This window comes from Labrenzia sp. CP4, assembly GCF_001579905.1.
Taxonomy (GTDB): domain Bacteria; phylum Pseudomonadota; class Alphaproteobacteria; order Rhizobiales; family Stappiaceae; genus Roseibium; species Roseibium algicola.
The window spans coordinates 625,466-681,477 of the sequence record NZ_CP011927.1 but is presented as its reverse complement, the minus strand read 5'-3'; the positions used below and the strand labels follow the sequence as shown (position 1 = coordinate 681,477).

The window sequence follows — 56,012 nt, the reverse complement described above, 5'->3', positions numbered from 1 at the left end:
GTAGGCCGCTGCTGCCGGGTTGGTTGCGATCGTCTCCAGAACTGCGCTGGCTTCTTCAAGCTTGGCGTTGAAACTCTGGAACGTCTCGACGGATGGCGTGCTGTGGTAACGCTCTTCAATCGAGCGCAGCGCCGCGGCGCTTTCCGACAGTGTGCTGACCTGTCCGGCCAGTGTCGAACTGCTGCTCATGCGCGCGAAGGCCGAATTGAGCTCACCCTGGCTCCAGAAGAAGACACCGCCGATCGCAAGGAGCCCAACAATGGTGAAAAGGCTCAAGGCCAGAATTCTGGCTTTGACTGACAAATTCGCGAAGATCCGAAAAGGTGATTGAGATCTGAAGGCCACCAGCGTATGTCCCCTGGATCAACGGATGTGCCATCGGGGTCGATGTTTACATCCATGAGTTGATCGATCTGGAAGTGTTCGCGCTTCTGGCCTGCGTTTCTTTCACGACAGAACGTTCGAACACTCATGTTTGCGCCGTATATTTGACTATAAATGCCAACTTACGGTTAACATGCGTGTAACCCCACCGACTCGACGCAATCTAACCTTGCGTCATCTTCGACTTTGTCATTGAGGCTGCAATTGAATCTCCTCGCCAGAGCCGCACCGGCCATTTTTGTTTTGCTGTGGTCTACGGGCTTCGTCGGTTCTAAACTCGGCGCGCCCTACATCGATCCGATGGTGTTTTTGACGGTCCGCTTCGTTGCGGTTTTGCCGGTGCTGATTCTGCTGGCGATGTTCTTGTCGAAGTCCTGGCCGAAAGATCCCGCTGCCATTGCCCATTGCATCTTCACCGGCATGCTGGTTCACGGCATCTATCTCGGTGGTGTGTTCTGGGCAATCAAACAGGGCATGCCGGCTGGAGCGTCCTCGATCATTGTCGGTCTTCAACCCGTACTGACCGCGCTCATCGCGGTGGCTTTGCTTGGCGAAACCATTTCCCGCAGACACTGGCTCGCCATGGCCATCGGAGCGATTGGTCTTGCCTTCGTTCTTGGTCCGAAACTCGACCTTGCCGGATCGGGCATCACGCCGGTGACGATATTCGTGGTCCTCATCTCCGTTGCGGCCATCAGCCTGGGAACGGTCTATCAGAAGCGTTTCGTACAGCACACCGACCTCATGGCGGCAACTGTCTGGCAGTATGTCGGCGCGTTGTTTGTCACCGTTCCGCTGAGCCTGACCGAAAGCTGGCAGATCACCTGGTCAGGTGAGTTGATCTTTGCGATGGCCTGGCTTGTGCTGGTCTTGTCCGTCGGCGCGATCCTGCTCCTGATGCTGCTGATCCGCGAGGGCGCGGTCTCCCAGGTTGCAAGCCTTTTTTATCTGGTGCCGGTGGCAACAGCGGTGGAAAGCTATTTCCTGTTCGGTGAATCCCTGACGCCGGTTCAGATCGGCGGCATGGTTCTGGTCATCAGCGCCGTCTTGACCATCCGCAAGAAGCCAGCAAGGAGCTAGGGTTGGTCCCCGGAAGCCGCCTTTCTGAAAATCCGGTCAGGCTTCGGTGTCCAGCGCCAGCGCAAGCTGCTCCTGACGGCGGCGCCAGTAGCGCCGTTGACGGGAGATTGCGGCGTTGAGTTCACCACCCAGAATGAACACGAGCGCGCAGATATAAAGAAAGATCAGCGCGGTCATGATCCCGGCCAGACCGCCATAGGTGGAGACGTAATTGGCGAAGCTGGCGAGATAGGCGCCGAAGGCACTGCCGGCAATGATCCACATGAACAGTGTGGCGAGCACTCCAGGCCAAAGGTCGCGGAAAGTGCGATGCCCCGCCGGCAGCAGCCAGTGGGTGATGAAAAGGCCGATGATCAGCAGCGATCCGGCCAGTGTGTATCGGGCAACGTTGATTGACAGCAGGAAAGTCTCGACCTGCGGCACGAAGACCTTTAGCCCCTCGAGGGCGAGAGGCGCCAGAACCACCAGAAACGTGTAGGCAAGCAGAATGCCGGCACCCAGCAGCACAAGCCCGATCGATTGCAGCCGCAACAGCACGATGGAGCGGTTTTCATGCTGCCGGTAGGCCCGGTTGAGCGCGGTGCGCAGCGCCTCCACCCCGTTGGAGGAAAACCACAAAGCGGCAACGGCGCCGAAGGTCACAAGGTCGCCGCGGCGAATGGTCAGGACATTCTGGATTTCCCGCACGACAGGCGATGCAACGCTTGCCGGCCAGGCATCGAACAGCAGTTCCGACACCGTGTCGGCAGCGCCAGTCATGCCGAGAAAGGCCGCGAGCGAGGCGATGAAGATCAGCAGGGGAAATATCGCCAACAACCCCGACAGTGCCACGTGACTGGCCATTGCAAAGCCGTCATCCCGGGCGAAGTGACCGATGGCGTCTTTCAGGACGGCGTAGATCACGAGAACTGTCTGTCTGGCGCTCATGACCCAAGATGTGGCCTGCGCTGACACAATTCGTCAAGCCTGGGTAGTGAAAACCGCATCCGCCAAAAGGTCTATAAATTCACGCTCGACAAATGAGGGTGTGCAACGCAACATAGCTTCAACAAGAAGCGCTGCTGCGCAACAAATGAAAACGGAGATCGCCATGTCCACCGCAGCCCTGCCGGCCGCAGAAACACCCGCAAGCCTTACCGAGCGAACGGAAGTTGCCGTCGCCACGCTCGATCATCTGCTCAATCTTGCAGCGCAGCGGGTGCGCGACCGCGTGAGCGAGGATGGTCGCATCTCCTCCCGCCTGATGGAAGAAGAGCAAAGGGCAACCCACGGACTGGCCTGGTTCGCAACCTATGTGGAGTCTCTGCGCCAATTGGATGCCTACGCGAAACGTCTGACCGCGGAAGGCCGCTACGGCGCTCTTGAGGACTACATCGTCCAGCTCGGATTTGCGGAGTACCTCGCGCAGATCTTCGGCGGCATTCCGATGAACCAGGGTGAAATCGTTCGCCTGGCGGATCTTGGCGTTTCTTCCGAAGAAGCTCTTGGCTTCCAAACAGCCGAAATCCTGTCGCTGATCGATACCGGAAGCCGTCCGGAAATCCGCAGCGAGATCACCCGCCTGATCCGCGACCAGGCGGGCCATTCCACCTTCGGCGACCCAGGTCTGGACGAGACCATGGAGCAGATCCGCAACGAGATGCGCCGCTTTGCGGAAGACAACGTCGTGCCCAACGCGCACGAGTGGCATCTGAAAAACGAATATATTCCGCTTGAGATTATCGAGCAGATGTCCGAGCTCGGCGTCTTTGGCCTCACCATACCAGAAGAATATGGTGGCCTCGGACTTGGCAAGGAGGCCATGTGCGTCGTCTCCGAAGAACTGTCCCGCGCCTATATCGGTGTCGGCTCGCTCGGCACCCGGTCCGAAATCGCGGCGGAACTCATTCTGTGCGGCGGAACGGAAGAGCAGAAGCAGCACTGGCTACCGAAAATCGCATCCGGCGAGATCCTGCCGACTGCCGTCTTCACCGAACCCAATACCGGTTCGGACCTTGCCTCGCTGAAGACCCGCGCCGTGAAGGACGGCGACGTCTGGAAGGTGTCCGGCAACAAGACCTGGATTACCCATCCGGTCCGTGCCGATATCATGACCCTGCTGGCCCGCACCAACCCGGATGAACCCGGCTACAAGGGCTTGTCCATGTTCATCGCGGAAAAGCCGCGCGGCACCGACGAGGAGCCCTTCCCGGCAGACGGCATGAGCGGCGGCGAGATCGAAGTTCTCGGCTACCGGGGCATGAAGGAATATGAAATCGCTTTCGACGGCTTCGAGGTGAAGGGCGAGAACCTTCTCGGCCAGGTCGAGGGCGAAGGTTTCAAGCAACTGATGCAGACCTTTGAAGGCGCCCGCATCCAGACCGCTGCCCGCGCATTAGGCGTCGCCCAGTCTGCACTGGACCTGGGCCTGAGATACGCCGAAGAACGCGTCCAGTTCGGCAAGGAACTGGTCAACTTCCCGCGTGTTGCCGACAAGCTGGCCATGATGACTGCCGAACTGATGATCGCCCGCCAGCTGACCTATTTCTCGTCCTGGCAGAAGGATTCCGGCAAGCGCTGCGATCTGGAAGCAGGCATGGCGAAACTGCTTGGTGCCCGCGTTGCATGGGCCGCGGCGGACAATGCGTTGCAGATCCACGGCGGCAATGGCTTTGCTCTGGAATATGCAATTTCCCGTGTCCTGTGCGACGCCCGCATCCTGAACATCTTCGAAGGTGCGGCGGAAATTCAGGCTCAGGTCATCGCGCGCCGCTTGCTCGAGACACGCGGCAACGCCTGATCGTCATCACATGGATCCTTCCTCGCGATGGCCGTGTGCCTGCGCGTGGCGAAGCTTGTCAGATCTCTCGCTCATTCCCTCGTCCGGGGCGCTGTCCCGGGCCCGGGGGCCAAGCTTGCTTTGCAGGCGGCCGATGACAGCCAGGACAATCACCACCATGAGTGATGCAAGACCTGCCAATCCGATCTGACCGACGCCGCAGGCCGTGCCGATGGCGCCTGCCAGCCACATTGATGCACCTGTGGTGACGTTCTGCACCGAGCCGTTGCGGGAGAAGATCAGACCGGCGGAGAGGAACGCCACGCCCGCCGTCACGGCTTCGACCAGACGGAGCGGATCCACATTGACGTTGCTCGCCCCGGAAAAGGGAAGATCGGCAAGCGCCTGACTGATCAGGAGAAACAGACACGAGGCGAATGCGATAAGCATATGCGTCCTGAGCCCGGCATCCTTGCCACGCTCTTCCCGCTCGAACCCGATGATACCGCCCAGAACGATGGCCGCAATCATCCGCAGAACCAGAACGTCCAGCGGAACCGCACCGAAGCCGAGGTCCATCTCTGCGGCAAGCCGGTCTACCATGGTCGTTCCTTGTTGCGGGTCGGTCAGCATAAGAGAGCAACGCCGCAACAAGTCTTTCGTTCCGGAAGGTGACCGGTGCTGGCTGCCGCCTACTCCACGGTAACCGTGATCTTTTCCGACATGACCGGCGGATTGTGCGGAATGTGCGACCAGTCACCCAGCACCAGTTGCAGCGTGTGTGAACCGGCTGGCAGTTCAATCGTGGTTTCGGTTTGCCCACCACCGAAATGCTTGTGATTGTCATCCGCCGGAATAGCTTCGTTCAGCTCCTCGCCCTCGATACTCTCATCGATGATCAGGTGATGGTGTCCGGTGTTTTCCTTTTCCGTGCCGGCGGGGGCAACGCCCATTCCGGAGAGGCCGAACTGGATGGTCACTGGACTTTTGACGGTGTCGCCATCCTTCAGGTTTACGAAGTAGAGCTTCACGCCGTCCGGTGCCGGAGTTTCTCCAGCCTGGGCGACGGCACCTGTGAGGGCAAGCACGGCAGCACCGAGCCCGATTGCAAGTCTCTTCATGATCTTCTCCCTTTCAAGGACGGAATTCTGCATTGTTCCTCACGACCACTCTTCACTTAGGGCGCCGCGCTCTCTTCCGGTAGGCCCCGCAATCCGTTTCCCGTACCGGTAGGCTTGCGAACTGTCGAAATTGTCACAGATATCCTCAGGAACGCTTCCGGTGTTCCGGCGTTCACTCCAGACGGACCCAAAACTGCAGGAGTGCGACATGAAGGATGCGATCCGACTGAAACATGATGGTTGGGTAGTCGTTGCCGACGGAACCAAGGCTTTGTTCCTGACCAACGCGGGCACGGAACACGTGCCGGACCTCAAGGTCTTTCGGAAAGAAACCCAGGACAACCCTCCCAACCGCGAGCAGACCGCTGACCGTCCCGGTCGTTTGAGCGACGGACCGCAGGGGCATCGAAGTGCAGTTCAGGAAGCCGACTGGCATGCCCTGGCTGAAGACGATTTCGCCGCGGACCTTGCCCAGATGCTCTACAAGCGCGCCCACAAGGGCAAGTTCGACGAGATCGTACTGGTCGCAGCCCCGTCGGTTCTCGGCCAGGTCCGCAAGCGCCTGCACAAGGAAGTCAGTGACCGTGTCGTCGCGGAGATCGACAAGGATCTCACCAATCATCCTGTCGATCGCATCGAGAAACTTGTCTTCGGAAGATAATCATCTTCTTGCGCAGACGCTCAGGGCGTTCGGCCGCCACCGTCCGAACGTCCCTGCCACGATGCGCCTTGCAAGACCAGGCTCGGAATTTTTTCACCCTAGAGAACAGTGGCCGCCAATTGCGGCCGCTGGAACAGGCAGGACCATGACCGCTGATCCGGACTTGGACCGGCCCCTGACGTCCATTGTCGACAGGGTCGGAGACATCACGAAAGAAGGGCAGGTTTCGCTTGACCGCGTGGTCGGCGCTTTCGAGAAAACCGGATTTGCGACGATGCTGATCGTGCCCGCGGCCGCCGTCGTGACACCGCTGAGCGGCATTCCCCTGTTTTCAAGCCTGTGCGGAGTGACCATTTGCCTGATCGCGGCACAATGGCTGATGAAACGCGACCGGGTCTGGCTTCCCCACTGGCTGGGTCAGCAAAGTCTTGAGGGCGACAAGGTGCGGGTGGCGATGAACAAGCTGCGGCCCGCCGCACGCTGGCTCGACAAACATTCCCGCGCGAGAGCACGGTTCCTCTTCCGGCAACCTCTTCGGGCCTTGTTGCCGCTCTCCTGCCTCCTGTTCGGCGCCTTGATGCCCTTTCTCGAACTGGTACCATTCTCGTCATCGCTTCTTGGCGCATCTGTTTGCCTGATTGCCTTCTCTCTCCTCACCCGGGACGGGTTGTTTGCCCTTGCCGCGCTTTTGCCCCTGGCCATCGTTGTCTGGGCACTGACGGCCTTGTTCTGAGGAAGGCCTCCCGAACAGGTTCGCAGGATCAACCGAGCGCCTGAAGCGCGATGGCACCGCCATAGATGCCAAGCAGACTGACACTTTCAAAACCGATCCCGCCGGGGCCTGACTTCTGCCGTACCAGCAACCCCAGAAGCAGAACCGCCGTCATCACCAGCCCGATCGCCAGCCAGAAATAGTCCTGAGGGGAGACGGCTTGATACAGCGAGCCGTCGCGATAGGCGACATCGGAAAGCGTCAGGAACAGAGTATCGAAGGTGTTGCCGCCAACAATGCCGCCGATGGCGAGCTGCAGGGCACCACGATGCACGGCTGCCAGCGTCGTCACCAGTTCGGGCAGCGAGGTGACAACGGCTGTCATCAGCGCGCCGACAAGCGAGGCGTTGAGATCGAAACGGTCCGTCAGCGCGCCAGCCACTTCCGCCAGCACCCAGCCCATCGAGGCGAGGATAAGCATCAGCGCTGAAAACCCTGCGATAAGCCGCAAGTTACCGCGCAGGTCGTGCTGTTCCTCATCCGGGCTGTCCTCGTGGGTTTCGGACGTATTCACGACACGCCACATGGGCTGCTCCCGTACGTGCCGCTGAGCCAGCAAACCGCTGCCATAAACGATAACCAGGGCGTAGGAGGCTGGATGAACGCCCAGTAACGTGATTTCCGGGGTGGTGTAGGCGACCAGGGGAATGGCCAGCAAAAGCATCAGCAGGGCGCATTGAAAAAGGCTGGAAACGTCAGCGGCCACATGCTCCAGGTTGCCGCGCCGGTAAACGATGTCAGCGATGGCCAGAAAGGCAGTCTGCGCGGCGATACCGCCAACGCCATTTGAAAAGGCCAGCGACGCACGGCCGTCCAGCGCAGCAGTTACGGACACCACGGTGCCCGAGAGCGACGTGGCCGCCCCCAGCAGGACACCGCCAACCAGGGCCTCGCCCAGCCCTGTCCGGTCGGCGATACGGTCAGCCTGACCGGTCAGATGAATGCCGCAAACCAGTATAACTCCACCGGCACCTGCAAAAAGCGCAAGCAAGACCCACAGCGGCAGGCTGTCGAAACCCATAGTGACCTTGTCCCCTCTTGGCATTTGCGGAAGTTGTCCGGACTTCAAAGGGAAAACGGCCACCCCATCAGGAAGTTCCCACCTGAACGTTCTCCCTTGGAACCCCCGGAGGGGAACGAATAAGGATCTTGCGCGTTAACCGCTGAAGAGCAGTCGAGCCTGGCTGCCAAGTGGCAACATCGCGAGGTAGTGAAGATGATCTATCACGGCTTTAACGACGATGCGGACCGGCACCTTGCCATCCTGCGTGAAAGGATCAGAGACAAGGAAGCCTCCAGCTGGAAGCACCTTGCTCTTGGCTTCGGATTCAGCGGCATCATTTTTTCGCTGATCGCCCTGATATTCCTGCTCAGCTATTGACCGGACGCCCAGGCCAGCGTGGACGTTTTCAGGAACACTACTGCCGCTCGAACGTTGTTCTGAAGAGTGACGAGGTCAAACCACCCTCAGCGCTTGCAACGACGCACAATCCAGCGAGGTAGAGATGACTTATCAAAGGCAGACCAACGAACAGGACAAGGAAGTCGTTCTGGGAGAAAAGGAAGCCAAGCAGGGCCTCGAACTTCACGAGATGCGTTACGTCCTGGCGATCGGCACCGCAGGCGCGGTAATCGCACTGGCGGTTGTCGGCTACATCCTGCTTTGAGTTCACCAGTCCGGAAGGGTAGAGCTTTTCGAAGGACCAAACAAAAGGGACGAACCTTGAAAAGGTCGTCCCTTTTGTTTTTCAGGCGAGAGGCTCAACTCCCGCTCACAGAAGGTGACCCGGCAGATCGCCGGGCAGACCGATTAACGGCAAGCCGCCACATATTCGCGGCCATAGGAATCGCGGTAGATACACTTGCCCGGTTCCGTTGCCCTTCCGACAAGCGCACCGGCAGCCGCGCCGACAGCGCCGCCAACAAGCGCCCCGCCTGCCTTACCGGTCGTTGCAGCACCGATCGCCGCGCCTGAGGCACCACCGATCACCGCGCCCTTTTGCGTATTGTTGCAAGCGGTCAGACCAGTCAAAGCGACCGCAACCAGCATGATTTGCCACATGATCAACTCCCTTCGTGTTGCATTAGGCAGAACGGGAGAACAGCGGAAATGTTCCAGAAAAAGATGGAAAACTGCCGCCAAGACCAACGCAGAGATCCGTCGTGCGGAGGAACTTCTGTCAGCCTCGAACGTTTGCCCGGTATCGGGCAGCCGGAGATCCAGCAGAGGATTTCCCGGCTGCCACTTACAGGAGGATCCGACATGACTGACAGGACCAGGGACGAGATCGCCCGTATTCTGAAAGACAACACGCGCAGCAAGGCTGATCGCGTAGACGAGCTTCTGAGGATGCGAGAGGACGCACGCGCCCTGCAACGGGCGGCGACGGAAAGCCCGATGGGTAATGAAACCCCGGATTCGTCGGGCCTTCGGGACATCGACAGGGCATTGGAGCGCCTCGGCCATAGCGACCTGACCGAGGCTGAGGAAAACAGCGCCGCAACCCTTTGACCGGCGACCTTGCGCGGCCCTTCCAGCCCGGCCAGGAAGGGCGAAACGTTGAAGCTGCTGGCATGAAAACCTATCTCTAAGGGCGAACACAACCACAGGCGGACCCATGAACACCACCTTTGAAGACCTTGGCTTTGACCCCGAGATCCTCGGTCCGGAGGAAGAGCAGAAGAGGACGATCCGTCAGAAATTGATGACGACGGTCCGCAAGGCCGCGCGTCAGGTGCCGTTCATGGAAGATGTCGTCGCCGGCTATTTCTGCGCGCTCGATCCCTCGACACCCAGCAAGGTGCGGGCCACCGTGCTCGCATCGCTGGCGTATTTCGTGCTGCCTTTGGATGTAATTCCAGACTTTCTGATCGGCATCGGCTTCGGCGATGACGCGACCGTGCTTCTGGCCGCCCTCGCGATGATCCGCAGCCACATGCGACCGGATCACTACCAGGCTGCAAAGGATGCCTTGAAGGACGGCGAAATCTGACCGCCTTTCTAGAGGTGGTCGCGTCCGGGTTGATCGTCTTTTGCCGGCTTGTGCGTCACTTGACCGGCCGCTTTGGTTCCGTGCCAGCAGCCTGACCTTCTCCCGGCAATCAGCCAGTAAATTCCACCGCCGATAAATCCGGCCGCCAGCGCAACCGCACTTCCCGGCCGGAAGGTACTGTCCACGGCTTCGGCTCCAAGTGTCCAGACCGCAAAGGCGATCACCCCGGCGGCACCGACGTGAAACAGGAAGCTGCGCAGCCGTGCAGCTTCGGCCAGAACGATTGCAACAGCAGCCGGGGTCAGGGCCGTGGCACCGACCACACTTGCACCCACGAGACCGCTGCCGACCATGGTTGCAAAGGCAATCGGATCGGCTTCGGGATGCCCGGCCCGGAAAAAGCCCCAGGCAAGGAACAGGCCGCACGCCAGCACCGCGAAGATGAAACCGAACGCGATCCTGAGAAGCTGCAACATGAATTTCCCGCCGTCCAAACCGCTGTCCTTCCTTGATATGCGCGAGCTGACTGCTTACTTGACCATCTGCCGGTCGGATTGCAACCTTCCAGAACCGGCAGTTGCCCGACTGGCCATGATCAGGCCAGCCGGAGCCTTAGCCCCTGAAAATGTGACCCGGCATGTCGAAAACGGTGTTTTCGCTTGACTTTTTGCCGGTTTCGCAAGACGTTGGGGGATGGCGTTAGGCCATATCCATCTCAGCACCTTGGTACCAGCGTTCCGAGGATTTTTGTGCATGGAGCATATCAAAGCCCTAGCGCCACGTTGAAACGAAAGAGGAGTTTGCGACCATTCGCCGTCCGTTCCGCGCCCCGCCTCCTACGAAGGAAGGCCCGCGCACAAACCACGAAATTCGCGTTCGCGAAGTCCAGTTGATTGATCATGAAGGCGCCAACCGTGGCGTCATCCCGACAGAAGAGGCGATGGGCATCGCCATGGATGCCGGGTTGGATCTTGTTGAAATCCAGCCGAACGCAAATCCGCCTGTCTGCAAGATCCTGGACTATGGCCGGTACAAGTACCAGGCTCAGAAGAAAGCAGCAGAAGCCCGCAAGAAACAAAAGACCGTCGAGATCAAGGAGATCAAGATGCGTCCGAACATCGACACCCACGACTACGAGGTGAAGATGAAGAGCATGTTGCGGTTCTTTGGCGAAGGCGACAAGGTGAAGGTCACACTCCGTTTCCGGGGCCGCGAAATGGCCCACCAGGACCTGGGCATGAACTTGCTCAACAAGGTCCGTGAGGAAACCAACGAAATCGCCAAGGTTGAATCCGCGCCGAAGCTTGAAGGCCGCCAGATGGTTATGGTTCTGGCTCCGATCAAGTAAGCTTCATCGCGTTTGAATGTCCGAAAACCCCGCTCCGGCGGGGTTTTCTCGTTTTCGGGCGGCAGAACAACTCATTTCCTCAAAAACCCCGTCCGGCATGTCACATCCAGCGCCGCTGTCTTGTCATTACCTGCGAACACCACGTGTGCGCAGGAGACGAAAATGATGATGGACAATGGGAATGCAGCAGCAGGGCTTCAGACCAAGCTTGCGAATGACCGGCAATTGATTGACGTCGCCGTCGTTTTTCACAGCGGGTACGGTCACACAGAACGTCAGGCAGCAGCTGTCGGGCAGGGCATAGAGGATGTCGACGGTGCACGCGCACTGCTTCTGACGGCCGATGAAGCCAGCACGCGCTGGAACGAACTCAATGCGGCCAGCGCAATCATCTTCGGCACGCCAACCTACGTCGGCGCAGCCTCCGCCGCCTTCAAGACCTTTCAGGAAGCCAGCTCGCAGGAAATCATGTCGAAGGGCTATCTCTGGCGGGACAAGATTGCGGCTGGCTTCACCAATTCCGGTTCGCGTTCCGGCGACAAGCTGGCAGTGCTCATCCAGTTGGCCCTGTTTGCAGCCCAGCACGGCATGCACTGGGTCAGCCTGGACCTGCCACCAGCCAATTGTTCCTCGCAAGGATCGGAAGACGATCTCAACCGGCTCGGCTTCTGGCTCGGGGCCGCGGCACAGTCGAACACCGACGAAGGGCCGCAGACAGCTCCCCCGGCCGCGGATCTGGCAACCGCCCGCCATCTGGGCAGGCGTGTGGCGAAAACGGCCTTGCAGTTTGCAGCCGGACGGGTGCAAGCGCGGCCTGAACCGGCGTTGACGTGATAGGCTGTCGTGATCATGACGGATACGCCGGCCCCTGAAGACGACACCGCTTTGCGCAGGCGACTGACCCGCATCGCCTACCGCATGCTGGGATCAGTCTCCGACGCGGAAGACGTGGTTCAGGAAGCATGGTTGCGCTGGCTTGCCACCGACAGGGAAAAGGTGCGCGAGCCTGCCGCCTTCCTGAAGACCATCGTCACACGGCTCTGCCTCAATGAACTGAAATCCGCACGCCGTCGCCGCATGTCCTACGTTGGACCCTGGCTTCCAGAACCCCTGCTGACAACATCAGATGCCGAAGTCGCCGACGACATCACGTTGCCCGTGATGGTGGCTCTGGAGCGGCTGTCACCGCTCGAAAGGGCCGCCTTTCTGCTGCATGACGTTTTCAGCATGGGTTTCGAGGATATTTCGACCGCCATCAACCGGGAACCGGCTGCCTGCCGCAAGCTCGCCAGTCGCGCCAGGGCTAGGCTGCAAGAAGCAAGACCACGCTTTTCCGCCACGCCGGAACAGGGCCGGAAGCTGGCGACCGCCTTTTACGAAGCATCGCGCAGCGGCGACATGGAGAAACTCCAATCCCTGCTGGCCGAAGACATCGTCGTCTACGCCGACGGCGGCGGCAAGGTGCCTGCAACGTCAGCTCCGACATTCGGGCATGAACGGTCGATGATCCTCTTTGCGGCACTCGCCCGCTATTTCAGAAAGTCTCCGTCACGCCTGATCCGGTTTGCTGACATTGACGGACTGCCCGGTTTTGTAACCGAGGAAGATGGCGGCATTGTCCAGACAACCGCATTGCAGATCCGGGACGGCAGGATCATCACCATCTATGTGACCCGCAACCCGGAAAAGCTCAGGCATCTTGGCGCAGATCAGGAGGACACGATACGTCCGCCAATTGACCTGAACTGATCAGCACGAGTGGAAATCAGCTTCGCGGCGTTATCCGATCAGCCGGTTCACATCAACAACCGGCATTCTTGCGTTGTGCGCTGCCTCAAGCCCCTGATGACTGTCCTCGAACACGAGGCATTGTGCGGCTGCGACACCGAGCCGGGAAGCGGCTTCCAGGAAGAGATCCGGCGCCGGTTTGGCATGGGCAACGTCATCAATCGTGACAACCGTATCGAACAACGGCAGCAGTCCCGTCTCCTTCAACGACGCCAGCACCACTTCCTGCGGTCCACCAGAGGCGACCGCCATCGGCAACTTGCCGTGAAACCTCCGTGCAATGGCGCTTATTACCTCGATCTCGCCGACTTCACCGATCCGGGCCAATACTGCCGTGCGCATCTCCCGAACGGCCAGTGGGCGATCCACCGTAACGCCGTGCTCGGCTTCGTAGTCATCAAGCAGCACATGTTCCGACATTCCCGCCCGGGCGTGGTACCAGTCCGGCTCCATATGATGACCGGCGGCCCTGAACGCGTCCTGCCAGGCACCGGCATAAAGCGTTGGTGTTTGCACCAGCGTACCATCACAATCGAAAATCAGGGCTTGCGCCCGTTGGAGAAGCGTCTCCAGTTCATTCATGTCATTGGGCTTTCGATGAGAATTGCACGGAAGTCGTTGACGTTGGTGAGGGTTGGCCCCGGCACCACCTGATCGCCAAGAGCCGCGAAGAAACTGTGGCTGTCATTGTCGCCGAGCATGGCGACCGGTTCGAGGCCAAGCGCCTCTGCACGCTCAAGAGTGTCTGGGCCAACAACCGCCCCTGCCACATCCGCCGCCCCGTCGACACCGTCTGTGTCACAGGCAATCCCGTAAAGACCGTTAGCTCCCTTGAGTGCGATCGCGAGAGCAAGGGCAAATTCCGCATTCGGCCCACCACAGCCCTTGCCGCGCCGCGTCACCGTGCATTCACCGCCGGACAGAAGCAGGACGGGCCGCCCACCCGGTTTCATCGCCTGCTGGCGTTCGATCGCGAGTCTTGCCTGCTGTGCAGCCACTTCGCGCGCCTCGCCTTCAATGGCGTCCCCCAGGATCTCGACTTCCACACCTTCGTCGGCTGCCAGGCTTGCCGCTGCTTCCAGCGAAAGGGACGGTGCCGCGATGATGCGGTTTTCCACCCTCGACACTCTTTCATCTTCCGGCGGCAGCACTCCGGTGGCGCCGTCCAGCACAGCGAGAACAGATGCCGGCACAGACATGCTGAAGCGTTCGATAACCGCACGCGCGTCCGCTGGCGTCGTCCCATCGCCGACCGTCGGGCCCGAGGCAATGAAGGCCGGATCGTCACCGGCAACATCGGAAATGATCAACGCCGTCATCCGGGCAGGATAAGCTGCCGCTGCAAGCTGGCCACCCTTGACCAGGCTGACATGCTTGCGGACCGTGTTCATGTCGGTGATTGGCGCGCCTGATGCCAGCAGGGCTTCATTCAAGGCCTGCAGGTCAGCCAACGAAATATCTCCGGCCGGTGCCTCCAGCAGCGCCGACGCCCCGCCTGAAATCAGCGCGATCACATGATCCGCTTCTTCAAGCGAAGACAACAGACCGAGAAGGCGTTGTGTTGCCTGAAGCCCACGCCCGTCCGGCACCGGATGCGATGCCTCGACGATTTCGATTCCCCGGCAAGGCCGGGAGTAGCCGTCGCGGGTGATGACCAGTCCTTCTGAAGCCCCCCAGGCTGCTTCAACCGCTTCGGCCATGCGTGCCGACGCCTTGCCGGCACCGATCACGGCCGTCCGGCCCTTTATCCGTTCCGGCAGGAATGCGGGAACGCACTTCATCGGGTCGGCCGCTGCAACGGCCGTCTCGAACAGACGCCGCAACAGGGCCTCACGCGAACAATCTGTCATGCATCGAGCCCCAGGGTCGATTGCCGTTTGATCAGCTCGACCGGATAATGTTTCGTGTCGGGTGGCCTGACGCCATCGACAATCCAGGCCAGCATCGCTTCGGCAGCATTGCGGCCGAACAGCGCGGTATCGCAGCGCACCGAGCTGAGCCTGGGAAAGGCCAGCGAGCATTCCTCGATATCGTCGAAGCCGATGATCCTGAAATCCTGACCAACCTTGATGCCAAGCTCGGCAAAGCCGCTCAACATGCCAAGCGCAACCAGGTCGCTGAAACAGATCGCCGCTTCCAGGCCTTCGTGTTCCTGCAGGATCTTCAACGCGATTTCACGGCCGAACTGCCTCGATGGCCGTCCGTGAAAAATGGTCGGCGCAAGGCCGTTCGCCTGCATCACGCTTCGATAGCCGGACATGCGCTCCAAGGTAATCGGACGATCCGCCAGACCGCCGGCAAAGGCGATCTTCTGACATCCCGTATCGATCAGGTGCCGTGTCGCAGCTTCGCCTCCAAAGGCGTAGTCATGCGAAGCGAAGGGAAACAGGTCCGTGCGCTCGTCCAGCTGGCGCAGCACCTGCATGGTGGGAATTCCGGCCCGCTCGATCCGTTCGAAGGGGCTTTCGTCGCCGCCATAGGTCGGCGAGATGACAAAGGCCGACACGCCATGCTCGATCATGCTGTCGATCACCTGGGCCTGGATCTCCGGGTCCTCGTCCGTATTGGCGATGACGGTCGAGTATCCCTTGCTGGCAAAGGTCATCTGCGCACTGGCGGCAAATTCGGTGAAGAAGGGGTTGCGCAGGTCGTTGATGATCAGGCCGATGAGGCCGGATGCAGCGCCCCGCAAGCCGGCAGCCGACCGGTTGTAGACATAACCAAGCTCATCAATGGCCCTGGCCACCTCTTCCCGGGTCGACTGTTTCACCAGCGACGAATTCTGGAGCACCAGCGAGACGGTCGATTTCGAAACGCCCGCCTGCCTTGCAACATCCAGAATTGTCGGCCGCTTCTTCATGAAAGGTCTATCCGATCCCGTGCAGTTTCAGGAGCAGCCCCATGCGCTCCTCGGCGATCTCCGGCTTTGACAACAAACGCGCCTGATCCGCAAGCCGGAAGACCTCTGCATAATGGGCAATCTCACGCGAAGACTGAAACCCGGCCGGCATGATGAAGTGGCTCTGGGCATCGTTCAGCCAGGCAAGAAACGCGATTCCGGCCTTGTAGAAGCGGGTCGGCGCCTTGAAGATTTCCCGGCTCAGCGGAACGGTTGGCGCGAAGAGCTTGTGATAGGTGCCCATATCGCCTTCCGCCAATGCCTCAAGCGCCTGGCTCGCCACGGGGGCAATAGCCGCAAAGGCCCCCAGCAGCGCATGCGAATAGTGCTTGCCGTCGCCGGCGATCAGATCCGCATAGTTGAAGTCATCGCCTGTATAAAGCCGCACGCCTTCAGGCAAGCGCGCACGGAAGGCTTCTTCGTGTGCCTGGTCGAGCAAGGAGATCTTGATGCCGTCGACCTTCGCTGCATGGCTTTCGATGATGGCGAGGACAGCGTCGGACGCCGCCGCGACATCCTTAGACCCCCAATAGCCGGTCAGTTCCGGATCGAACATGTCGCCCAGCCAGTGCAGGATGATCGGCTCCCGTGCCTGACGGATCAGCCGGCCATAGACATCGGCGTAATCGTCCGGCCCGGCCCCGATGGCGGGAAGAGCCCGCGATGCCATCAGGATCGCCTGCCCGCCTGCCGCCTCGATGGCCTCCAGCTGGACCGTATAGGCCGCAACGATGTCGTCCTTCGTCTTGAGATTTTCCAGCGGCACCTGATCGGTGCCTGCCCCGCAGGCAACACGCGGCTTCAGCGGATGCGTCTTCGCCTCTTTCATGGTGCGTTCAATCAGTTCCTTCGCCGTTGCCCAGTCAACGCCCATGCCGCGCTGCGCGGTGTCCATCGCCTCGGCCAGTCCAAGCCCCTGATCCCACAGCCAGTGCCGGAATTTCAGCGTATTTTCCCAATCGACAGCCGGAGAACCGACCCATGGATCGCGCTCGCGCAGCGGATCGGACACCACATGCGCTGCCGCAAAAGCGGTGCGGGTCAGCGGTACCCGTGGTGCGCGCGGGGTCAGGGCTTCTCCGATGAGGCTGTAGGGTTCCAGACGGTTTTCGTAAGTGGGCAGGGTCAGCATGATACGCTCCGGAAACTTGGCGGCCGGTCAGGCCGAGACGGGAATATCGAGGACGAGAATGCCGTCGATCCCGCCGATGGCATTGGCGACCAGCTTGGCGCCGAGCGCCTTGTGGTCCGGATGGGTCTGGTAGGCTTCCAGTGCCTCCCAGCTTTCGAAATCGACGGTGAAACCGTGCATGTAGCCCCGTTCGATCTGTTCCGGGCTTTCGCTGCGGCCCGAAACGATCTCGCCGATGCCGGACACCTGATCGCGGATGCTTCTGAGTTCCTGAAACAGGCTTTCGATCAGCTCTTCGGCGACGTCCGGCTGAAACTTGATGAGAACGATATGGCGGATCATGACAGCGCCCCGTGATCTTGGCGGATCATGTCGGAGGCTTTCTCGCCGATCATGATGGCCGCGGCATTGGTGTTGGAGGAAACGACCGTCGGCATGATGGAAGCATCGACCACACGCAGACCGTCCACACCGTTGAACCTCAGGCGCGGATCGACCACGGCCTTGTCGTCGGAGCCCATGCGGCAGGTGCCGGCCGGGTGGTGAGAGGTCTTGGAGTGTTCGCAGATGAAGCGGAAGTAGTCTTCGTCGGTCTTCACTCCTGGCCCCGGCAAATGCTCGGCCTTGATGAAGGGCTTCAGCGGTGCCTGCGCCAGAATTTCCTGCGTCAGCTTCAGACCCCGGATCGACATTTCCCGGTCCTGGCTGTCCTGCAAGTAATTCGGGTCGATCAACGGCGCATCCGCAGGATTGGAGCTCTTCAGGCGCACACTGCCCCTTGAGCGCGGGCGAAGATAACAGGAGTTGAGCGTCACGCCGCCGTCCGGCATGGCAGCAACGCCGGATTCGATCCCCGTCCCCAGACCCAGATGGAACTGCAGGTCCGGCGAACGCGCATCGGGGTTCGCGTACCAGAACCCGCCCGTCTCGAACAGGCTGGAGGACACCGGCCCGCGCCGGGTGAGCAGATATTGAAGGCCGGCCAGAACCGACAGAAGCGGCTTGGCATAGCGGTCGTAGGTATGCGGGCCACTGACTTCGCAAATGCAGTAGAGGTCCAGATGGTCCTGCAGGTTGGAACCGACCTCAGGCTGGTCATAGGCGATATCGATACCGAGCTTTCTGAGCTCGTCCGCGGGACCGATGCCGGAAAGCTGCAGCAGACGGGGAGAGCCGATGGAGCCGGACGACAAAATGACTTCAGAGCCCGCCGTCAGCCGGGTGCCGTCAATGAGCTCGACACCGGTCGCCTTGCCGCCTTCCACCACGATACGGCGCACCTGGGCACCGGTCTTGATATGGAGATTGGGCCTGCCCTTGTTGGGCGCCAGATACGCCATGGCGGAGGAAGACCGGCGGGCATTGCGCTGGGTCAGCTGGTAGTAGGCAACACCGTCCTGCTTCTCGCCGGTCACATCCTCGTTTTTCGGAATGCCAAGCGCAGCAGCGGCTTCGAAATAGGCTTCGCAGATCGGCAGCGGGGCACAGGGCCTGGAAACGCCGAGCGGGCCGCCCTTGCCATGGTAGCGGTTGTCGTAGGTGTCGTTGTCCTCGGCCTTGCGGTAGTAGGGCAGAACGTCTTCATACCCCCAGCCCTCGCAGCCCATTTGACGCCACTCGTCATAATCGAGCGCGTTGCCGCGGGTATAGATCTGCGCATTGATGGCCGAACCTCCACCAATCACCTTGGCCTGGGTATAGCGGAACACCCGGTTCTGCATGTGCTTTTGCGGCACCGTGTGCCAGCCCCAGGAGCCGATGCCCTTGGTCATTTTCGCAAAGCCGGCAGGCAGGTGATAGAACGGATGCCAGTCGCGTCCGCCTGCTTCCAGCAGCAGCACGGAAACGTCCGGGTTCTCGGTTAAACGCGCGGCAACAACCGAGCCGGCGCTGCCACCACCGATGATGATGAAGTCGTAGCCTGTATTCATCTGAAGTCTCTCAGAACAACTCGCTCTAAAGCCGGGGGATCGACAGTCCGCCGTCCACCGCGAAGGTCGAACCGGTTGCAAAGGCCATTTGGCCATCGGCAATCGGCACGATGATTGAGCCGATATCGGCGGGCTGCCCCCACCTGGCAGCAGGCACCAGACCGCCTTCGATCCGGGCCGTGTATTTGTCTTTCACTCCGGCGGTCATGCCGGTTTCGATGATGCCTGGCCTTAGCTCGAAGACACCAATGCCATGCGGCGCAAGCCGGACGGCGAAAAGCTCCGCCATCATGGCGGCGCCTGCTTTCGACAGGCAGTATTCCGCCCTTTCGATCGACACCATCTCCGCACTTACGGAGGTGATGAAGCTCATCGAGCGATAGCTGTCTGACGGCTGATCCAGCATGCGCCTCGCCACTTCCTGCGCCAGGAAGAAGGCCCCGCGCAGGTTGACACCCATGACGAAGTCGAAACTGTCGGGCGCCAGATCCAGCATGTCGCCCCGGATCCTGGCCGGAACGCCCGCGTTGGAAACAAAAGCCGTCACCGGCCCGAGATCCGCCTCCACCCGGTCGAGCAACGTCTTGCAATGGTCGATGTCCAGAAGGTCATGCCGGAAATAGCGGCCCTTGCCACCCAGGCTGTTCAGGGCTTCGACTACCTCCGGTGCGTCCGCTTCTTCCTGAGCGGCGATGGCAACAGTGTAACCGGCCTCCGCGAGAGCCCTCGAAATGCCGAGACCGATGCCGCGCTGGCCGCCGGTGACAAGTGCGATCCTGTTCATGCCGCCAGGTCCTTCTTGATCGTTTCGGCGGCGCGCAGTGCCAATGCCGCGACCGTAAGGGCCGGATTGACGGCAGCCGAGGTTGGCAGCGCTCCCGCATCGGCCACAAATAGGTTGGGATGATCCCAGGACCGGCAGTCCGGATTGAGCACGGAGTTAGCCGGATCATCGCCCATGCGCACCGTGCCACACTGATGCGACGGCACCCTGCCGTCGAACAGCCGTGACAGCACCACCGGGAAACCGGCTTCGCGCAAGGTCTTGCGGGTCTTTTCGACCAGCTTTCTGTGCGCGGTCATGTTGGACCGCCGCCAGATGAGCTGGATCTTGCCGTCCCTCAGGACAACCCGGCTTTCAGGATCGGGCAGATCCTCGGAAATCAGATAGAGATCAAGGGCATGCCCTGAAATCCAGCGGGCAGCGAATTTCGGCAGCTGCGGCACCTGGATCTTCAGGATATCCGGCGTTACCCGCCCCAGCAGCTGGACGTTGCCCAATGGCTTGCCGTCTTCGCCGTCATCGAGATACCAATCGTTCAGGCCGAAGGTCTTCTGATAAACGGAAGTATTCCGGAACCGCGGATCAATGGCGATCATCGCCGTCGCATTGTGGTTCATGAAACAACGACCGACATAGTCCGAGAGGTTGGCAACGCCGGACCGCAACAAGAGCGCCGCGGACTGGACCGCCCCCGCACACAGGGCAACGACCCCCGGCGTCAGGCAGATCTCTTCACCGTCCTTGCTGTAGTGGACTTCATCTATTCGGCCGGACTTGTAGCCTGTCCGCAGCGCGGTGACTTCGGCACCGGTGACAAGAGTGACGTTGTCATGAGCCATTGCGGCTTCCAGCGCACAGGTTTCCGCATCCATCTTGCCGCATCTGAGGTCGGGGTAACCGTCCCAGCCGGTGTGCCCGGCATCCAGCCAGCGGTCGATATCAACCCCCAGGGGCAGGCTGAACGGGCGAACGCCCGCCTGCTCAAGGCGCCGCCGGGCAATCCGGATGGCTTCCTCGTCCGGGATGGGCGGAAACGGATAAGGCCTGCCATGCGGCGGCTCAGTCGGATCGGAGGCGGTATCGCCCCGAACCTGGAAAAGCTGTTCGGCGGCGTCATACCAGGGCGACAGCTCGTCATAGGCAATCGGCCAGGCAGGCGAAACACCGTCATAATGCTCCAGCGCGCTGAAGTCCTCTTCCCGGTAACGGATCAGCACCGCACCGTAGAGCTTCGAGTTGCCACCGACATTGTAGTAATTGCCGGGCTCGAACGGATTACCCTGTCCGTCGAGCCAGGTTTCCGGTGCCCGGAAGGCGCTGTTGGTATAGATGCGCCAGGGGTCCCGGGCCGGAGCATCGTCCGGGATCCGGTATCCCCGTTCCAGAATCGTGATCTTGGCCCCGGTAGGAGCAAGGCCCGCGGCAAGGGAAGCTCCTCCCATGCCGCTGCCGATGATCACAATGTCGGGCGCCGTATTCATGGGTCAGGCGATCCGCTTTTCGGTCTTCGGGTCGAAAGCGACCGCCTTTTCCATGTTGAAGGCAAACGGGAACACTTCTCCCGCCTTCACGGCAACGTCGGCACGGAAGCGGCCGGTCACGTCCTTGCCGCCGATCTGGCTGACGACGAACGTGTCGGAACCTGCCGGCTCGGTGACTTCCACCGGAGCATCGACGATGTGAACCGCCTTGGAATTGCGGTCGGCACCATCCTTGTCGGTAATGGCTTCCGGCCGAATGCCGAGGATGATGTCCTTGCCGATGCTGGAAGAGAGCGCGTCGGAGGCAAACGGAATGGCCGCCGTCTTGCCGTCTGCCAGCGAGACTTCCGCTGCCGGCCTGCCGTCCGCCGAGACCACCTTGGCCGGGAACAGGTTCATGGAAGGCGATCCCATGAAGCCCGCCACGAACATGTTGGCCGGATTGTCGTAGATCTCTTTCGGCGTGCCCAGCTGCTGGACATAGCCGCCGAACATGACAGCGATCCGGGTCGACAGCGTCAGTGCCTCGATCTGGTCATGTGTCACATAGACGATTGTCGTGCCGAGCTTCTGGTGCAGCTTCTTGATTTCCGTGCGCATGTCGACGCGCAGCTTTGCATCCAGGTTGGACAGCGGCTCGTCGAACAGGAACACGTCCGGCTCGCGCACCAGTGCACGCCCCATGGCAACACGCTGGCGCTGACCACCGGAAAGCTGGCCCGGCTTGCGGTCGAGCAGATGGCTGATCTGAAGGAGATCGGCCACCTGGCCGATCCGCTTTTCGCGTTCCGGCTTCGCAATGCCGTGCATTTCCATGCCGAAGGAGATGTTCCCCGCAACGGTCATGTTCGGGTAAAGCGCGTAGGACTGGAACACCATCGCGATGTTGCGGTCCGCCGGCTTGACGCCGTTCATGCTCTTGCCCTTGATCGCGATCTCGCCGGAGGTGATGTCCTCCAGGCCAGCAATCATGTTGAGCAGGGTGGACTTGCCGCAGCCGGACGGGCCGACGAGTACGAGGAACTCGCCCTCCTCGATGGAGATGTCGGTTTCATGCAGGACCCGCAAGGATCCATAAGACTTGGTCGCCTGCTTGATGTCGAGAAAGCCCATTGTCTTATCCTTTTACTGAGCCTGCCATCAGACCACGCACGAAGTAGCGGCCCGCGACGATGTAGACGAGAAGGGTTGGCAGCGCGGCCATGATCGCGCCGGCGAAATGCACGTTGTATTCCTTCACCCCGGTGGAGGATTGCACCAGGTTGTTGAGGGCAACGGTCATCGGCTGGCTGTCGAAATCGGAGAAGGACGCGCCGAACAGGAAGTCGTTCCAGATGTTGGTGAACTGCCAGATGATGCAGACCACCGCGATCGGACCCGACGATGGCAGCAGGATGCGCCAGAAGATCCGGAAGAAACCGGCACCGTCGATCTGCGCCGCCCGGACCAGCTCGGTCGGAAAGGCCGCGTAGTAGTTGCGGAAATAGAGTGTCGAGAAGCCGATCCCGTAGACGAAGTGTACGAAGATCAGACCCGGGACCGTGCCGGCGATGCCCATCAGACCCAGCATCCGGGCCATCGGGATCAGCACCATCTGGAACGGAATGAAGCAGCCGAACAGCAGCAGGCCAAACAGGATGGTCGCACCGCGGAACGTCCACTTGGTGAGAACGTAACCGTTCAGCGCGCCGACCAGAGTAGACAGGGCAACCGCCGGGACGACCATGATGATGGAGTTGAGGAAATAAGGCCGCAGACCCGTTGCCTCAACGCCCACCTGGGCACTCGACCAGGCGCTTTGCCAGGGAGCAATAGTCCACTCCTGCGGCAACGCCATCATCCCGCCCGAAGTGATTTCGGTCAGCGGCTTCAGCGAGTTGACCACCATCACGTACAGCGGCAGCAGGTAGTAGATGCAGAACAGCGCGAGCAGCAGATACAGGATCACCCGGGCCGGACGCAGGGAGGAAGACTTGGACATCGTCGACATCACTTTTTCTCCCTGAGTTCTGACCAGAGGTAGGGCACGATGATCGCGGCGATCGTCATCAGCATGATCACGGCGGAAGAGGCACCGATGCCCATCTGGTTTCGGGTGAATGTGTAGGAATACATGAAGGTTGCCGGCACTTCGGTTGCGGTGCCCGGTCCGCCACCTGTCAGGGCGATCACCAGGTCGTAGGACTTGATCGCCATATGGGCGAGCACCACGAAGGCCGACATGAAGGCAGGACGAAGCTGCGGAATCACGATCCGGCGATAAAGGGCGAACGTGGAAGCACCGTCGATCTGGGCAGCTTTCATCATCTCGCTGTCGATACCGCGCAGGCCCGCAAGGAACATCGCCATGACGAAGCCCGAGGTCTGCCAGACCGCCGCGATCACGATGGTGTAGATCGCGAAATCCCGGTCCTTGATCCAGTTGAAGGTGAAGGTTTCCCAGCCCCAGCCGCGCACGACGGCCTCGATACCGATGCCCGGGTCGAGGAACCATTTCCAGGCAATTCCGGTCACGATGAAGCTGAGCGCCATCGGATAGAGGTAGATCGTGCGGATGAAGCCTTCTGCGCGGATCTTCTGATCGAGAAGGATCGCCAGCAGCAGACCCAGGACGCAGCAGATGGTGATGTAGAGAACGCCGAAAACCACAAGGTTCCAAACGGCCGTATCCCACGCACGGATCTTGAAGAGGTTTTCATAATTCTGCCAGCCGACCCAGCCGAAGGTGGGCAGAATACGGCTGTCCGTGAAAGACAGGTAAAGCGTGAAGGCGATGAAGCCGTAAACGAAGATTGCCACGATGGCGATCGTCGGGCTGAGCACGAGTTTGGGCAAAGCATCACGCAGTCTGTCAACAACGGAACCGCGCGGGTTCGCCGTTTCAGAGAGAGACATCTTGAGTTCCCCGACCTAGAGCACTTTTGCCGGCGTTCCAGCGAACGCGCGCGGCAGCTCTGAGACTTTGGTTCCGGCCGGCTCCAGGCGGTTGGTTGCAACCGCGAGACGGTCCGCCGAACCGGTGGGAGAGCGGTGACGGATCACCGCTCTCCGCGCGGTCGTTACTTGTTGATCTGAACGGCGGTAACGAGTTCTGCAACAGCGGTTTCGCTGTCGTATTCCCCGTTGAAATGCGCCGTGATCACGTCATACATGGCGTTCTTGACGGCAGCCGGGTTGGCGTGACCATGCGCCATGGAGCCGTAGAGGTTGCCGCTGTCGGCAGCCTTTTTCAGATCCACCATGCCCTTCTTGCCGCAGGCGTCAAAGTCATCGTTCGGCACGTCGGTCCGAGCCGGAACGGAGCCTTTGACGACGTTGAACGCGGACTGGAAGCTCGGTGACAGGATAGCGGTTGCAAGTGCAGCCTGCTCCTTGCCGACTTCCGGACCCTGCGCGAACATCGCGAACTGGTCGGCGTTGAAGGTCACCTGGTCCTGGGTGCCCGGGAAGCGGAAGCAGAGGAAGTCTTCATCCGGCTTCTTGCCGGCATTCAGGAATTCACCCTTCGCCCAGTCGCCCATCATCTGGAAGGCCGCATCGCCGTTGATGACCATGGCGGTTGCAAGGTTCCAGTCACGGCCGGAGAAGTTGTCATCCACATAGGAGCGGATCACGGCCATGCGGTCGAACGATTCCTTCATGGTGTCGGAGCCGAGCGCGTCCTCGTCCAGGTCGATGAAGGCTTTCTGGTAGAACTCGGGTCCACCGGTCGCCATCACGACTGCGTCGAAGATCGTCGCGTCCTGCCAGGCCTGACCGCCGTGCGCGATCGCGGTCTTGCCGGATGCCTTGACCTTCTCCAGAGCGGCAACGAACTCGTCCCAGTTCTGCGGCGGCTCGATGCCAAGCTCGTCGAGGATGGCCTTGTTCGCCCAGACCCAGTTGGTGGAGTGGACGTTCACCGGAGCGGAGACCCACTTGCCGTCATACTTGGAGAATTTCTGCAGGGCTTCCGGAACCACGTCGTCCCAGCCTTCCATGCCGGCCAGGATGTTCAGGTCGGCAAGTGCGCCTTCCTTGGCCCAGTCGGTGATGTCGAAGCCGAGCATCTGTACGGCGGTGGGCGGGTTGCCGGAAGTAACGCGTGCGCGCAGCACGGTCATGGCCTGGGTACCGCCGCCACCTGCAACCGGCATGTCCTGCCAGCCGATGCCCTGGCTTTCCAGGTCCTGCTTCAGAACGTTCAGAGCAGCAGCTTCACCGCCGGAAGTCCACCAGTGCAGAACTTCAACATCGGCGGCGGACGCCAGGCTTGTGCTCATTGCAAGGGCGGCGAGGCCCAGCTTCAGAGATTTCAAAGACATCGATATTCCTCCCATAAGGTGCCTAAAGGCGTTTCGAGTGCCGGAGCCCGGCAATCGAGTGTCACGCAACGTTTATTGTAACGTTGCAAACCGGAGTGGTGTCAACGATTTTCATCACTCCCGAAAAACAAAGAGTTTCGTTTGTCTTACATACTATTAAGGCGGATGTTTCGGTGCTGCAGTGCAGCACATTATTGTGTTGTAACGTTACAAAAGCCCTGATTAGACTTGGCTTGCTTTTTGAGCTAGAAGGCTTCGGCTGAAGTGAACGGGCATGACGCGAAAAACCTTTGAAACCAACAGCGGTCGCGCCGCCGAAAAGCTGCCGCGTCCCACCTTGCGCACGGTGGCGCAGGAAGCAGGCTTCGCGGTGACCACGGTTTCCCGCGCCCTTGCCGGAGACCCCAGGATCGCGGAAACGACGCGCGAACGTGTTTCCGAAGTCGCCCGCCGTCTCGGCTACGTTCCAAACCGCGCGGCGCAGCGCCTGCGCACCGGCCGCACCAAGGTCATCAGCCTTCTCCTGAATACACGGCACGAGTTTCTCAGCTTCACATCCGAGTTTCTCGGCGGCATGTCCGAAGGTCTTGCCGGAACCGGCTACGCGATCACCATCACCGCAGACGGCCTTGCCGACGACCGGCTTGAGGCAATCCGCAACATCCGCAGGCACTCGCTGGCAGACGCCATTGTCTTTACCCGCACCGAATGCTTTGACGAGCGGGTCCGCTACCTGCTGGAACACGACTTCCCCTTTGCCACCCATGGCCGGACGGACTTCACCACGCCCCACCCTTACGTCGACTTCGACAACGAGGTTTTCGCTCGCATGGCCGTGGAGCGACTGGTTGCAAAGGGGCGCAAACACATTTGCATGGTCATGCCGAACGAACGCTACACCTTCGGTCAGCACCTGCGGTTCGGCGCCCGCCAGGCAGCCATTTCCCATGGCGTTCAATTGACGGTTCCCGATGGCGTTGACCTCGACAGCGAGCCCGACGAGATCGCAGCGACCCTGCGCTCGCTCCATGCCGGCCCCAACGCGCCCGACGGTTATGTCTGCGTCGGTGAGGTCATGGCCCTGGTCACCCTGGCCTATCTCAACGACATCGGTCTGACACCCGGTATGGAAATCGACGTCGTCGCCAAGCGCGCCTCGCCCATTTCCAATCATTTCCGCCCGAGAATCGAGACCATCGACGAGGACCTGCGCGCCACCGGCAGAGCCATGGCCAAGGTTCTTCTCGCGAGGATCGACGGCGCCCCCATGGAGGATATGCAGATCCTCCTGAAGCCCGAAGGCGCCTTCTCGATTTCGGACTAGCCTGCTCATCACGCCACCCAGGGTGCCCGGGTCTTGCCGATGCGCATGGTCACGGTCTTGGCTTCCAGGAACTCGTCCAGTCCGTATTTGCCAAGTTCCCTGCCCTGGCCGCTTTCCTTCACGCCGCCGAAGGGCAATTCCGCAAAACCATCCATCCAGGTGTTGGTCCACACCGTGCCTGCATGCGCCCGGCGGGCGAATTCCAGACAGGTGTGAACGTTCTCGCTCCACACACCGGCGGACAGACCGTAGTCGGCATCGTTGACGAGTTCGATCGCCTCATCCAGCGTCTTGAAAGTCAGCACCGAAAGCACCGGCCCGAACACTTCTTCGCGGGCGATCGGCATGTCGTTTTTTACATCCGCAACGATCGTCGGCTGATAGAACTGTCCGGCAAGGCCGGGAACCGTCAGGGCTTCCCCACCCAGGTGGACAGTCGCTCCGGCGTCCGCGGCATCGCGCACATATTTGTCGATCTTGCTCTGGTGGTCGGGCGTGATGATCGCGCCGACCTTGGTCGATGGGTCCAGAGGATCGCCGAAGGGCACCTTCCGCGACAGGTCCACTGTCGCCTTCAGGAACGCCTCGGCGATGTCTTCGTGCACAATGATCCGGGATCCGGAGTTGCAGCATTCGCCGGCATTGAAATAGACGCCGAAGACAACCGCATCGACGGCGCTTTCGAGGTCGGCATCGGGGAAGATGACCTGCGGGTTCTTGCCACCAAGTTCCAGCGAGACCTTCTTCAAGGTTCCGGCCGCCGCCTTGACGATGGCCTTGCCGACGCCGGTCGAGCCGGTGAAGGTGACCATGTCGACACGCTTGTCGGCGGTCATCGCCGTTCCAACCGGATCGCCATAGCCAAGGACGATGTTGACGACCCCGGCCGGAATACCGGCTTCGATGCACAGTTCACCCAGAATGACCGTCGTTGCCGGGGTCATTTCGGAAGGTTTGATAACCGCGGTGCAGCCGGCGGCCAGCGCGAAGGGCAGTTTCTGCGACACGATCAGGAACGGAAAGTTCCACGGCGTGATGATCGAGACGACACCGACCGGCTCCTTGAGAACCAGGCCGAGCATGTCGCTGCCAAGGGAGTTGTAGCTTTCGCCGTGCATGGTGCGCGCCAGTGAAGCGGCAAAGCGCCAGATATCGGACGCGCCTTCGATTTCCGCCATGGCCTGGCTGATCGGCTTGCCGGATTCCAGCGTTTCCCAATAAGCGATCCGCTCCCGTTCCCGGTCGATCAGATCGGCGATCTTCAAGAGAAGCGTTGCCCGCTCCTTGCCGCTGGTGCGCGACCAGCGGCCCTTGTCGAAGGCCAGGCGTGCGGCGGATACCGCCGCATCAACATCACGGGCACCGCCCTTCGCTGCCTTCGTGACAACGCTGCCATGGGACGGAGACACACGATCGAAGGTGGAGCCGTCAGCGCTCTGACGCCAGTCGCCATCGATCAGGTGACGGGCGACGAAGGGTTCGGCCGGGAGTTTTGCTTCACTGATGGAAACGACGTTCAGGTCACTCATGACTTAACTTCCAGGAAATTCGGTTTGCGCTTTTCACGGAAGGCGGTAACGCCCTCGTTGCGATCTTCTGTCGGACTGATCATGCCGGAGCCGAGCGCCTCGATCATGGCACTGCGATCTTCACCCACGGCGGCATGGATCATGTATTTGGCCACTTCCACGGCCCGGGACGATTTGTCGGCCAGCTTCTCGGCCATCTCGAACGCAGCTGAAGCCGGATCGTCGGATATCTCGGCTGCAAAGCCCGCCGCATAGGCACGTTCTGCGGAAATGCGCCGGCCGAACAGGGCCATTTCCTTCACCATCGGCTCACCCAGCAAACGGATCAACCGTTGCGTGCCGGACCAGCCCGGTACGATGCCGACGGATGCTTCCGGCAGCGCCAGCGTCGCCCTTGGCGCCATCACGCGGATATCGGCGGTCGCTGCAAACTCCAGTCCGCCACCAAAGGCGTGCGCGCCAAGCGCAGCCACCGTCGGCTTGGAAAGCCGCGCCAACCGGTCAAAAACCCGGTGGCCTTCGCGCACCCAGTGGCGGGCAAAGTCGTAAGGCGACAGCTCGGACCATTCGAGAATGTCCGCGCCGGCACAAAAGGCCTTGCTCTCCTCCGCCGTAATCACCACCGCAAGGATCGACGCATCGCGCTCCAGCTCATCGCAAAAGGGTTCAAGTGCCTTCAGCATGTCGAGCGTGAACGCATTCAGCTTGGCCGGATTGTCCAGCTTCAGCTCGGCGATTGCCCCATGACGGATGAGATGCAGCGCGCTCACAGGCTCAGCTCCATCGCACCCCTGGACAGAAGCGCTTTCGGCATCTCGACCAGATCGTTTGCGAGCCGCACCCGGCCCTTCGAAGCATCGACGATGTCACGTGCCGGATCGATGCCCGGCATGATCTCAGTCGCCACCAGACCTGCATCGGTCAGGTGGATAACGCAGCGCTCGGTCACATAGATGACGTCCTGGCCGAGTTCCTTCGCCCTGCGACCGGAGAAAGTGACATGCTCGACCTCGTCCACCATCTTGGTGAACTTGCCCGGCGTCCGCACCTTCAGCGCGTCCTCCGTCAACTCCAGATCGGCACCCGCCTCGAAAAGACCCGAGAACACGATCTTGCGCGCATTCGCAGTGATGTCGACAAACCCGCCGCAACCTGCGGTCAGATAGGGCTTCTTGCCGAGCTTGGAGACATTGACGTTGCCATCCAGATCGATCTCTAGGAAGGACAGGAAGGAGACATCGAAACCGCCGCCCTGGAAGTAGGTAAACTGCTGCGGCGACGGCATGTAAGCATCGGCGTTGGAAGCGCAGCCGAAGGCAAAACCCGTCAGCGGCATGCCGCCGGTCGCACCTTGCTCGATCGCCCAGGTGACGGCCTGTTCCTGACCGGCTTCCAGCAGCACGCGTGGCACCATCGCCGAAATGCCGAAGCCGAGGTTTGCCGTCTGGCCGGACTTGAGTTCCATTGCTGCCCGGCGGGCGACAACCTTCTCGATGCCGTGCTCGGCAAGCGAGAAGCTGGACCATGGCCGCATGATCTCGCCCGAGATCGCCGGGTCGTAACCGGTTTCCGTGGTCTGGCGCTGGTCCGGATCGACAACGATGAGATCGACCAGATGACCGGGCACACGCACATCGTGCGGACGCAGCGAGCCCGAGGCTGTCACGCGCTTCACCTGCGCGATCACCAGGCCGCCGTGATTGCGCACGGCAATCGCTTGCTCCAGGCCGCCGAGATAGGCGCCTTCGTGTTCGTAGGTGAGGTTGCCGCGTTCATCCGCAGTCGTTGCCCGAATGATCGCGACGTCCGGCACGATGTTCGGAAAATGCAGCCAGGTTTCGCCGCCAAGCTCCAGCCGGGACACGATGGGCCGGTCTGCCGCAACATCGTTCATGGCACAGCCCTGACGGATCGGGTCGACGAAGGTGTCCAGCCCGACCTTGGTCATGACGCCCGGGCGGCGGGCCGCAACATCCCTGTGCATGTCGAACAGGATGCCGGAAGGCACGTTGTAGGCAGCTACCCGGTTCTCCACCAGCATCTGCCAGATCGCCGGCATCGGCAGGTTGGACGGACCGGAGGGGTAGGACCCTGCAATGATGGTCGACAGCAGACCATCCTTGGCAAGGTGGTCGATCCCCTTGATGCCGTACATGTCGCCGGCGGCAATGGGATGGAGCGTCGTGAGGTTTCTCGGGTGCCCTTCGCTGTCGAACCTTGTGCCAATGGCCTCAAGAATCTTGTCCGGGCACCCGAGACCGGAGGAAGAGGAAACGGTGATGACCGCGCCGTCCTGAATGCGGGCGGCAGCATCCGCCATGGAAACGATCTTGGAGGTCATGTTCAGAAGCCTCCATAATTGACGGCAACAGCCTTGCCGGACTGCGCGGCCTCGCGCACGGCAAGGGCGACCGCCAGCGACTTGACCCCGTCGACACCATCGGCAGAAGGACGCCCCTTGCCGTTGACCGCATCGGCAAAGAGGCCGAGCGCGCGGTGGTAGAGGTTATGCTTGTCGTAGGAGATCTCGTGTTCGCCATCCGCATCGACCAGACGAACCGCTCCGACAGGTTCCTGGGTCATGACGTTGCGGGCGAAGATCGACCCATCCGTGCCATGAAACTCGATGCCGGTTCCCGCAAATTTATGCGTGAAGCTTTCATGCGACTGCACCATGGCACCCGACGGCATCGACCAGACGGACATCACGCTGTCCTCGACCCCTTCTCCGAGGCCTGAGGCTGCTGCCTTGGCAACGACTTCCTGCGGGTCTTCACCCAGGTGGAAGCGGATGGTGTCCGCGTCATGCACGGTGATATCGGGAATGACGCCGCCACCGGCGGCCGCATCGTTGATGCGCCAGCCGCGCAACGCGTCCGGCAGGTTGACCGCGTGGAAGACGCGCGCGCTCAACACCTTGCCGATGCGGCCGGAAGCGATCAGCTCGCGGATGGCCAGATGAGACCCGGCATTGCGCAAATGATGATTGGTCGCAAAGACCACACCCTTGCCAGCGGCGGTGCGAACCATTTCACCGGCCTCATCCAGGGTCATGGCCAGCGGTTTTTCGCACAACACATGCTTGCCGGCAGCGATCGCGGCCAGCGCCTGCGCATGGTGCTTTTCGTTGGTGGTGGAAATATAGACCGCGTCGACACTGTCATCCGCAAGGAGCGCATCCAGATCCGTGAAGCTGTCGGCAATACCATGCTCACGGGCATACGCCTCGCCGCGGGCCGCATCCGAACTCAGGACGGACTGGATGTCGGCATTCTGCGAGCGGATGGCATCGATCATGTAACTCGACGCAATTCGGCTTGCACCGATAAGGGCCCAACGCATCCATTCCTCCCGAATAACTCTTAATTTTGGAACGTTCCAATTTCTTGATCGGAACAATTACTGGAACGTTCCAAATGAGTCAAGAGTGGAATTTTGCAAGGAGGTGAAATTGGAGAGACAGACGAGATCGATGATCGGGTTAGACAACAATCAGCAACACGTTCGCATTGCTCAAAGTCTCCAGACATCTCCGCCTTATCAACGACTTAAGGCAGCTAGGCTCTCGCCTGCTCAGCACTGCATCAGAAATTGCCCCCACTTCACCCCCCCTGCGTCACCCCGGGCGAGCATCGCGAGACCCGGGGCCCACTCATTTCCAGAGCGTTCGCAAGGTGCAGCAACCATCAAGACGATGACATCGGCTTCAGCAAGCGGCTTCGCGAGTAGGCCCCGGATCTGCGCTTCGCTTGTCCGGGGTGACTCAGGTGGTGAGGTGGTTCCGAATGCGATGAACTTGGAAACGTTCCGCAGGTGGATGGTCAGCACCTCAGGAAACGACCTCGATGCGCGGGGTGACTTCCCCGGCTTCTTCCACGTTTTGCGGAAACCGCAATTCGACGGTCGTGCCCTTGCCCGGCTCGGAGAAGATATTTGCCGTGCCGCCGCTTTGGCGAACGAAGCCATAGACGACAGCAAGGCCCAGCCCCGCGCCGCCCTCGCTGGTCTTGGTGGTGAAATAGGGCTCGAAGGCCTTGTCGACCTCTTCCCGGCTCATGCCGATGCCCGTGTCCCGGACGGCAACCACGACCGCGTCCCCGTTTGAAAATGTGGCAACCTGCACTTCGCCGCCGTCGGGCATCGCCGCTGCCGAATTCAGGCAGAGATTGAGTACCGATTGCTCGAACAGTTCCGGATCCAGCACCAGCGGTGGCAAGCTGTCGTCCAGATCCAGTTTCAGACTGCATTTCTCGCCGATGGCGATTTCCAGAATGTCCGCCATGCCGCGCAGCAACGAGGACATACCGATGCGGCTGAGGTTGGCAGGTTGCTGACGGCCGATGGTCAACATGCTGCTGGCAAGCGATCGGCCCCGATCCGCCGCCTTGCGAATGCGGGCAATGTTGCGGGCCTGACGATCACTGAAGCCGCCGTCCCGCTCCAGCAGTCCGAGGCTTCCTGTAATGATGCCGATGGTGTTGCCGACCTCGTGGCTGAGCTGGTGCGTCAGGCGCATGATGCCGTCAAGCCTCTGGGCCTTGGCTGCCTCCGCTTCCTGCCGGTCCAGCAAGGTCACATCCCGGGCGAGCAGCACGACACCATCATCGCTTTGCCGCGACAGAGAGATTTCCGTCACCGACCCGTTCTCGGAACGATGACGTACGGAAAAGGGTGCGCTCAGGGGTCTGCCGTCGGGCGCACCCGGAAGCAGTTCGGTCCGGATTTCCGGGACCGGCTCCAGAAACTGGACAAGCGGCAGCTTGCGGGCAGCACCCTTGTGACCCAGCAATTCGATGACCCGCCGGTTCATGGTGACCGGTTTGCCGGCAGCATCGAAGATGGCAATGCCCTCATTCATGCTGCGGAAGGTGGAACGGATTGTCCTGGCAGCGGCTTCCGCCGTGCGCCGCAAACGTGTGACCCGGTCAACGCTTTCCTTGAAGGCGAGAAAGGCCTGTTGCAGGTTCAGGAGCTCGGTTTCATCGCCCTGATAGACCGGCGGACCGACATCCTTCTGCCCCTTGGCAAGGGCGTTCATGCCGCTCGACAGCGAAACGATGCCTTTCGAGACCCGGATGACCGAACGGATCGACATCACCGCCATGGTCAGCACCAGCAGTGAAGCCACGGCAACGATCACCAGAAGCTGCTGCAAGGTGGCCGAAGTCGACTGGAAATCCCGGTTGAGGGTTTCCGTCACGATGCCCGACTGGGTTTCCGTCGCAAGGGACAGCTCCCGCGCCACCGTGTGCAGTCTGGCAATTGCGCTGCGCACGGCGAACATTTCCAGGAGATAGCTGGTCTGCGCCTCGAAAACCCGCTCATAGGGCCTGAGGTCCGACGGCGGCAATGAGGCCGCGGCAGGCTCCGCCACATAGCGCCGCTTCAATTCACCCAGCTGAAACAGGCTGCCCGCACTCGACACGGAATGCACGATGGCATTGAGACGCTGACGAGGTTCCTTCTGGCTGGCGGTGTCGGCAACGGCGATCATGCCGAGCGCAGAGGAGACCTCTTCCTTGTAGTGCTGGGCGGTTTCGGCCTTGGCAGACAGCGCGAGCGTCTGCGCACGGATCTGCCCGAGCAGTTCGAAGATCCGCGTGTTGGCGGCCCGGTAGGTCTCCTTGCCCGGCGGATAGTCAGGAAGTGAACTCAACAACTGGTCGACCTGCTCCACCAGCAGCCGGCTCTTGCCAGAGACGGTGTAGGGCGAGGTCGCATTCATCAGGAAAGGCGCACTGGAGACGAGGTCAGACACCTGCCTGGAGACCAGCGCGGCATCAGCCAGACTGGTGAAGGCCTGCAGCCCGTAAGCGGCGGTTTCCTCACGCGCCTTCAAAAGCCCGTAGATCGCGATGGCCGACAGCGTGAAGGCGACGGCGCAGATCAGCGCGATGGCGGCAGGCAGCCTGAAGGCAATGGAAGAAAGAACCGGCCGGCTGATCATTTAAGGTGCATGGGCGGGATCCTGATGCAGGATGTAGCCCTTCCCCCGGCGGGTCTTGATATGTTGCGGCAGGTCAGGGTTTCGCTCGATCTTGCGGCGAAGCCGCAGGACCAGAACATCGACGTTGCGATCGATCAGCCTGTCCGTTTCCGCGCCCAGCTGTTCCAGGATCTTGGTCCGGCTCACCGGTTCGTTCGGCGTCGATGCCAAGATCTCCAGCAGGGAAAATTCCGACGACGTCAGCGTCCGGGTCGGGTGAGACGTGCAGACGGCCTTGCGATTGACGAGATCGATCACCCAGTCGCCCAGAAGCAGCGCGGTCGGCTCGTGCTGAACGCTGATGGTGTCCTTGTCGCTGCCGCGCAGGGACGGATGCATCCGCCGGAGCACCGCCTTGATCCGGGCGGTGAGTTCAATCGGCTCGAACGGCTTGACCACATAATCGTCGGCGGCGGTTTCAAGGCCAAGCACACGCTCTGCGGCGCTACCGGCGGCCGTCACCATGACGATACCGATATCGGTCTGCGATCGCAGCTTCTGCGCAAACACCCGGCCGGACATGCCCGGCAGGTTATGATCGACCAGAACCAGATGAAAGGCATGCTCCGGCAGGATCCGCGCAGCTTCTTCCGCCGAGCGCGCAGCAACCGGCGACCAGCCTTCGGCTTCCAGAAGATCCGATATCAATTCCGCCATATCCTGATCGTCCTCCACGATCAGGATCTTGATGCCTTCGTTCAGCAAACCTATGTCCTCCCGAGTGACATCATAGGCATAGAGCCGTATTATGCAAAGCCTTGGTTTTTCAATTGCTTGTCACATTTGTAAGGCTTGTAATATTTGTAACTCTTTTCTTTTGCCAGCGAAACAACAGTAACCAATCTCCTGTTGCGAACACTGCCTCTTCTGCCATGGTAATAGCTGTCCGGGGCCTGGTTCCGGACTGGGAGGAAACATGAAATTCATCGCGTCACTCGGAGCGGGTGCGGCCGTATGGCTGTCGCTGTCGCTCAACGCTGCTTCGGCGCAGGACCTGAATGTCCTTTGTGCCGTGCAGGTCGAGTGGTGCCAGATGATGGAGGCTGTCTTCGAGGAAAAGACCGGCCTTGATGTTTCCATGGAACGCAGAAGCACCGGCGAGATCCTCGACAGGGTCCGGGCCGAGCGCGCCGCACCAGAGATCGACGTTTGGTGGGGCGGCACCGGTGACACCCACCTGCAGGCTGCAGGCGAAGACCTGCTTGAACCCTACCAGCCGAAAAACTTCGAGGACACGCTGCCCTGGGCGCAGAATTTCTTTCTGATGTCAGGCGGCAAGGCGGCAGGCATTTATGCGGGCGCACTCGGGTTTGGCTATAATTCCGACTTTCTGGCTGCGCATGGCGTTGCCGCTCCGTCCTGCTGGAAAGACCTGACCGCACCGCGGTACAAGGGCCTTGTTCAGATGCCCAATCCGAATTCCTCGGGAACCGCCTATACGATGCTGGCAACGCTCGTTCAGCTGCTGGGGGAAGACGAGGCTTTCGAATATCTGGCGGCGCTTGCGATAAACATCGACCGGTTCACCACTTCGGGCGCAGCACCGGTTCAGGCAGCCGCCCGTGGTGAGACAGGCATCGGCATCTCCTTCATCCACGACGCGGTGACGCAGAAACTTGCCGGCGCGCCCATGGTCATCGTCGCACCTTGCGAAGGCACCGGCTACGAGATCGGCGCCGTCAGCATCGTCAAGGGCGCCAGGAACCCCGAGGCTGCCCGCCTGTTCGTCGATTTTGCGCTGAGCCCGGAAGGACAGGAAACCTGCGCGGCCTCGGGACAGAACCAGATACCCGCAAACGCGAAAGCGTCGCTGCCACCGGCAGCCCCCGATATTTCACTCATTCGCATGGTCGACTACGACTTCGCCACCTTCGGTTCACCTGACCAGAGGCGAAGACTGCTCGACCGTTTCGACAAGGAGGTGCTGCAGACGGCAACCCCTGTAGCCACCCAGTAAAGGACGAGATTGACCCTTCGCCAGCGAAGGAAAATCCGGAGTTCGTCATTTGAAATTCGACCGGCAACGGACCCGTGGAGGCGGATCCGAACGGGCAAGCTTTGCCTCATGCCGGTCAACACATCAGCCCCCGGGCTGAAACAAACGCCTGCCCGTCCGGGCAGGTAACAGGCTGAAAGCCAAAAGTGGAGGAAACCATGTCTTTGAAATCACTTTCCGTCGCACTGCTTGCAACGGCAGCAACCTACTCGGTTGCTCCGGCCATGGCAGCGGGCGACCTCAATGTCATCTGTTCGGCGGATGTCGTGATCTGTGAACAGCTGCAGGGCGACTTCGAAGCCAAGCATGACATCAAGGTCAACATGGTGCGCCTGTCGTCAGGCGAAAGCTACGCAAAGATCCGCGCCGAATCCCGCAATCCGAAGACCGATATCTGGTGGGGCGGCACCGGCGACCCGCATCTTCAGGCAGCTTCTGAAAACCTGACCCAGGAATACAAGTCGGAAAAGCTCGCAGATCTTCATGAGTGGGCTCAGAAGCAGGCGGAAAGCTCCGGCTTCAAGACCGTTGGCGTCTATGCCGGCGCTCTCGGCTGGGGTTACAACACCGAAATCTTCAAGGACAAGGGCCTTGCCGAACCCGCCTGCTGGGCAGACCTCCTGAAACCTGAGCTGAAAGCTGAAATCCAGGTCGCTAACCCGAATTCTTCCGGCACCGCCTATACAGCGCTTGCTTCCCTGGTTCAGATCATGGGCGAAGATGAGGCCTTCGACTATCTGAAGGAACTCAACAACAACGTGTCCCAGTACACCAAGTCGGGTTCTGCACCGGTGAAGGCCGCGGCACGCGGCGAAACCGGCCTCGGTATCGTCTTCATGCATGACGCCATTGCACAGGCTGCTTCCGGCTTCCCGGTCAAGGCAATCGCACCGTGCGAAGGTACCGGTTATGAAATCGGCTCCATGTCCATCGTCAAGGGTGCCCGCAACCTCGACAATGCGAAGGTCTGGTACGATTGGGCCCTGTCTCCGGAAGTTCAGTCCCGTATGAAAGAGGCAAAGTCCTTCCAGCTGCCGTCCAACAAGGCTGCCGAAGTTCCGCCGGAAGCACCGAAGTTCGAAGACATCAAGCTGATCGACTACGACTTCACCACCTACGGCAACCCGGATACCCGCAAGAGCCTCCTGGAGCGTTGGGACCGTGAGATTGGCGCTATCGCCAACTGACCCCAACACCCGAAGAAGTCCGCACACGGCTGCCTAATAGCCGGGTGCGGGCTTCGCCCGGACAGTCTGCGCAGCAAGGTGGACGTACGTTCGCTAAAAGCTGCCGCCACAAGCATCTGCACATCGATGGCAATGCCGCGGCACGTCCGCACTTCCGGCCGGCTTCGCCAGCGCATCGCAACAGGCATGCGGCGGGGCACGTCCGTTATTGAAAAACCATAAATACAGGGGTGGCCATGCTGAGTGGCAACAAACGGCTGAACGCTCTACTCGGGCTGGGGATCGGCGCCTTTCTGATCGTACCCTGGTACAGGGTCGAACGCGGCTTCTTTTCCTTTGAGTGGCCATCGGACTTTCCGTTCTCATCCGATCTCGCGCCCGGTCTTCTGCAGATCTTCGCGGAAGGTCGCGTGTGGCTTGTGCTGGCACTGGCCCTCTTCCTGATCGGCGGCAGCGCGCGCTTCATGGCGGACGCCAACAAGCGCGGCCGATTGCTCGTCGTCACCGGCACCATCGGCATTCTGTACATGGCGCTTCAGGGCCTTGCGATCAGCTTCACCGGCTGGGCCTGGACCTTTCCCGAAACCGCCTTCGGAGCCTTGCCGCTTGGCCAGCCCGCCATGGGGGCAGGTGCCATCCTCACCTCGCTGATCTTCGTTCTCTTCATAGCCTTCGGTCTTGCCGAGCGGGGCTTCATGAAGGGCGATGCCTTTGTCGTCGGATCGATCTCCATCCTGATCTTCCTGGTGACGGTATTCATCTTCTATCCCATTGGCTCGATGTTCGCCGGCTCGGTGCAGGATTTCGACGGATCGTTCAAGCCGGACGGCTTCATCCGCAACATGCAGGATCCCGCGATCTGGAGCCTTGACTGTGTCATCGGCGGCAATCGCTGCGGCGTCGCATGGCGCACGCTGTTCCTTGCGGTGATGACCGGCCTCGGCTCGACCATCCTCGGCCTCGCCTTCGCATTGGTCGCCACACGCACGCGCTTTCCCTTCAAGAAGGGCCTGCGGCTTCTGACCGTCCTGCCGATCATCACCCCGCCCTTCGTGATCGGCCTGGCACTCACCTTGTTGTTCGGCCGCTCCGGCGTTGTTACCGAAGCGCTCGACACGCTGTTCGGCATCGAACCAAGCCGTTGGCTCTATGGGCTGACGGGCATCTGGATTGCGCAGGTCCTGTCCTTCACGCCAATCTCCTTCCTCGTCCTGATCGGTGTTGTCGAAGGTGTCAGCCCATCGATGGAAGAAGCCTCGCAAACGCTGCGGGCTGATCGCTGGCGCACGTTCTGGCGCGTCTCGTTGCCCTTGATGAAACCCGGCCTTGCCAACGCTTTCCTGATCGGCTTCATCGAAAGCATGGCCGATTTCGGCAATCCGCTGGTGCTTGGCGGCAGCCATGGCGTGCTCTCGACCGAAATCTTCTTTGCCGTCGTCGGCTCGCAGGTCGACCCGTCCCGCGCCGCCGTGCTCGCGATCATCCTGCTCAGCTTCACACTGACCGCCTTCCTTGCGCAGCGTCTATGGCTGTCGGGCAAGAACTTCGCAACCGTCACCGGCAAGGGCGACAGCGGTGCCCATGCGGGCCTGCCGAAGAGCCTCTCCGTCACCGTCTATGGCATCGTTCTTCCCTGGATGGGCTTCACCATCGTCGTCTACGGCATGATCCTGTTCGGCGGCTTCGTGAAGACCTGGGGTCTCGACAATTCCCTGACGCTGGAACACTACGCCAGGGCGTTCTCGGTCACCTTCCAGGATGGCGCTCTCGTGTGGACCGGCGTTGCCTGGAACTCCTTCTGGACGACCATGGAAATCGCCCTGATCTCCGCCCCCCTGACGGCGGCAGTCGGCCTGCTGACGGCCTATATCATCGTGCGGCAGAAATTCGCCGGCAAGAACGCCTTCGAATTTGCCCTCATGATGAGCTTCGCCATTCCCGGCACCGTCATCGGCATCAGCTACATCATGGCCTTCAACCTGCCGCCCATCGAGATGACCGGCTCGGCCCTGATCCTGGTTGCCTGCTTTGTCTTCCGGAACATGCCCGTTGGCGTGCGCGGCGGCATTGCCGCCATGAGCCAGCTCGACAAGAGCCTGGACGAAGCTTCGCTGACGCTTCGGGCCAACAGCGCCCGGACCCTGCGCAAGGTGATCCTGCCGCTGTTGCGGCCGGCCATCACCGCTGCGCTGGTCTATTCCTTCGTCCGGGCAATCACATCCATCAGTGCGGTCATCTTCCTGGTCAGCGCGGAATACAACATGGCGACCTCCTACATCGTCGGCCTCGTCGAAAACGGCGAATACGGCATCGCCATCGCCTATTCCTCCATGCTGATCTTCGTGATGATCACGGTCATTGCGGGCTTCCAGCTGCTGGTCGGCGAACGCCGCCTGCGCCGGGAAAACCGCGTCTCCGGCATGGCCAAATCCAATAAAATCCGTATCGCGCAGGAGAAAACTGCATGACTGACCTCAAACCCGGCTCCGTCGTTTTTGAAAACGTCCGCAAGGACTTCGGCACCTTCACCGCCATTCCGGACCTGTCGATCACCATCGAACCCGGCACTCTGGTGACCCTGCTCGGCCCCTCCGGCTGCGGCAAGACGACCACCTTGCGCATGCTGGCAGGTCTCGAACACCCGAGCGCGGGCAGGATCCTGATCGGTGGACGGGACGTGACCATGGTTCCGGCACATGAACGCGACGTCTCCATGGTGTTCCAGTCCTATGCCCTTTTCCCGCACATGAACGCGCTCGACAATGTTGCCTACGGCCTGGAATCCTCCGGGTACAAAAAACGCGAAGCGCGCGAGCGGGCGGAAGAAGGCCTTGCCCAGGTCGGTCTTGGCGGCATGGGTCACCGCCTGCCGGCAGAGCTTTCCGGTGGTCAGCAGCAGCGCGTCGCGGTCGCTCGTGCTCTGGTGCTGAACCCACAGGTGCTTCTGCTGGACGAACCCCTGTCCAACCTTGATGCCCGGCTGCGCCGGCGCGTCAGGACGGAAATCCGCGAGCTGCAGCAGCGGCTCGGTTTCACCGCCGTCTACGTCACCCACGACCAGGACGAAGCACTTGCGGTGTCCGACCGTATCGTGGTCATGAAAGACGGCAAGATCGCCCAGGAGGGCGCTCCGCGTGAACTCTACGAAGAACCCGTTTCAGAGTTCATCGCAGACTTCATGGGCGAGGCGAATGTCGTAACTTGCGAAGTCGTCGGGCGTGAAGGCGACGAAACACTGATCGATGTCGGTGGCCTGCAGCACCGGCTGCGCGCCCGCCAGACCGCCAACGGCAAGGCCAAGCTGGCGGTACGCCCCGGCTCGGTCGTGCTGAACCCGGAAGGCGCTTCCGGCTTTGGCGGAGAGATCCTGAGCGCGGCCTATCTCGGCGATCACGTCGAATACGAGATCGAGACCCAGGTCGGAAACTTCTTCGTCATCGATCATTCGGTCGAAAGGTCGTTTGCCCCCCACACCGCCGTTTCCCTCGGCTTCCGCAACCGCGGCCTCGCCCTGATCGAGGCATGAGATGACACTGGTTACTGAAGACATGTCCCCATCGACCGATGCGCTGACAGCAAGGTTCGCCGCAGCTCGGGAAATCGCCGAAGAAGCCGGTTCCCTGGCACTGGACTATTTTCGGCGGCGCAAGGACCTCACCATAGAGATCAAGGGCGGCCTGCAGGATGTCGTTTCGATCGCCGACAAGAACGTTGAAACCCTCATCCGCGACAGGCTGCACACCTCGTTTCCCGAAGACGGCATCCTGGGTGAGGAACACGGCGTCGAACAGGGCAGCAGCGGGTTCACCTGGGTGGTTGACCCGATCGACGGTACATCCGCCTTCGTTCACGGTCTGCCGAGCTGGTGTGTTTCCATCGCCCTTCTCAACGGCACGGATCTGGTCATGGGTGTTATCCGCGTGCCTTGCGACGACGAGAGCTTCGCAGCCGTCAAGGGCGGCGGTGCAACGCTTAACGGCGAACCCCTCCGGCTTGATTCATCCAGGACCCTGCAAAACAGCCTGACCGGGATCGGCGCCAACCACGCCGTACCGGCGGAAATGATCGGCGCGCTTATCGCCGGTCTGATGGCGCGTGGCGGCAACTATATCCGCACCGGATCGGGCGCGCAGATGCTGGCCTCCGTGGCCGCGGGCAGGCTCGCCGGTTTCTACGAACCGTCCATGCATGCCTGGGATTGCCTTGCCGGCTATTGCCTGGTCGCCGAAGCCGGCGGCAGCTACCGCCCGTTCCCGGTGGCGGGGGATGCCATCCTGGACGGTGGCCCGGTTCTCGCGGCCGGTCCGGGAACATTTGACGATCTGTCGGCTCTGGCAACGGAGTGCGAGCGTTTCCTGAAAAGCTGACGTTTCAGGGAAATCCTGCAAACATCTCCAAAGGCGTGTCTCGGAAGAGGTACGCCTTCTTTTCATTCAGGACCTTTTGAACGCCCTCAAAACATCACGCGCAGCAATTTTCCGGTCGTTTTTTCAAACTCGAGCCATTCCGGGCGAACTTCTGTCAGAACATCGATTTCCGCCCAACCACAGCCTGAAAGCGGAACGCAGACGGCTCGGCGCCCGGGGCTGTCCGTTTGCTCATCCGCATTCAGCAGCAAGAACTTCAGGCCGAGTGCATCCGTTGCCGCAGCCGTCTTGTCCGCAGACAGGTAAAGCGGCGCAGCGGGGTTTGCCGCTATCATGTAATCAGGCTTCGCCTCTACTTCCGGCGGCCCGAAGCCGACAAGATAGCGAGTGGCGTTTTCGAAGATACGGACATCCTTGCGTTCCAGGTCTTCTGCAATACGCTCGATGGCGTTGAGCGCGGCCCAATCGCAATTGCCGCCACACTCTTCTCCACTGGCGCGGGCAAACTCCGGCACATCCCGGTTTATTGCCGCCAGCAGTTCTGCAGACGTCCGAGGCAGACCAAAGGCAGCAAGATGCTGTGCGGCGTCTTCACGTGTCTGGTTTGCACCTATTGCGGAAAAGCTCTCCAGAATGGCCATCCGCTGCAGCAATTCAGAAGAAATCCGACCGTCATGAAGAAAACTCCCGGCGGTGTTTCCCTCTGCATCAAAGACCAGGACCCGATCGACAGCCAGAACGATGTTGCCACCTTTCGGAAAAGGCAGACGGTCGCCGTTTGCCAAGATCAAACGTCTTTGACCGTCGCCCTCTGACAGCTTCATCTGGAGACCGCCGAACTCGACCGCACCCGTGATGGGGGAAGGCAACGTGTCCGCAGCGGCGCCTCCCGCGAGAAGGCAGGGGCCCACCACGGCCAGAAGTCCCAAAGTTCTTGCGAAGATACCTATCGCGTGTCCCTCTCTCATATTCATATGCGCTCGCCGGCAGCGGGAAAGGTCGCACCAACAAGAGGGTCGATCAAGCCGGTTACCCTGCCATATCTGACTGCCGTCGATACTGCTCGCGGAACGCGCCCGGCGTCAGACCGGAAAGGCGTGAAAACAGGCGAACGAAGGATGGCGGGTCGTTGTAGCCGACGGCAAAGCAGATATCCGAGACGGGCCGATCCGTTTCGATCAGGAGATCCCTGGCACGTTCAATGCGAAGCTCCTGGAGATACTGTTTCGGGGCAAGTCCCGTTGCCATCTTGAAGCGCCTTTGAAAGGTCCGCGCCGGCAGCCCGCTGGTGCGCACCATATCGGCAACGCTCACGTCGTCACCCGACCGGGTTTCCAGGAAATGCTGCACTTTCAAGATGGAAGCATCGCCGTGCCGAAGTTCAGGCAGGAAGCGCCTGAACCGGCGCTGGTCTCGGCGGCGAAAGTCGACAATGAAATGCCGCGCCGTGTCAACAGCGACCGGGTACCCCAGAAACCGCTCGATGAGCGCCAGCGCAAGATCGACCCAGGCCATGAGGCCTCCGGCCGTGATCAGGTCGGAATATTCGATCAGCAGCCTGTCCGTATCGAGCCTGAGGTCCGGATAGGTTGCTGACAAACGCTGTTCCAGTCCCCAATGGGTGGTAACCTTGCGCCTCTCCGCCAGACCGGCCGCCGCAACGAACGTCAGCCCGGTACAAGCCGAACAGACAACAGCGCCGCGACCGTGCAAATGCTGCAGAAAAGCAGGAAGAGCCGGAACCTCTTCCAGACGCACCGTTCCTGCCGAGGGCGGCAGGACTACCGCGTCATATCGGTCCACTGCCGCAGAAAAATCTTCCAACAGATCCAGTTTCATCCCGGTATCGCTGATCCGCGCCGCATGGCCCAGAATATCCTGGAGCCCGTAGACAGCGGATTTCAGGGATCCCGGATAAGCGAGAATGGCGATCGACAGCGATTGATCCATTTGGCTGATTTAGCACATTCTTTGTCATTTGCGCCAATCGCCCCGAAAGATGCTCGAAGCTAGGTTTCTCCAAAGTACAAACACATGGAGACCCCTATGCTCGACACTCTCGATAAATCTGCATCCCGTCTTGCACGAGGCAACCTGACCGTCACGGCCCTGTCGGACGGCTATCTCGATATTCCCGCAGCCTATTTTTCCAACGTGACACAGACCGAACAGGACGCCGTCAGCCCGAGCACACGCTTTGGCGCCAATACCTGGTTGATTGAGACCGGCACCCGCAAGATCCTGGTCGACGCCGGTTCGGGCGAATATCTGAAGGAACGATTTCCGGCCAGCGGCACGCTGACCTGGCAGGCTCCGGAAAAGACCGAAGAGCGCGCAGCGGTGACCGATATCGTCATTACCCACATGCATGCCGATCATATCGGCGGACTGTCACTGAACGGCGGCAGTCTCTTCCCGAATGCAGAGATCCACGTTCAGGCAGCCGAGTGGGATTTCTGGACCGACGAGGCCCTGCTGACCTCCGTACCGGAAGACAAACGGCCGCTGGTGGGTCTCATTCAGGCGCTTGCGAAACCGGTCGGCAATCAGCTGCGGCTTCATCGTGGCGATGCCGACATCGGCGATGGCATCACCCTGCTTTCAGCGCCCGGCCACACCCCTGGTCATCAGGCCTTGCACCTTTCTTCAGGCAACAAGGAAGCCATTCTGCTCGCGGATGTCGTGGTGTCCGATGCGCTGCAATTTGCCAATCCGGATGTCCGTTATGCGCTCGACAGCGACCCGGATCTGGCCGTAAAAACAAGAAGGGCTCTGTTCGACAGGCTGTCGGCAGACAGGATTCCCTTTGCCGCGACCCACCTGTCTACCGACAGGTTCGGATATCTGGAAACACGCGACAACGGTTTCGCTTTTGTGGAGATTTGAACACAAGGCGACTTTTCAACCACGCCAAGTCCTTTCGTGGTTGCGCAGGCCTTTCCGCCGCGGTCTCCTCAAAAAACAAGTCCCGGCTCGAGGCCGGGACCTGGCTTTGTGGCAGGCAGGGTGTGCGAACGGCTTAGCCGATACTGACCCAGCCATCCTTTTCGGCCGACGCGAAGATAGCGTCGAGGATCTTCATGTTCTGGACGGCGTCTTCCGCACCATAAGGCAGTGGCGCTTCACCGGTGATCGCCCGGCCAAACACATCCGCCAGTTCGGCATATTGATCGCAAGGCGCGATGATATCCGACTGCATCGCCGCATCGCCGAGCAGCGAACCGTCGTCAAGCCGGATCTGAACAGCTTCGCCCTGCGGCGCGTTGAACGGAATGACGATTTCCAGCCGCTTCTTCGTACCGACCAGATGAATGCGCTGATAAGGCGTCAGCTGGGTCGAGACGGTGAAGTTGAGATGCCGGTTGTTGCCGAAGTCGAGCAGGGCACTGGTCATGCGGTCGGTGCCGAAGGCGGGATCCCGGTCGATCAGCGAAACGACCCGCTGAGGTTCGGCATCGAAGAAATACCGGCCGGCCAGCATCGTGTAGCAACCGATGTCAAGCAGCGCACCCCCGCCGATATCCGCCTTGTTGCGGATGTTGCCCGGGTCATCGTTGTAGTAGCTGAAGAAGGTCTGGATCGCCTTCAGCTCCCCCAGATCGCCGGACCGCACGATCTCGCGCGCCTTGATCCATTGCGGGTGCGCCCGAACCATGAAGCCTTCGGCAACCAGCTTGTCCTTCGGCAGGTCCAGAAGCTGTTTTGCCTCGTCGGCATTCAGCGCGACCGGCTTTTCGCAAAGCACGTGCTTGCCCGCGTTCACCGCCTGGATCGTCACGGGCACATGCATATGGTTGGGCAGCGGATTGTAGATCGCGTCGATCTCCGGATCTGCGAGCAGCTCCTCGTATGATCCGTAGGCCTTCTCGATGCCGAGACCCCTCGCTGCTTCCTTTGCCCGGTCGAGATCTCGCGAAGCAATCGCATAGGCGGTGCCGGTCTTCGACCGCTGGATGCCCGGAATGACCTTATCAAGACCGATTTTCGCGGTCGAAACGATCCCCCACCTGATAGTCTTTTCCGTCATGCCGGCATCCTTCCCATGATTTTGAGGTACGCACGCCAGATGACATAAAACGATTTAACTCTGCAAGGGCAGAAAGGCCGGAGAAAGGCCTGCTCGCTGGTGAAAAGCTGATTTGAAACCGGCCTCATCGGCTGGACGCAGGCAGCAGTCACACCAAACTCGCCCCCCCGGACAAGCGTAGCGGAGATCCGGGGAGACATCGAAGGTCTTTCACCGCGATTTCACATAGCAGCGCCGCGCCCGTGAAGGGAGCATTGTCCCGGCTCAGAATTTCTCCGGCACGTAGAGATGTTCCGGCAGGACTTTTCGCTCATAATCGGAATTGTAGACCCGTTCCGGCAGCTTGATCGGGTCGTGCGGGATATCTTCGTAAGGGATCATCGACAGGAGGTGGCTGATGCAGTTGAGGCGCGCCTGCTTCTTGTCGTTGCCTTCCACGATGAACCAGGGTGCTTCGGGAATATTGGTCCGCTCGAAGGTTTCTTCCTTGGCCTTGGTGTAATCCTCCCAGCGCACGCGGGATTCCAGATCCATCGGCGACAGTTTCCACTGCTTCAGCGGATCGTGGATGCGCATCAGGAAGCGGAGCTGCTGTTCTTCATCCGTGATGGAGAACCAGTATTTGATCAGCCGCACACCGGAGCGCACGATCATGCGTTCGAATTCCGGTACATCGTGGAAGAACTCCTCCACCTGGCTATCGCTGGCAAAGCCCATGACGCGCTCGACGCCGGAGCGGTTGTACCAGGAGCGATCGAACAGCACCATTTCGCCGGCGGCCGGCAGATGCGGCACGTAGCGCTGGAAGTACCACTGGGTCTTTTCACGGTCGGTTGGTGCGGGCAGCGCCACCACACGGGCGACACGCGGATTGAGCCTTTGCGCGATGCGCTTGATGACCCCGCCCTTGCCGGCGGCGTCGCGCCCCTCGAAGATGATCACGATCTTCTCACCGGTATGCTGCACCCAGTCCTGCAGCTTCACCAGTTCGGCCTGCAGACGCAGCAACTCGTGGAAATAGGTGTTCCGGTCGATGGTCGACTTGTGCTTCTTCGCGGAGATGAAGGCGAGATCCTTGGCGACGAGAAAATCGTCGATCTCCATCTCCAGCTCTTCGTCCAGGCTGTCTGCCCATTCCGCTTCAACCCAGGTTTTTGCACTTTCTTCGGTCATCAATCGGTTCCTTTGAAATACATCCCGGAGGTACGCCCAGGTTCGTCAGCGCATTCAACCGGACGCAGAATGCCCAAGGACTGTGAACAGGTTATCCATGAAAGTTTTTTGACAGTCGCGCCTGTTCCCCTGTCATTCTTTCTAGCAGCAACGCTTTCGCACTCAAATTAGCCTTGCAAATGAACGAACGTTCATTTATTTTTTGCAGCAGGGAGAAACAAGATGGCAAGTGCAGCCGCAAGACCGCAAAGCCGATCCAGAACGGGCGCGAAAGGCCAGGAGACTGCCGCACGTGTGCGCAAGGCAGCCTTGAAACGCTTTGCCGCCAACGGTTATGCCGCTGTCTCCATGCGCGAAATCGCCGCCGATGTCGGCGTTCAGCCAGGCGCGCTCTACAACCATTTCCCGACCAAGCAGGACATCCTGAAGGACCTGATGCTCGCCCACATGGGCGAACTCCTTGCCGCTTGGGACGAAGCGGCTTTTCCGGCTGACATGGACCCGCTGGAGCGTTTTGTCCGCTTTCACATCCGCTATCACCTGGAACGGGCGGACGAGGTGTTCATTTCCTACATGGAACTGCGCAATCTCGAACCGGACAACTTCGACATCGTCGAAGCCGAGCGCCGTCGCTACGAGGGCATCCTGACGGGTATTCTGGAAACCGGCTCCGCTGAAGGCCGCTACAGCGTACGCGAACCGAGGGTCGCCACCCGCGCGATCATCGCCATGCTGACTGGCATTCCGAGCTGGTACCGCCCAGGCGGCCGCCTGTCGAAACTGGATATCGAAGAGATTTACCTGGACCTGGCGCGCAAGGCCGTTGCGCCGGGGAACCAACACATTCTGGCCCCTCAGGCGTGAAACCGGACGCGTGGGGAGCAAGCAACTGAACTCAATCGACCGTCCACAAGGTTGATCCAAGGGAGACCGGGTGACATGAGCATCCTGAAATCGAGCCTATCGCCGAGAAGCGAACAGTTTGCAGCAAACCGCGCCGCCCACGAAGCGGCCATGGACACCGTCAAGGCAGCAGCCCAGACAGCCCTGGACGGTGGTGGCGAGACCGCCCGACAGCGTCATGTGTCCCGCGGCAAGATCCTGCCGCGCGAACGCGTCTCCCGCCTGCTCGATCCCGGCTCACCCTTCCTGGAAGTCGGCATGCTGGCCGCCCACGAGATGTATGAGGGCGCGGCTCCCGCCGCCGGCATGATCGCGGGCATCGGCCGGGTTGAAGGCCGCGAGGTGATGATCCTCGCCAATGACGCGACCGTCAAAGGCGGCACCTATTATCCGATGTCGGTCAAGAAACACCTGCGCGCTCAGGAAATTGCCTCGGAAAACAATCTACCCTGTATCTATCTGGTCGACAGCGGCGGCGCCAACCTGCCCAACCAGGACGAGGTCTTCCCGGACCGCGACCACTTTGGCCGCATCTTCTTCAACCAGGCCAACATGTCGGCAAAAGGCATCGCCCAGATCGCGGTCGTCATGGGCTCCTGCACCGCGGGCGGCGCTTATGTGCCGGCCATGTCGGACGAGACCATCATCGTCAAGAACCAGGGCACCATCTTCCTGGCCGGTCCGCCTTTGGTGAAGGCCGCCACCGGCGAGGAAGTATCTGCGGAAGATCTCGGCGGCGGCGATGTTCACACACGCCTGTCCGGTGTTGCCGATCATCTGGCCCGCGACGATGCCCACGCACTCGCCCTCGCCCGCCGCGCCATCGCCAGCCTCAACCGCACCAAGACCCCATCCGTCGCGCTGCAGACCCCGGAAGACCCGCTCTACGATCCGGACGAAATCCTCGGTGTCGTTCCGGCCGATCTGAAAACGCCCTACGACATCCGCGAAGTGATCGCCCGCACCGTCGACGGATCGCGCTTCGATGAATTCAAGGCCCGCTACGGCACCACACTGGTCTGCGGCTTCGCCCATATCCATGGCATGCCGGTCGGCATCATCGCCAACAACGGCGTTCTGTTTTCCGAAAGCGCGGTGAAAGGGGCCCACTTCGTCGAGCTCTGCTCCCAGCGCAAGGTTCCGCTGGTGTTCCTGCAGAACATCACCGGCTTCATGGTCGGCCGCAAATATGAAAGCGGCGGCATTGCCAAGGACGGCGCCAAGCTGGTGACGGCGGTCGCCACCACCTCGGTCCCGAAGATCACCATGCTGGTGGGCGGCTCCTTCGGTGCCGGCAACTACGGCATGTGCGGCCGGGCCTATTCGCCGCGCTTCCTGTGGACCTGGCCCAATTCCCGCATTTCGGTCATGGGCGGCGAACAGGCCGCCGGCGTGCTTGCCACCGTCCGCCGCGACGGTATCGAGCGCAAGGGTGGCAGCTGGCCGGCGGATGAGGAAAAAACCTTCAAGCAACCGATCATCGATCAGTTCGAACAGCAGGGTCACCCGCTTTACGCGACTGCCCGGCTCTGGGACGATGGCATTGTCGACCCGCGCAAGACCCGGGACATTCTGGGCCTTTCCCTGTCGGCAGCCCTCAACGCCCCGATCGAAGACACGCGCTTCGGTCTCTTCAGGATGTGATCCGATGTCCATCGACGAGCTGAAAGCAAGATACCCCGGCGCCGAAACCTTCAAGTTCGGCGACAATGCGGACCTGTGTGCCCAGCTCATCGCCCTTGTCCGCGCCGGCAGGAAAACCGCTACATGCGGCGCCTTGCAGAGCTATGAGGACGGTGGTGAGGTCCTGCCCGTTCATGGACGGCGGGACATTGCACTGAACTGGGACGACACCCCCGCGCTGGTGATCGAAACACTGGAAGTGTCCGTCGTGCGCTTCTGCGATGTCGGGGAAGACTTCGCCCTGGCGGAAGGCGAGAATGATGACCTCGCCGGCTGGCGCAGGGACCATCAGGTCTTCTTTGAACGCAACGGTGGATTTGACCCGGAAATGGACCTTGTCTGCGAGCGTTTCAAGGTTGTTGAAGATCTGCAGCCGGAGCTCAAGCCGTGAGCAGGATCGAGACACACATCGGCGACATCACCCGGCTCGACGTGGATGCCATCGTCAACGCGGCCAACTCGTCGCTGCTCGGCGGCGGTGGTGTCGACGGGGCGATCCACCGTGCGGCAGGTCCGGAGCTCCTGGCCGAATGCAGGACGCTTAACGGCTGTGAAACAGGCGATGCAAAGATCACCAGTGGCTACCGCCTGCCCGCCCGCCACGTCATCCACACGGTCGGCCCCGTCTGGAAAGGCGGCACGTCGGGCGAAGCGGACCTTCTTGCCTCCTGTTATGAAACGAGCCTGCGTCTTGCGGCAGAAACCGGCTTCAGAAGCATAGCCTTCCCGGCCATTTCCACCGGCATTTACGGCTATCCGGCCGGCGGCGCCGCGTCGGTCGCGGTGGAAACTGTCAAACGGGTTCTGGAGGACCTGCCGGAAGTCGAAACCGTCACACTGGTTGCCTTCGACGAGGCAAGCCATGCCCATCTTCTGGCCGCACTCGGGAGGAAACCTCATGAAGGGTGAAGTCCGCTCGATGGTGGAATGCGGCCCGGATATCGAAGCAGCGTTCCGTGACCAGCATCCCGACATACAGCTGACGCAGCCCCTGACGGCCATCCTGGTTGCGCTCGACGAAGGCAATATCGACAAGGGTGACACCCTCTCCGTCGGCGGCCTGAAGGTGAGCGTGCTGGCAACCGGACGAAGCGCACTCCTTGCCGACGGAAGCCGGAACTCCATCACGGTGTTCAGCGAGCTGCCCATACAACATATGCCGGATCTTGCTCCGGACCGAACTGCCGATACCCCCGGCGCACTAGTCACTCCCTGGGAGGAGAACTGAGAAATGTTCAAGAAGATCCTCATTGCCAACCGCGGCGAGATTGCCTGCCGGGTGATGGCAACGGCCAAGAAGCTCGGCATCAAGACCGTTGCGGTCTATTCCGATGCGGACGCCAGGGCCAAGCACGTTGCCATGGCCGACGAGGCTTTCCGTATTGGACCGGCACCGGTCTCGAAAAGCTATCTGAAGGCTGACAAGATCATCGAAGCCTGCAAGCTGAGTGGCGCCGAAGCCGTGCATCCGGGCTACGGCTTTCTGTCGGAAAATCCGGATTTCGTCGACGTCCTCGACAGGGCCGGCATAGCCTTCATCGGCCCGAGCGCCTCTTCCATCCGCGCCATGGGCCTGAAGGATGCCGCCAAGGCGCTGATGGAAAAGGCCGGTGTGCCTGTGGTGCCTGGATATCATGGCGAGAACCAGGACGCGGACTTCCTGAAGGAACAGGCCGACCGGATCGGCTATCCGGTGTTGATCAAGGCGCGTGCCGGCGGTGGTGGCAAAGGCATGCGGCGTGTCGATGAACCGAAGGATTTTGCAGACGCCCTGAAAGGCGCGCAGCGCGAAGGCGAAGCCAGTTTTGGCGATGGCCGCGTGCTGATCGAGAAATACCTGACCAAGCCGCGCCATATCGAGATTCAGGTTTTCGGCGACAGCCACGGCAATGCCGTGCATCTGTTCGAGCGCGACTGCTCGCTGCAACGTCGCCACCAGAAGGTGATCGAGGAAGCCCCTGCCCCCGGCATGCCGGTAGAAATGCGCCGCGCCATGGGGGAAGCCGCCGTGACCGCGGCCAAGGCCATCGACTATTCCGGCGCCGGCACTATCGAGTTCATCGCCGACGTTTCCGAAGGTCTCAGGTCCGACCGGTTCTATTTCATGGAAATGAATACCCGGCTGCAGGTCGAGCATCCGGTTACCGAGCTCATCACCGGCGAAGACCTGGTCGAGTGGCAGCTTCGAGTGGCCTCCGGCGAAACCTTGCCAAAGCGCCAGGAAGATCTTTCCTTCAACGGCTGGGCCTTCGAAGCCCGGCTGTATGCGGAAGATGCGCCGAAGGGCTTCCTGCCCGCCATCGGCACGCTGGAGCATCTGGCCCTTCCGGAAGACAGTGCCCGGGTCGACAGCGGCGTGCGCTCCGGAGATGAAATCACCCCCTATTACGATCCGATGATCGCCAAGGTGATCGTCCACGGCCCGACCCGCCAGGCGGCACTTGGCAAGCTGCTGGCAAGCCTTGAGGCAACGGAAGTTGCCGGCTGCGTCACCAACGCCGGCTTTCTGGCGGCCCTGTGTCGCCATGAAGGTTTTGCCGCGGGCGATGTCGACACCGGCCTTATCGACCGGGATCTGACCCAGCTCATAGAAGAGCCCTCCATCCCGGTGGACGCCATTGCCCTTGCCGCTCTCACGGCGCTCGGCCTGACCAGGCCGGCAAGTGGCAACGATCCGTTCGACACGCTGGCCGGATGGCGGATCTGGAGTGCATCGCGCCAGTACGCACTGCTTGAAATTGCGGGCGAGCGCCGGGACGTCGAGGTCCACGCCCTCGGCCATCAGCGGTTCGCGGTCCAGCTGGAGGAAGGCTCACGCGAATATGCTCTGGTGAAGGTTGAAGGCGGTGCAATCACCTACGACTGTGACGGCCACCGTGCCCGGGCGGTCGTGGTGGAGGACCGCAAGGGACTGACGGTCTTCCTCGGCGGCCATGCCTTCCCGGTTGCCTTGCCGGACACGCTCAGCGCCGACGAGGAAGCCGGCGGCGCGGGCGATCAGCTGATTGCGCCGATGCCCGGCCTCGTGAAGGTTCTGAACGCCAAGGCAGGCGAAGCCGTGACGAAGGACCAGCCTCTGGTGATCCTGGAAGCCATGAAGATGGAACACACGCTGAAAGCCCCGCGGGACGGTGTCATTGGCGAGGTTCTTGTTGCCGAAGGCGAGCAGGTAACCGACGGCACCGTTCTTCTCGCGCTCGCGGAGGAAGCCGATGCTGCCGCATGACGCCACGAGTTATGACGACCTGTCAGGCAGGTTCCGATGGGAGATCCCTGACCGGTTCAACATCGGCGTTGCCATATGTGACGACTGGGCGGCACGCGAGCCGAACCGGGAGGCGCTGGTCTATACCGACGAGGACGGCAGCGCCACCAGCTACACCTATGGCGACCTGAGGCGGCTTTCCAATCAGCTTGCCAACCTGCTGACCGCCCGAGGCGTCCAGCCCGGCGACCGGATCGGCGTCCTGATGCCGCAAAGGCCCGAAACCGCCTTTTCCCATATTGCGGCCCTGAAACTCGGCGCGATCACCATTCCGCTTTTTACCCTGTTCGGGGAAGAAGCACTTGAGTATCGGCTGAAGGATTCCGGCGCGAAGGCGGTGATCACGGATGCAAGCGGCGCTGCCAAACTGGCGACCATCCGTGACCGGCTACCGGACCTGACGACCGTCCTTTGTGCGGATGAAGACGTCCCGGGGGCAGAAAGCCTCCATCATCACATGGCCGGACACGAAGGCTCCTTCCACCCCTTCGACACAGGCCCCGATGACCCGGCAATCATCATCTACACCTCCGGCACCACCGGACAGCCCAAGGGCGCCCTGCACGGCCACCGGGTGCTGCTCGGCCATCTGCCGGGCGTCGAGATGAGCCATGATCTTCTGGGCCAGCCGGGTGACAGGATCTGGACCCCGGCGGACTGGGCCTGGATCGGCGGCCTGCTCGACGTTCTGATGCCCGCGCTCTTCCTGGGTGTGCCCGTGGTAGCGTGCCGGTTCAGAAAGTTCACCGCTGAAGCAGCCTTCCAGCTGCTGCAGGACCAGAAAATCCGCAACACCTTCCTGCCGCCAACCGCGCTGAAGATGATGCGTCAGGTGGAAGCCCCGGAAAACCGCTGGCAATTCACCCTGCGCTCGGTTGCCTCCGGTGGCGAGACGCTCGGCGCTGAGCTGATAGACTGGGGCCGGCGCATATTCGGCCTGACGATCAACGAATTCTACGGCCAGACCGAGTGCAACATGATCGTTTCCAGTTGCGCCAGTCTGATGGAGGCGCGTCCCGGTATCATGGGCCGCCCTGTTCCGGGTCATGATGTCAGCGTCGTCAGCGACACGGGTGAGGAACTGCCTGCCGGATCACTCGGCAACATTGCCGTCAGACGTCCTGATCCTGTGATGTTCCTGACCTACTGGAACAACATGGAAGCGACGGAAAAGAAATTTGCGGGCGACTGGCTTTTGACCGGCGACACGGGCATCAAGGACGACACCGGGTGGATCCGCTTCGTTGGCCGGGATGACGACGTCATCACGTCATCAGGCTATCGCATCGGCCCGGGAGAGATCGAGGATTGCCTGATCAAGCACCCGGCGGTCGCCATGGCCGGTGTCGTCGGCAAGCCCGACAGCCAGCGCACGGAGATCGTCAAGGCGTACATCGTGTTGAAAAACGGCATTGAACCGACCGACAAACTTGCCGGGGAAATCGCCGACTTCGTCAAGACGCGCCTTGCAGCCCACGAGTATCCGCGCGAAGTCGCTTTTGTCGACGCCCTGCCCCTGACCACCACCGGCAAGGTCATCCGCCGTGAACTGCGCGCCCGTGCCGAGCAGGAAGAGTGATCGTGTCAAACACCGTTTAACGAATGCCTCCGCGATTTGCCTAGTGCCGTCCACGGACGAAGCGCAGCGAAGAACCGGCCTCACCTTTAGGCCTCACGAGAAGCTAGAGAAGAAAACATGTCTGAATTCGTCACCCTGTTTGAAATGGGCCCGCGCGACGGTCTGCAGAACGAGAAAACCTTTGTGCCGACGGCCCAGAAGATCGACCTCGTGGACCGGCTTTCTGCCTGCGGCTTCCGCAAGATCGAGGTAACCAGTTTCGTCAGTCCGAAATGGGTACCGCAGATGGCCGATGCCCAGGAAGTGATGGAAGGCATCTACCGGCATCCGTCAGTGACCTATGCGGTGCTGACACCCAATGTGAAGGGTTATACGGCCGCCAAGAAGGTGTCGGCGGATGAAGTCGCCATTTTCGGTTCGGCCTCGGAAGGCTTTTCCAGAAAGAACATCAATTGCTCGGTTGCCGAAAGCATCGAACGGTTCAAGCCGCTTCTGGAAAAGGCACACGAGGACGGCATCCCGGTTCGCGGCTATGTCTCTTGCGTAACCGACTGCCCCTACGACGGTGCAACACCACCGGAGAAGGTTGCGGAGGTCGCCAAAACGCTGTTCGATCTCGGCTGCTACGAGATTTCCCTCGGCGATACCATCGGCGCCGGAACGCCGGAGACCATCGGCCGGATGCTGGACGCCGTGCTGACCGCGATCCCTGCGGACAAGCTTGCCGGCCATTTTCATGACACCAAAGGCCGGGCGATCGAGAACATCGAGGTCAGCCTCGAAAAGGGCTTGCGCACCTTCGACAGTGCGGTCGGCGGTCTGGGCGGTTGCCCCTATGCACCGGGCGCCAAAGGCAATGTCGCAACCGAAGCCGTCCTCGACCTGATGACCCGCAAAGGCTTCGAGACCGGCATCGACCGGGCGAAGCTTGCTGAAATCGCCGACTTTGCCCGCACCCTCAGGAGTGTTGACGCATGAGCTTCGAGACAATCTCCCTTGCTGTTGACGACCGGGGCGTCGCAACGCTGACACTCAACCGCCCGGACAAGCACAATTCGCTTTCCGCCACGATGATCGCCGAACTGACGGAAGTTGCCTCGCAATTGGCGGAGGACGACACTGTCCGTGTCGTTATCCTGACGGGTGCCGGTGCCAGCTTCTGCGCGGGCGGCGACCTTGGATGGATGCGCGAGCAGTTCGAAGCTGACCGCGAAACCCGCATGACTGAAGCGCGCAAGCTTGCCATGATGCTGCAGAGCCTCAACGAATTGTCGAAGCCACTGATAGGCCGTGTGCAGGGCCAGGCCTTTGGCGGCGGCATCGGCATGATGAGCGTCTGCGACACCGTGATTGCCGTCGACAGCGCCAAATTCGGCCTGACGGAAGTACGTCTCGGCCTCATCCCGGCAACCATCAGCCCCTATGTGCTGGCCCGCATGGGCGAAGGCAAGGCACGCCGGGTATTCATGTCCGCCCGCCTGTTCGGCGCGGAAGAGGCCCGGGATCTCGATCTTGTGGCGAAGGTCGTGAGCGAGGCGGACCTCGATGCGGCGATCG

The 56,012-nt window shown here is 60.8% G+C and carries 56 protein-coding genes (2 of these 56 running past the window's edge); 27 read left to right on the top strand and 29 right to left on the bottom strand.

Annotated features, from left to right (window positions below):
• A protein-coding gene (locus ACP90_RS03340) for a HAMP domain-containing methyl-accepting chemotaxis protein (protein WP_208993445.1) crosses the window boundary here: on the bottom strand, positions 1-276 show its 5' portion. It extends 1,662 nt beyond the left edge of the window; 276 of the gene's 1,938 nt are visible here — the first part of the coding sequence; it begins with the start codon at positions 274-276; its stop codon lies off the left edge, out of view.
• Positions 277-627: 351 nt separating this feature from the next.
• Here ACP90_RS03340 and ACP90_RS03335 point away from each other — a divergent pair, with 351 nt between their 5' ends.
• Entirely contained in the window at positions 628-1,464 is an 837-nt protein-coding gene (locus tag ACP90_RS03335; RefSeq protein ID WP_062491308.1) for a DMT family transporter, read from the top strand.
• A gap of 36 nt (positions 1,465-1,500) precedes the next feature.
• Here the strand turns inward: ACP90_RS03335 and ACP90_RS03330 are convergent, their stop codons facing one another.
• Complete coding sequence (locus ACP90_RS03330) at positions 1,501-2,391, bottom strand: YihY/virulence factor BrkB family protein (RefSeq protein WP_023002964.1); 891 nt, start codon at positions 2,389-2,391, stop codon at positions 1,501-1,503.
• A 163-nt stretch (positions 2,392-2,554) separates the two neighbouring features.
• On the opposite strand from ACP90_RS03330, the gene ACP90_RS03325 reads away from it, so the two are divergent.
• Positions 2,555-4,243: an acyl-CoA dehydrogenase family protein gene (locus ACP90_RS03325; protein WP_062491305.1), complete on the top strand. Its 1,689-nt coding sequence runs from the start codon at positions 2,555-2,557 to the stop codon at positions 4,241-4,243.
• Positions 4,244-4,249: 6 nt separating this feature from the next.
• On the opposite strand, the gene ACP90_RS03320 is transcribed toward ACP90_RS03325, so the two are convergent.
• Positions 4,250-4,825, bottom strand: coding sequence for an MgtC/SapB family protein (locus ACP90_RS03320; protein WP_208993443.1), 576 nt, complete (start codon positions 4,823-4,825; stop codon positions 4,250-4,252).
• A gap of 89 nt (positions 4,826-4,914) precedes the next feature.
• Positions 4,915-5,343, bottom strand: a complete 429-nt coding sequence (locus ACP90_RS03315) for a DUF4399 domain-containing protein (protein WP_062491303.1) — start codon at positions 5,341-5,343, stop codon at positions 4,915-4,917.
• Positions 5,344-5,551: 208 nt separating this feature from the next.
• On the opposite strand from ACP90_RS03315, the gene ACP90_RS03310 reads away from it, so the two are divergent.
• The gene (locus ACP90_RS03310; RefSeq protein ID WP_023002960.1) at positions 5,552-6,004 is read left to right on the top strand and encodes a host attachment family protein; all 453 of its coding nucleotides are present in this window, start codon (positions 5,552-5,554) and stop codon (positions 6,002-6,004) included.
• Positions 6,005-6,149: 145 nt separating this feature from the next.
• A complete protein-coding gene (locus tag ACP90_RS03305; protein ID WP_023002959.1) occupies positions 6,150-6,737 on the top strand; it encodes an exopolysaccharide biosynthesis protein in 588 nt (195 codons plus the stop codon).
• 28 nt (positions 6,738-6,765) lie between these two features.
• On the opposite strand, the gene ACP90_RS03300 is transcribed toward ACP90_RS03305, so the two are convergent.
• On the bottom strand, positions 6,766-7,797 hold the full coding sequence (locus ACP90_RS03300) for a cation transporter (protein WP_062486768.1): 1,032 nt from the start codon (positions 7,795-7,797) through the stop codon (positions 6,766-6,768).
• 195 nt (positions 7,798-7,992) lie between these two features.
• Between ACP90_RS03300 and ACP90_RS28385 the strand changes: the two genes are divergently transcribed.
• Both ACP90_RS28385 and ACP90_RS28380 read left to right on the top strand, forming a co-directional pair.
• Positions 7,993-8,157 (top strand): hypothetical protein, encoded by a 165-nt coding sequence (locus ACP90_RS28385; RefSeq protein ID WP_023002957.1) that lies wholly within the window; start codon positions 7,993-7,995, stop codon positions 8,155-8,157.
• A gap of 124 nt (positions 8,158-8,281) precedes the next feature.
• A complete protein-coding gene (locus ACP90_RS28380) occupies positions 8,282-8,443 on the top strand; it encodes a hypothetical protein (RefSeq protein ID WP_158514155.1) in 162 nt (53 codons plus the stop codon).
• A gap of 143 nt (positions 8,444-8,586) precedes the next feature.
• Here ACP90_RS28380 and ACP90_RS03295 read toward each other — a convergent pair whose 3' ends face one another.
• Positions 8,587-8,838 (bottom strand): YMGG-like glycine zipper-containing protein, encoded by a 252-nt coding sequence (locus ACP90_RS03295; RefSeq protein WP_062486766.1) that lies wholly within the window; start codon positions 8,836-8,838, stop codon positions 8,587-8,589.
• A 201-nt stretch (positions 8,839-9,039) separates the two neighbouring features.
• On the opposite strand from ACP90_RS03295, the gene ACP90_RS28155 reads away from it, so the two are divergent.
• Together ACP90_RS28155 and ACP90_RS03285 are read left to right on the top strand one after the other, a co-directional pair.
• Positions 9,040-9,288 (top strand): hypothetical protein, encoded by a 249-nt coding sequence (locus tag ACP90_RS28155; RefSeq protein WP_075283357.1) that lies wholly within the window; start codon positions 9,040-9,042, stop codon positions 9,286-9,288.
• A gap of 106 nt (positions 9,289-9,394) precedes the next feature.
• The gene (locus ACP90_RS03285) at positions 9,395-9,769 is read left to right on the top strand and encodes a YkvA family protein (protein WP_062486764.1); all 375 of its coding nucleotides are present in this window, start codon (positions 9,395-9,397) and stop codon (positions 9,767-9,769) included.
• Positions 9,770-9,777: 8 nt separating this feature from the next.
• Here ACP90_RS03285 and ACP90_RS03280 read toward each other — a convergent pair whose 3' ends face one another.
• Positions 9,778-10,245, bottom strand: a complete 468-nt coding sequence (locus ACP90_RS03280) for a hypothetical protein (RefSeq protein ID WP_062486762.1) — start codon at positions 10,243-10,245, stop codon at positions 9,778-9,780.
• Between the two features lie 332 nt (positions 10,246-10,577).
• Between ACP90_RS03280 and infC the strand changes: the two genes are divergently transcribed.
• From infC to ACP90_RS03260, 3 genes are all read left to right on the top strand, one after another.
• A complete protein-coding gene (gene infC / locus ACP90_RS03270; protein ID WP_075283347.1) occupies positions 10,578-11,117 on the top strand; it encodes a translation initiation factor IF-3 in 540 nt (179 codons plus the stop codon).
• A gap of 168 nt (positions 11,118-11,285) precedes the next feature.
• A complete protein-coding gene (locus ACP90_RS03265; protein ID WP_082809887.1) occupies positions 11,286-11,951 on the top strand; it encodes a flavodoxin family protein in 666 nt (221 codons plus the stop codon).
• Between the two features lie 15 nt (positions 11,952-11,966).
• Positions 11,967-12,866, top strand: a complete 900-nt coding sequence (locus ACP90_RS03260; RefSeq protein ID WP_062486760.1) for a sigma-70 family RNA polymerase sigma factor — start codon at positions 11,967-11,969, stop codon at positions 12,864-12,866.
• A gap of 30 nt (positions 12,867-12,896) precedes the next feature.
• Here ACP90_RS03260 and ACP90_RS03255 read toward each other — a convergent pair whose 3' ends face one another.
• The 12 genes from ACP90_RS03255 to ACP90_RS03200 all read right to left on the bottom strand — a co-directional run bounded on the left by ACP90_RS03255 (position 12,897) and on the right by ACP90_RS03200 (position 25,394).
• Complete coding sequence (locus ACP90_RS03255) at positions 12,897-13,487, bottom strand: HAD family phosphatase (protein ID WP_062486758.1); 591 nt, start codon at positions 13,485-13,487, stop codon at positions 12,897-12,899.
• Positions 13,484-14,755, bottom strand: a complete 1,272-nt coding sequence (locus ACP90_RS03250; RefSeq protein WP_062486756.1) for a glycerate kinase — start codon at positions 14,753-14,755, stop codon at positions 13,484-13,486. The genes ACP90_RS03255 and ACP90_RS03250 overlap by 4 nt, the downstream gene beginning before the upstream one ends.
• Complete coding sequence (locus ACP90_RS03245) at positions 14,752-15,765, bottom strand: LacI family DNA-binding transcriptional regulator (protein WP_023002945.1); 1,014 nt, start codon at positions 15,763-15,765, stop codon at positions 14,752-14,754. Before ACP90_RS03245 ends, ACP90_RS03250 begins: the two co-directional genes overlap by 4 nt.
• Before the next feature lie 7 nt (positions 15,766-15,772).
• Positions 15,773-16,936: a dihydrodipicolinate synthase family protein gene (locus ACP90_RS03240; protein WP_062486754.1), complete on the bottom strand. Its 1,164-nt coding sequence runs from the start codon at positions 16,934-16,936 to the stop codon at positions 15,773-15,775.
• A 27-nt stretch (positions 16,937-16,963) separates the two neighbouring features.
• Positions 16,964-17,278, bottom strand: a complete 315-nt coding sequence (locus ACP90_RS03235; RefSeq protein WP_023002943.1) for a Dabb family protein — start codon at positions 17,276-17,278, stop codon at positions 16,964-16,966.
• The gene (locus tag ACP90_RS03230) at positions 17,275-18,867 is read right to left on the bottom strand and encodes a GMC family oxidoreductase N-terminal domain-containing protein (RefSeq protein ID WP_062486752.1); all 1,593 of its coding nucleotides are present in this window, start codon (positions 18,865-18,867) and stop codon (positions 17,275-17,277) included. Before ACP90_RS03230 ends, ACP90_RS03235 begins: the two co-directional genes overlap by 4 nt.
• Before the next feature lie 25 nt (positions 18,868-18,892).
• Positions 18,893-19,651: a 3-ketoacyl-ACP reductase gene (locus ACP90_RS03225; RefSeq protein WP_062486750.1), complete on the bottom strand. Its 759-nt coding sequence runs from the start codon at positions 19,649-19,651 to the stop codon at positions 18,893-18,895.
• Positions 19,648-21,132 carry a GMC family oxidoreductase gene (locus ACP90_RS03220; protein ID WP_062486748.1) on the bottom strand — a complete coding sequence of 495 codons (1,485 nt, stop codon included), beginning with the start codon at positions 21,130-21,132 and terminating at the stop codon, positions 19,648-19,650. Before ACP90_RS03220 ends, ACP90_RS03225 begins: the two co-directional genes overlap by 4 nt.
• Positions 21,133-21,135: 3 nt before the next feature.
• On the bottom strand, positions 21,136-22,245 hold the full coding sequence (gene ugpC, locus ACP90_RS03215; RefSeq protein ID WP_055659653.1) for a sn-glycerol-3-phosphate ABC transporter ATP-binding protein UgpC: 1,110 nt from the start codon (positions 22,243-22,245) through the stop codon (positions 21,136-21,138).
• Positions 22,246-22,249: 4 nt separating this feature from the next.
• Positions 22,250-23,122 (bottom strand): carbohydrate ABC transporter permease, encoded by an 873-nt coding sequence (locus tag ACP90_RS03210; protein WP_023002938.1) that lies wholly within the window; start codon positions 23,120-23,122, stop codon positions 22,250-22,252.
• Positions 23,122-24,027: a sugar ABC transporter permease gene (locus tag ACP90_RS03205; protein WP_023002937.1), complete on the bottom strand. Its 906-nt coding sequence runs from the start codon at positions 24,025-24,027 to the stop codon at positions 23,122-23,124. The genes ACP90_RS03210 and ACP90_RS03205 overlap by 1 nt, the downstream gene beginning before the upstream one ends.
• Before the next feature lie 164 nt (positions 24,028-24,191).
• On the bottom strand, positions 24,192-25,394 hold the full coding sequence (locus ACP90_RS03200; protein ID WP_286145760.1) for an ABC transporter substrate-binding protein: 1,203 nt from the start codon (positions 25,392-25,394) through the stop codon (positions 24,192-24,194).
• Between the two features lie 316 nt (positions 25,395-25,710).
• Between ACP90_RS03200 and ACP90_RS03195 the strand changes: the two genes are divergently transcribed.
• The gene (locus ACP90_RS03195; protein WP_062486745.1) at positions 25,711-26,760 is read left to right on the top strand and encodes a substrate-binding domain-containing protein; all 1,050 of its coding nucleotides are present in this window, start codon (positions 25,711-25,713) and stop codon (positions 26,758-26,760) included.
• An 8-nt stretch (positions 26,761-26,768) separates the two neighbouring features.
• Here the strand turns inward: ACP90_RS03195 and ACP90_RS03190 are convergent, their stop codons facing one another.
• The 6 genes from ACP90_RS03190 to ACP90_RS03160 form a co-directional block, all read right to left on the bottom strand.
• Positions 26,769-28,289: an aldehyde dehydrogenase family protein gene (locus ACP90_RS03190; RefSeq protein ID WP_082809656.1), complete on the bottom strand. Its 1,521-nt coding sequence runs from the start codon at positions 28,287-28,289 to the stop codon at positions 26,769-26,771.
• Entirely contained in the window at positions 28,286-29,059 is a 774-nt protein-coding gene (locus ACP90_RS03185) for an enoyl-CoA hydratase/isomerase family protein (protein ID WP_062486743.1), read from the bottom strand. Before ACP90_RS03185 ends, ACP90_RS03190 begins: the two co-directional genes overlap by 4 nt.
• Complete coding sequence (locus tag ACP90_RS03180; protein ID WP_023002932.1) at positions 29,056-30,630, bottom strand: CoA-transferase; 1,575 nt, start codon at positions 30,628-30,630, stop codon at positions 29,056-29,058. Before ACP90_RS03180 ends, ACP90_RS03185 begins: the two co-directional genes overlap by 4 nt.
• A gap of 2 nt (positions 30,631-30,632) precedes the next feature.
• Positions 30,633-31,631 carry a Gfo/Idh/MocA family oxidoreductase gene (locus ACP90_RS03175; protein WP_031270236.1) on the bottom strand — a complete coding sequence of 333 codons (999 nt, stop codon included), beginning with the start codon at positions 31,629-31,631 and terminating at the stop codon, positions 30,633-30,635.
• 487 nt (positions 31,632-32,118) lie between these two features.
• Positions 32,119-34,236, bottom strand: a complete 2,118-nt coding sequence (locus ACP90_RS03165) for an ATP-binding protein (protein ID WP_062486739.1) — start codon at positions 34,234-34,236, stop codon at positions 32,119-32,121.
• On the bottom strand, positions 34,237-34,980 hold the full coding sequence (locus tag ACP90_RS03160) for a response regulator transcription factor (RefSeq protein WP_023002928.1): 744 nt from the start codon (positions 34,978-34,980) through the stop codon (positions 34,237-34,239). It abuts the gene before it with no gap.
• A 211-nt stretch (positions 34,981-35,191) separates the two neighbouring features.
• Between ACP90_RS03160 and ACP90_RS03155 the strand changes: the two genes are divergently transcribed.
• From ACP90_RS03155 to ACP90_RS03135, 5 genes are all read left to right on the top strand, one after another.
• Positions 35,192-36,232 (top strand): ABC transporter substrate-binding protein, encoded by a 1,041-nt coding sequence (locus ACP90_RS03155; protein WP_062486737.1) that lies wholly within the window; start codon positions 35,192-35,194, stop codon positions 36,230-36,232.
• 197 nt (positions 36,233-36,429) lie between these two features.
• Positions 36,430-37,458, top strand: coding sequence for an ABC transporter substrate-binding protein (locus tag ACP90_RS03150; protein ID WP_031270233.1), 1,029 nt, complete (start codon positions 36,430-36,432; stop codon positions 37,456-37,458).
• Positions 37,459-37,694: 236 nt separating this feature from the next.
• Positions 37,695-39,926 carry an iron ABC transporter permease gene (locus tag ACP90_RS03145; RefSeq protein ID WP_055659662.1) on the top strand — a complete coding sequence of 744 codons (2,232 nt, stop codon included), beginning with the start codon at positions 37,695-37,697 and terminating at the stop codon, positions 39,924-39,926.
• A complete protein-coding gene (locus ACP90_RS03140) occupies positions 39,923-40,984 on the top strand; it encodes an ABC transporter ATP-binding protein (protein WP_062486735.1) in 1,062 nt (353 codons plus the stop codon). Before ACP90_RS03145 ends, ACP90_RS03140 begins: the two co-directional genes overlap by 4 nt.
• A 1-nt stretch (position 40,985) precedes the next feature.
• Entirely contained in the window at positions 40,986-41,825 is an 840-nt protein-coding gene (locus ACP90_RS03135; protein ID WP_082809655.1) for an inositol monophosphatase family protein, read from the top strand.
• Between the two features lie 86 nt (positions 41,826-41,911).
• Here the strand turns inward: ACP90_RS03135 and ACP90_RS03130 are convergent, their stop codons facing one another.
• Together ACP90_RS03130 and ACP90_RS03125 are read right to left on the bottom strand one after the other, a co-directional pair.
• Positions 41,912-42,799, bottom strand: coding sequence for a hypothetical protein (locus ACP90_RS03130; RefSeq protein WP_145915710.1), 888 nt, complete (start codon positions 42,797-42,799; stop codon positions 41,912-41,914).
• A 55-nt stretch (positions 42,800-42,854) separates the two neighbouring features.
• Complete coding sequence (locus ACP90_RS03125; protein WP_062486732.1) at positions 42,855-43,775, bottom strand: helix-turn-helix domain-containing protein; 921 nt, start codon at positions 43,773-43,775, stop codon at positions 42,855-42,857.
• Between the two features lie 96 nt (positions 43,776-43,871).
• On the opposite strand from ACP90_RS03125, the gene ACP90_RS03120 reads away from it, so the two are divergent.
• Positions 43,872-44,711, top strand: coding sequence for an MBL fold metallo-hydrolase (locus tag ACP90_RS03120; RefSeq protein ID WP_208993441.1), 840 nt, complete (start codon positions 43,872-43,874; stop codon positions 44,709-44,711).
• A gap of 133 nt (positions 44,712-44,844) precedes the next feature.
• Here the strand turns inward: ACP90_RS03120 and ACP90_RS03115 are convergent, their stop codons facing one another.
• Positions 44,845-45,852, bottom strand: a complete 1,008-nt coding sequence (locus ACP90_RS03115) for a Gfo/Idh/MocA family oxidoreductase (RefSeq protein ID WP_062486729.1) — start codon at positions 45,850-45,852, stop codon at positions 44,845-44,847.
• 264 nt (positions 45,853-46,116) lie between these two features.
• Complete coding sequence (ppk2, locus tag ACP90_RS03110; RefSeq protein ID WP_055659675.1) at positions 46,117-47,025, bottom strand: polyphosphate kinase 2; 909 nt, start codon at positions 47,023-47,025, stop codon at positions 46,117-46,119.
• A 222-nt stretch (positions 47,026-47,247) separates the two neighbouring features.
• On the opposite strand from ppk2, the gene ACP90_RS03105 reads away from it, so the two are divergent.
• From ACP90_RS03105 to ACP90_RS03065, 9 genes are all read left to right on the top strand, one after another.
• Positions 47,248-47,889 carry a TetR/AcrR family transcriptional regulator gene (locus ACP90_RS03105; RefSeq protein WP_062486727.1) on the top strand — a complete coding sequence of 214 codons (642 nt, stop codon included), beginning with the start codon at positions 47,248-47,250 and terminating at the stop codon, positions 47,887-47,889.
• Positions 47,890-47,964: 75 nt separating this feature from the next.
• On the top strand, positions 47,965-49,572 hold the full coding sequence (locus ACP90_RS03100) for a carboxyl transferase domain-containing protein (RefSeq protein ID WP_062486725.1): 1,608 nt from the start codon (positions 47,965-47,967) through the stop codon (positions 49,570-49,572).
• Between the two features lie 4 nt (positions 49,573-49,576).
• Positions 49,577-50,002 carry an ASCH domain-containing protein gene (locus ACP90_RS03095; protein ID WP_023002915.1) on the top strand — a complete coding sequence of 142 codons (426 nt, stop codon included), beginning with the start codon at positions 49,577-49,579 and terminating at the stop codon, positions 50,000-50,002.
• Entirely contained in the window at positions 49,999-50,520 is a 522-nt protein-coding gene (locus ACP90_RS03090) for an O-acetyl-ADP-ribose deacetylase (protein ID WP_062486723.1), read from the top strand. The genes ACP90_RS03095 and ACP90_RS03090 overlap by 4 nt, the downstream gene beginning before the upstream one ends.
• Positions 50,510-50,839, top strand: coding sequence for a hypothetical protein (locus ACP90_RS03085; protein WP_023002913.1), 330 nt, complete (start codon positions 50,510-50,512; stop codon positions 50,837-50,839). The genes ACP90_RS03090 and ACP90_RS03085 overlap by 11 nt, the downstream gene beginning before the upstream one ends.
• A gap of 3 nt (positions 50,840-50,842) precedes the next feature.
• Positions 50,843-52,837 (top strand): acetyl/propionyl/methylcrotonyl-CoA carboxylase subunit alpha, encoded by a 1,995-nt coding sequence (locus ACP90_RS03080; protein WP_062486721.1) that lies wholly within the window; start codon positions 50,843-50,845, stop codon positions 52,835-52,837.
• On the top strand, positions 52,824-54,455 hold the full coding sequence (locus tag ACP90_RS03075) for an acyl-CoA synthetase (RefSeq protein WP_062486719.1): 1,632 nt from the start codon (positions 52,824-52,826) through the stop codon (positions 54,453-54,455). The genes ACP90_RS03080 and ACP90_RS03075 overlap by 14 nt, the downstream gene beginning before the upstream one ends.
• A 117-nt stretch (positions 54,456-54,572) precedes the next feature.
• Positions 54,573-55,433 (top strand): hydroxymethylglutaryl-CoA lyase, encoded by an 861-nt coding sequence (locus ACP90_RS03070; protein WP_023002910.1) that lies wholly within the window; start codon positions 54,573-54,575, stop codon positions 55,431-55,433.
• A protein-coding gene (locus ACP90_RS03065) for a crotonase/enoyl-CoA hydratase family protein (RefSeq protein ID WP_062486717.1) crosses the window boundary here: on the top strand, positions 55,430-56,012 show its 5' portion. Its footprint extends 206 nt past the window's final position; the window shows 583 of its 789 coding nt (coding positions 1-583); its start codon is at positions 55,430-55,432; its stop codon lies off the right edge, out of view. Before ACP90_RS03070 ends, ACP90_RS03065 begins: the two co-directional genes overlap by 4 nt.

Excerpts from the sequence above, each read along its gene's own strand:
- ACP90_RS03075 (WP_062486719.1), top strand. The coding sequence starts at position 52,824 with ATGCTGCCGCATGACGCCACGAGTTATGACGACCTGTCAGGCAGGTTC.
- ACP90_RS03145 (WP_055659662.1), top strand. The coding sequence starts at position 37,695 with ATGCTGAGTGGCAACAAACGGCTGAACGCTCTACTCGGGCTGGGGATC.
- ACP90_RS03280 (WP_062486762.1), bottom strand. The coding sequence starts at position 10,245 with ATGTTGCAGCTTCTCAGGATCGCGTTCGGTTTCATCTTCGCGGTGCTG.
- ACP90_RS03080 (WP_062486721.1), top strand. The coding sequence starts at position 50,843 with ATGTTCAAGAAGATCCTCATTGCCAACCGCGGCGAGATTGCCTGCCGG.
- ACP90_RS03195 (WP_062486745.1), top strand. The coding sequence starts at position 25,711 with ATGACGCGAAAAACCTTTGAAACCAACAGCGGTCGCGCCGCCGAAAAG.
- ACP90_RS03175 (WP_031270236.1), bottom strand. The coding sequence starts at position 31,631 with ATGCGTTGGGCCCTTATCGGTGCAAGCCGAATTGCGTCGAGTTACATG.
- ACP90_RS03245 (WP_023002945.1), bottom strand. The coding sequence starts at position 15,765 with ATGAAGAAGCGGCCGACAATTCTGGATGTTGCAAGGCAGGCGGGCGTT.
- ACP90_RS03330 (WP_023002964.1), bottom strand. The coding sequence starts at position 2,391 with ATGAGCGCCAGACAGACAGTTCTCGTGATCTACGCCGTCCTGAAAGAC.
- ACP90_RS03155 (WP_062486737.1), top strand. The coding sequence starts at position 35,192 with ATGAAATTCATCGCGTCACTCGGAGCGGGTGCGGCCGTATGGCTGTCG.
- ACP90_RS03285 (WP_062486764.1), top strand. The coding sequence starts at position 9,395 with ATGAACACCACCTTTGAAGACCTTGGCTTTGACCCCGAGATCCTCGGT.
- ACP90_RS03205 (WP_023002937.1), bottom strand. The coding sequence starts at position 24,027 with ATGTCTCTCTCTGAAACGGCGAACCCGCGCGGTTCCGTTGTTGACAGA.
- ACP90_RS03240 (WP_062486754.1), bottom strand. The coding sequence starts at position 16,936 with ATGCTGACCCTGCCCACTTACGAAAACCGTCTGGAACCCTACAGCCTC.
- ACP90_RS28380 (WP_158514155.1), top strand. The coding sequence starts at position 8,282 with ATGACTTATCAAAGGCAGACCAACGAACAGGACAAGGAAGTCGTTCTG.
- ACP90_RS03100 (WP_062486725.1), top strand. The coding sequence starts at position 47,965 with ATGAGCATCCTGAAATCGAGCCTATCGCCGAGAAGCGAACAGTTTGCA.
- ACP90_RS03310 (WP_023002960.1), top strand. The coding sequence starts at position 5,552 with ATGAAGGATGCGATCCGACTGAAACATGATGGTTGGGTAGTCGTTGCC.
- ACP90_RS03325 (WP_062491305.1), top strand. The coding sequence starts at position 2,555 with ATGTCCACCGCAGCCCTGCCGGCCGCAGAAACACCCGCAAGCCTTACC.
- ppk2 (WP_055659675.1), bottom strand. The coding sequence starts at position 47,025 with ATGACCGAAGAAAGTGCAAAAACCTGGGTTGAAGCGGAATGGGCAGAC.
- ACP90_RS03070 (WP_023002910.1), top strand. The coding sequence starts at position 54,573 with ATGTCTGAATTCGTCACCCTGTTTGAAATGGGCCCGCGCGACGGTCTG.
- ACP90_RS03220 (WP_062486748.1), bottom strand. The coding sequence starts at position 21,132 with ATGAATACGGCGCCCGACATTGTGATCATCGGCAGCGGCATGGGAGGA.
- ACP90_RS03260 (WP_062486760.1), top strand. The coding sequence starts at position 11,967 with ATGACGGATACGCCGGCCCCTGAAGACGACACCGCTTTGCGCAGGCGA.
- ACP90_RS28155 (WP_075283357.1), top strand. The coding sequence starts at position 9,040 with ATGACTGACAGGACCAGGGACGAGATCGCCCGTATTCTGAAAGACAAC.
- ACP90_RS03120 (WP_208993441.1), top strand. The coding sequence starts at position 43,872 with ATGCTCGACACTCTCGATAAATCTGCATCCCGTCTTGCACGAGGCAAC.
- ACP90_RS03295 (WP_062486766.1), bottom strand. The coding sequence starts at position 8,838 with ATGTGGCAAATCATGCTGGTTGCGGTCGCTTTGACTGGTCTGACCGCT.
- ACP90_RS03230 (WP_062486752.1), bottom strand. The coding sequence starts at position 18,867 with ATGAATACAGGCTACGACTTCATCATCATCGGTGGTGGCAGCGCCGGC.
- ACP90_RS03255 (WP_062486758.1), bottom strand. The coding sequence starts at position 13,487 with ATGAATGAACTGGAGACGCTTCTCCAACGGGCGCAAGCCCTGATTTTC.
- ACP90_RS28385 (WP_023002957.1), top strand. The coding sequence starts at position 7,993 with ATGATCTATCACGGCTTTAACGACGATGCGGACCGGCACCTTGCCATC.
- ACP90_RS03150 (WP_031270233.1), top strand. The coding sequence starts at position 36,430 with ATGTCTTTGAAATCACTTTCCGTCGCACTGCTTGCAACGGCAGCAACC.
- ACP90_RS03105 (WP_062486727.1), top strand. The coding sequence starts at position 47,248 with ATGGCAAGTGCAGCCGCAAGACCGCAAAGCCGATCCAGAACGGGCGCG.
- ACP90_RS03125 (WP_062486732.1), bottom strand. The coding sequence starts at position 43,775 with ATGGATCAATCGCTGTCGATCGCCATTCTCGCTTATCCGGGATCCCTG.
- ACP90_RS03135 (WP_082809655.1), top strand. The coding sequence starts at position 40,986 with ATGACACTGGTTACTGAAGACATGTCCCCATCGACCGATGCGCTGACA.
- ACP90_RS03315 (WP_062491303.1), bottom strand. The coding sequence starts at position 5,343 with ATGAAGAGACTTGCAATCGGGCTCGGTGCTGCCGTGCTTGCCCTCACA.
- ugpC (WP_055659653.1), bottom strand. The coding sequence starts at position 22,245 with ATGGGCTTTCTCGACATCAAGCAGGCGACCAAGTCTTATGGATCCTTG.
- ACP90_RS03250 (WP_062486756.1), bottom strand. The coding sequence starts at position 14,755 with ATGACAGATTGTTCGCGTGAGGCCCTGTTGCGGCGTCTGTTCGAGACG.
- ACP90_RS03130 (WP_145915710.1), bottom strand. The coding sequence starts at position 42,799 with ATGAATATGAGAGAGGGACACGCGATAGGTATCTTCGCAAGAACTTTG.
- ACP90_RS03305 (WP_023002959.1), top strand. The coding sequence starts at position 6,150 with ATGACCGCTGATCCGGACTTGGACCGGCCCCTGACGTCCATTGTCGAC.
- ACP90_RS03165 (WP_062486739.1), bottom strand. The coding sequence starts at position 34,236 with ATGATCAGCCGGCCGGTTCTTTCTTCCATTGCCTTCAGGCTGCCTGCC.
- ACP90_RS03140 (WP_062486735.1), top strand. The coding sequence starts at position 39,923 with ATGACTGACCTCAAACCCGGCTCCGTCGTTTTTGAAAACGTCCGCAAG.
- ACP90_RS03085 (WP_023002913.1), top strand. The coding sequence starts at position 50,510 with ATGAAGGGTGAAGTCCGCTCGATGGTGGAATGCGGCCCGGATATCGAA.
- ACP90_RS03190 (WP_082809656.1), bottom strand. The coding sequence starts at position 28,289 with ATGAGTGACCTGAACGTCGTTTCCATCAGTGAAGCAAAACTCCCGGCC.
- ACP90_RS03180 (WP_023002932.1), bottom strand. The coding sequence starts at position 30,630 with ATGACCTCCAAGATCGTTTCCATGGCGGATGCTGCCGCCCGCATTCAG.
- ACP90_RS03265 (WP_082809887.1), top strand. The coding sequence starts at position 11,286 with ATGGACAATGGGAATGCAGCAGCAGGGCTTCAGACCAAGCTTGCGAAT.
- ACP90_RS03200 (WP_286145760.1), bottom strand. The coding sequence starts at position 25,394 with ATGAGCACAAGCCTGGCGTCCGCCGCCGATGTTGAAGTTCTGCACTGG.
- ACP90_RS03095 (WP_023002915.1), top strand. The coding sequence starts at position 49,577 with ATGTCCATCGACGAGCTGAAAGCAAGATACCCCGGCGCCGAAACCTTC.
- ACP90_RS03115 (WP_062486729.1), bottom strand. The coding sequence starts at position 45,852 with ATGACGGAAAAGACTATCAGGTGGGGGATCGTTTCGACCGCGAAAATC.
- ACP90_RS03320 (WP_208993443.1), bottom strand. The coding sequence starts at position 4,825 with ATGGTAGACCGGCTTGCCGCAGAGATGGACCTCGGCTTCGGTGCGGTT.
- ACP90_RS03210 (WP_023002938.1), bottom strand. The coding sequence starts at position 23,122 with ATGTCGACGATGTCCAAGTCTTCCTCCCTGCGTCCGGCCCGGGTGATC.
- ACP90_RS03300 (WP_062486768.1), bottom strand. The coding sequence starts at position 7,797 with ATGGGTTTCGACAGCCTGCCGCTGTGGGTCTTGCTTGCGCTTTTTGCA.
- ACP90_RS03225 (WP_062486750.1), bottom strand. The coding sequence starts at position 19,651 with ATGAACAGGATCGCACTTGTCACCGGCGGCCAGCGCGGCATCGGTCTC.
- ACP90_RS03235 (WP_023002943.1), bottom strand. The coding sequence starts at position 17,278 with ATGATCCGCCATATCGTTCTCATCAAGTTTCAGCCGGACGTCGCCGAA.